44 protein-coding genes (1 of these 44 running past the window's edge) are annotated in these 57671 nt (G+C 67.1%); 27 read left to right on the top strand and 17 right to left on the bottom strand.

The genetic code is table 11. The annotated features are described in order from the left end of the window. Positions 1-139 precede the first annotated feature (139 nt). Complete coding sequence (locus tag CHU93_RS07910) at positions 140-1732, bottom strand: isocitrate lyase (RefSeq protein WP_094473555.1); 1593 nt, start codon at positions 1730-1732, stop codon at positions 140-142. Positions 1733-1913: 181 nt separating this feature from the next. Between CHU93_RS07910 and CHU93_RS07915 the strand changes: the two genes are divergently transcribed. Beyond that, a complete protein-coding gene (locus CHU93_RS07915; protein WP_243375416.1) occupies positions 1914-3311 on the top strand; it encodes a helix-turn-helix domain-containing protein in 1398 nt (465 codons plus the stop codon). Between the two features lie 7 nt (positions 3312-3318). Here the strand turns inward: CHU93_RS07915 and CHU93_RS07920 are convergent, their stop codons facing one another. Beyond that, entirely contained in the window at positions 3319-3816 is a 498-nt protein-coding gene (locus tag CHU93_RS07920) for a nuclear transport factor 2 family protein (protein ID WP_165768660.1), read from the bottom strand. A gap of 53 nt (positions 3817-3869) precedes the next feature. On the opposite strand from CHU93_RS07920, the gene aceB reads away from it, so the two are divergent. Together aceB and CHU93_RS07930 are read left to right on the top strand one after the other, a co-directional pair. After that, the gene (gene aceB, locus CHU93_RS07925) at positions 3870-5483 is read left to right on the top strand and encodes a malate synthase A (protein ID WP_094473557.1); all 1614 of its coding nucleotides are present in this window, start codon (positions 3870-3872) and stop codon (positions 5481-5483) included. 117 nt (positions 5484-5600) lie between these two features. Further along, positions 5601-6230 (top strand): HAD-IA family hydrolase, encoded by a 630-nt coding sequence (locus CHU93_RS07930; RefSeq protein ID WP_094473558.1) that lies wholly within the window; start codon positions 5601-5603, stop codon positions 6228-6230. Here CHU93_RS07930 and CHU93_RS07935 read toward each other — a convergent pair. The 5 genes from CHU93_RS07935 to CHU93_RS07950 form a co-directional block, all read right to left on the bottom strand. Next, entirely contained in the window at positions 6211-6627 is a 417-nt protein-coding gene (locus CHU93_RS07935; protein WP_207759253.1) for a VOC family protein, read from the bottom strand. The two genes, CHU93_RS07930 and CHU93_RS07935, sit on opposite strands and share 20 nt — an antisense overlap. Then, on the bottom strand, positions 6624-8582 hold the full coding sequence (gene ftsH / locus CHU93_RS07940) for an ATP-dependent zinc metalloprotease FtsH (RefSeq protein WP_094473559.1): 1959 nt from the start codon (positions 8580-8582) through the stop codon (positions 6624-6626). Before ftsH ends, CHU93_RS07935 begins: the two co-directional genes overlap by 4 nt. A 131-nt stretch (positions 8583-8713) precedes the next feature. After that, on the bottom strand, positions 8714-9712 hold the full coding sequence (tilS, locus tag CHU93_RS07945; protein ID WP_165768661.1) for a tRNA lysidine(34) synthetase TilS: 999 nt from the start codon (positions 9710-9712) through the stop codon (positions 8714-8716). Continuing rightward, a complete protein-coding gene (locus tag CHU93_RS17540; RefSeq protein ID WP_165768662.1) occupies positions 9700-10593 on the bottom strand; it encodes a tol-pal system YbgF family protein in 894 nt (297 codons plus the stop codon). The genes tilS and CHU93_RS17540 overlap by 13 nt, the downstream gene beginning before the upstream one ends. A 29-nt stretch (positions 10594-10622) precedes the next feature. Further along, positions 10623-11570 (bottom strand): helix-turn-helix domain-containing protein, encoded by a 948-nt coding sequence (locus tag CHU93_RS07950; protein WP_094473561.1) that lies wholly within the window; start codon positions 11568-11570, stop codon positions 10623-10625. Between the two features lie 275 nt (positions 11571-11845). Between CHU93_RS07950 and typA the strand changes: the two genes are divergently transcribed. Together typA and folE are read left to right on the top strand one after the other, a co-directional pair. Next, entirely contained in the window at positions 11846-13666 is a 1821-nt protein-coding gene (gene typA, locus CHU93_RS07955) for a translational GTPase TypA (protein WP_094473562.1), read from the top strand. 200 nt (positions 13667-13866) lie between these two features. Beyond that, a complete protein-coding gene (gene folE, locus CHU93_RS07960) occupies positions 13867-14460 on the top strand; it encodes a GTP cyclohydrolase I FolE (RefSeq protein ID WP_094473606.1) in 594 nt (197 codons plus the stop codon). Positions 14461-14466: 6 nt separating this feature from the next. Here the strand turns inward: folE and CHU93_RS17930 are convergent, their stop codons facing one another. After that, positions 14467-15336, bottom strand: a complete 870-nt coding sequence (locus CHU93_RS17930; protein WP_243375419.1) for a PEPxxWA-CTERM sorting domain-containing protein — start codon at positions 15334-15336, stop codon at positions 14467-14469. A gap of 157 nt (positions 15337-15493) precedes the next feature. On the opposite strand from CHU93_RS17930, the gene CHU93_RS07970 reads away from it, so the two are divergent. After that, entirely contained in the window at positions 15494-16879 is a 1386-nt protein-coding gene (locus tag CHU93_RS07970) for an MATE family efflux transporter (protein WP_094473608.1), read from the top strand. Here CHU93_RS07970 and CHU93_RS07975 read toward each other — a convergent pair. Further along, positions 16818-18161, bottom strand: coding sequence for a flavin-containing monooxygenase (locus CHU93_RS07975; protein ID WP_094473563.1), 1344 nt, complete (start codon positions 18159-18161; stop codon positions 16818-16820). The two genes, CHU93_RS07970 and CHU93_RS07975, sit on opposite strands and share 62 nt — an antisense overlap. Before the next feature lie 124 nt (positions 18162-18285). Here CHU93_RS07975 and CHU93_RS07980 point away from each other — a divergent pair, with 124 nt between their 5' ends. The 3 genes from CHU93_RS07980 to CHU93_RS07990 are packed head-to-tail and all read left to right on the top strand — an operon-like array spanning position 18286 to position 22723. Further along, positions 18286-19881 carry a sodium:solute symporter gene (locus CHU93_RS07980; RefSeq protein WP_094473564.1) on the top strand — a complete coding sequence of 532 codons (1596 nt, stop codon included), beginning with the start codon at positions 18286-18288 and terminating at the stop codon, positions 19879-19881. A 50-nt stretch (positions 19882-19931) separates the two neighbouring features. Continuing rightward, positions 19932-21209 carry a cation:proton antiporter gene (locus tag CHU93_RS07985; protein ID WP_094473565.1) on the top strand — a complete coding sequence of 426 codons (1278 nt, stop codon included), beginning with the start codon at positions 19932-19934 and terminating at the stop codon, positions 21207-21209. Continuing rightward, positions 21206-22723: a tryptophan halogenase family protein gene (locus tag CHU93_RS07990; RefSeq protein ID WP_094473566.1), complete on the top strand. Its 1518-nt coding sequence runs from the start codon at positions 21206-21208 to the stop codon at positions 22721-22723. The genes CHU93_RS07985 and CHU93_RS07990 overlap by 4 nt, the downstream gene beginning before the upstream one ends. 74 nt (positions 22724-22797) lie before the next feature. On the opposite strand, the gene CHU93_RS07995 is transcribed toward CHU93_RS07990, so the two are convergent. Further along, the gene (locus tag CHU93_RS07995; RefSeq protein WP_094473567.1) at positions 22798-23811 is read right to left on the bottom strand and encodes a LacI family DNA-binding transcriptional regulator; all 1014 of its coding nucleotides are present in this window, start codon (positions 23809-23811) and stop codon (positions 22798-22800) included. Between the two features lie 215 nt (positions 23812-24026). Between CHU93_RS07995 and CHU93_RS08000 the strand changes: the two genes are divergently transcribed. From CHU93_RS08000 to eda, 9 genes are all read left to right on the top strand, one after another. After that, on the top strand, positions 24027-26789 hold the full coding sequence (locus tag CHU93_RS08000; RefSeq protein ID WP_094473568.1) for a TonB-dependent receptor: 2763 nt from the start codon (positions 24027-24029) through the stop codon (positions 26787-26789). A gap of 72 nt (positions 26790-26861) precedes the next feature. Further along, positions 26862-28373 (top strand): tryptophan halogenase family protein, encoded by a 1512-nt coding sequence (locus CHU93_RS08005; protein WP_094473609.1) that lies wholly within the window; start codon positions 26862-26864, stop codon positions 28371-28373. Then, positions 28370-30226, top strand: coding sequence for an alpha-amylase family glycosyl hydrolase (locus tag CHU93_RS08010; RefSeq protein WP_423825898.1), 1857 nt, complete (start codon positions 28370-28372; stop codon positions 30224-30226). Before CHU93_RS08005 ends, CHU93_RS08010 begins: the two co-directional genes overlap by 4 nt. Then, positions 30226-31845 (top strand): alpha-amylase family glycosyl hydrolase, encoded by a 1620-nt coding sequence (locus CHU93_RS08015; RefSeq protein ID WP_094473569.1) that lies wholly within the window; start codon positions 30226-30228, stop codon positions 31843-31845. Before CHU93_RS08010 ends, CHU93_RS08015 begins: the two co-directional genes overlap by 1 nt. Further along, positions 31836-33926, top strand: a complete 2091-nt coding sequence (locus CHU93_RS08020) for a glycoside hydrolase family 97 protein (protein ID WP_094473570.1) — start codon at positions 31836-31838, stop codon at positions 33924-33926. Before CHU93_RS08015 ends, CHU93_RS08020 begins: the two co-directional genes overlap by 10 nt. After that, positions 33923-34834 (top strand): alpha/beta hydrolase, encoded by a 912-nt coding sequence (locus tag CHU93_RS08025; protein WP_094473571.1) that lies wholly within the window; start codon positions 33923-33925, stop codon positions 34832-34834. The genes CHU93_RS08020 and CHU93_RS08025 overlap by 4 nt, the downstream gene beginning before the upstream one ends. Further along, the gene (gene zwf / locus CHU93_RS08030; RefSeq protein ID WP_094473572.1) at positions 34831-36276 is read left to right on the top strand and encodes a glucose-6-phosphate dehydrogenase; all 1446 of its coding nucleotides are present in this window, start codon (positions 34831-34833) and stop codon (positions 36274-36276) included. Before CHU93_RS08025 ends, zwf begins: the two co-directional genes overlap by 4 nt. Then, positions 36269-37246 (top strand): glucokinase, encoded by a 978-nt coding sequence (gene glk / locus CHU93_RS08035; RefSeq protein WP_094473573.1) that lies wholly within the window; start codon positions 36269-36271, stop codon positions 37244-37246. The genes zwf and glk overlap by 8 nt, the downstream gene beginning before the upstream one ends. A 5-nt stretch (positions 37247-37251) precedes the next feature. After that, entirely contained in the window at positions 37252-37869 is a 618-nt protein-coding gene (gene eda, locus CHU93_RS08040) for a bifunctional 4-hydroxy-2-oxoglutarate aldolase/2-dehydro-3-deoxy-phosphogluconate aldolase (protein ID WP_094473574.1), read from the top strand. Here the strand turns inward: eda and CHU93_RS08045 are convergent. Next, complete coding sequence (locus tag CHU93_RS08045; RefSeq protein ID WP_133064353.1) at positions 37853-39319, bottom strand: hypothetical protein; 1467 nt, start codon at positions 39317-39319, stop codon at positions 37853-37855. The genes eda and CHU93_RS08045 overlap by 17 nt on opposite strands. Further along, positions 39319-40080 carry an ABC transporter ATP-binding protein gene (locus tag CHU93_RS08050; RefSeq protein WP_094473576.1) on the bottom strand — a complete coding sequence of 254 codons (762 nt, stop codon included), beginning with the start codon at positions 40078-40080 and terminating at the stop codon, positions 39319-39321. Before CHU93_RS08050 ends, CHU93_RS08045 begins: the two co-directional genes overlap by 1 nt. 125 nt (positions 40081-40205) lie before the next feature. Between CHU93_RS08050 and CHU93_RS08055 the strand changes: the two genes are divergently transcribed. Further along, entirely contained in the window at positions 40206-41432 is a 1227-nt protein-coding gene (locus CHU93_RS08055; RefSeq protein WP_094473577.1) for a parallel beta-helix domain-containing protein, read from the top strand. After that, positions 41429-42475, top strand: coding sequence for an SO2930 family diheme c-type cytochrome (locus CHU93_RS08060; protein ID WP_094473578.1), 1047 nt, complete (start codon positions 41429-41431; stop codon positions 42473-42475). Before CHU93_RS08055 ends, CHU93_RS08060 begins: the two co-directional genes overlap by 4 nt. On the opposite strand, the gene CHU93_RS08065 is transcribed toward CHU93_RS08060, so the two are convergent. Continuing rightward, a complete protein-coding gene (locus tag CHU93_RS08065) occupies positions 42414-43661 on the bottom strand; it encodes an MFS transporter (protein WP_094473579.1) in 1248 nt (415 codons plus the stop codon). The genes CHU93_RS08060 and CHU93_RS08065 overlap by 62 nt on opposite strands. Before the next feature lie 94 nt (positions 43662-43755). Here CHU93_RS08065 and CHU93_RS08070 point away from each other — a divergent pair, with 94 nt between their 5' ends. The 7 genes from CHU93_RS08070 to CHU93_RS08100 all read left to right on the top strand — a co-directional run bounded on the left by CHU93_RS08070 (position 43756) and on the right by CHU93_RS08100 (position 52610). Next, positions 43756-44298, top strand: a complete 543-nt coding sequence (locus CHU93_RS08070; RefSeq protein WP_094473611.1) for a J domain-containing protein — start codon at positions 43756-43758, stop codon at positions 44296-44298. 53 nt (positions 44299-44351) lie between these two features. Continuing rightward, the gene (locus tag CHU93_RS08075; RefSeq protein ID WP_094473580.1) at positions 44352-45563 is read left to right on the top strand and encodes a peroxiredoxin family protein; all 1212 of its coding nucleotides are present in this window, start codon (positions 44352-44354) and stop codon (positions 45561-45563) included. A 73-nt stretch (positions 45564-45636) separates the two neighbouring features. Continuing rightward, positions 45637-46296 (top strand): ribulose-phosphate 3-epimerase, encoded by a 660-nt coding sequence (rpe, locus tag CHU93_RS08080; RefSeq protein ID WP_094473581.1) that lies wholly within the window; start codon positions 45637-45639, stop codon positions 46294-46296. Continuing rightward, positions 46296-48035, top strand: coding sequence for a heparinase II/III family protein (locus CHU93_RS08085; RefSeq protein ID WP_094473582.1), 1740 nt, complete (start codon positions 46296-46298; stop codon positions 48033-48035). The genes rpe and CHU93_RS08085 overlap by 1 nt, the downstream gene beginning before the upstream one ends. Positions 48036-48110: 75 nt before the next feature. Further along, the gene (purH, locus tag CHU93_RS08090; RefSeq protein WP_094473583.1) at positions 48111-49697 is read left to right on the top strand and encodes a bifunctional phosphoribosylaminoimidazolecarboxamide formyltransferase/IMP cyclohydrolase; all 1587 of its coding nucleotides are present in this window, start codon (positions 48111-48113) and stop codon (positions 49695-49697) included. Between the two features lie 187 nt (positions 49698-49884). After that, positions 49885-51054: a serine hydrolase domain-containing protein gene (locus CHU93_RS08095; RefSeq protein ID WP_165768663.1), complete on the top strand. Its 1170-nt coding sequence runs from the start codon at positions 49885-49887 to the stop codon at positions 51052-51054. 167 nt (positions 51055-51221) lie between these two features. Then, the gene (locus CHU93_RS08100; protein WP_094473585.1) at positions 51222-52610 is read left to right on the top strand and encodes an arginine deiminase family protein; all 1389 of its coding nucleotides are present in this window, start codon (positions 51222-51224) and stop codon (positions 52608-52610) included. Between the two features lie 137 nt (positions 52611-52747). On the opposite strand, the gene hisD is transcribed toward CHU93_RS08100, so the two are convergent. The 4 genes in view from hisD to CHU93_RS08120 are tightly spaced (at most 54 nt apart) and all read right to left on the bottom strand, a layout consistent with a single transcriptional unit that may run on beyond the window. Next, positions 52748-54037, bottom strand: coding sequence for a histidinol dehydrogenase (gene hisD, locus CHU93_RS08105; protein ID WP_094473586.1), 1290 nt, complete (start codon positions 54035-54037; stop codon positions 52748-52750). Continuing rightward, a complete protein-coding gene (gene hisG, locus CHU93_RS08110) occupies positions 54021-54683 on the bottom strand; it encodes an ATP phosphoribosyltransferase (RefSeq protein ID WP_094473612.1) in 663 nt (220 codons plus the stop codon). Before hisG ends, hisD begins: the two co-directional genes overlap by 17 nt. A 54-nt stretch (positions 54684-54737) precedes the next feature. Next, the gene (locus CHU93_RS08115; RefSeq protein WP_165768664.1) at positions 54738-56669 is read right to left on the bottom strand and encodes an alpha/beta hydrolase family protein; all 1932 of its coding nucleotides are present in this window, start codon (positions 56667-56669) and stop codon (positions 54738-54740) included. Between the two features lie 34 nt (positions 56670-56703). Next, positions 56704-57671: the 3' portion of an alpha/beta fold hydrolase gene (locus tag CHU93_RS08120; RefSeq protein ID WP_094473588.1), read on the bottom strand. It continues 967 nt past the right edge of the window; 968 of the gene's 1935 nt are visible here — the last part of the coding sequence; the start codon falls outside the window, past its right edge; the stop codon is at positions 56704-56706.

Genomic DNA, 57671 nt, shown 5'->3' on the forward strand with positions numbered 1-57671 from the left:
AACGCAACACTCAAAGCCTCCACGGTTGCTTGATCCGGGGTCGGACGAGTCAAAAAAGGCGGCCTGTGGGGGCCGCCTTTTTCGCTCGCCGTCCGCGCTTGCGCGAGTCGGCAAATAGCGCCGCTATTTGCTCGCCGCGCTACGCGGCGAACTGATTCATCGTGTTGTGCACGCCGCCAGCCTTCAGCGCCGCCTCGCCAGCGAAATATTCCTTGTGATCATCGCCAATGTCGGAACCCGACATGTTCTGATGCTTCACGCAGGCAATGCCCTGGCGGATTTCGGCGCGCTGCACATTCTTCACATAACCCAGCATGCCGGCATCGCCGAAATATTCCTTGGCCAGATTGTCGGTGGACAGGGCCGCGGTGTGATAGGTCGGCAGGGTGATCAGGTGGTGGAAGATGCCGGCGCGGGCGGCGGCATCGCGCTGGAAGGTGCGGATGCGCTCATCGGCTTCGGCGGCCAGTTCGCTGCCGTCATAATCCACGCTCATCAGCTTGGCGCGGTCATAGGCGGTCACGTCGCGGCCATCCTTGGCCCAGGCATCATAAACCTGCTGGCGGAAGTTCAGCGTCCAGTTGAAGCTGGGCGAATTGTTATAGACCAGCTTGGCGTGCGGCACCACCTCGCGGATGCGGTCCACCATGCCGGCGATCTGGCCGATGTGGGGCTTTTCCGTTTCGATCCACAACAGATCGGCGCCGTTCTGCAAGGAATTGATGCAATCCAGCACGCAGCGGTCTTCACCCGAACCCGCGCGGAACTGGAACAGGTTGGACGGCAGCCGCTTCGGCCGCAGCAGCTTGCCGTTGCGCGAAATCACCACATCGCCATTGCCCACCTGGGACACGTCGATCTCGTCGCAATCCAGATAGGAGTTGTACTGGTCGCCAATGTCGCCCGGCTCGCGGCTATAGGCGATCTGCTTGGTCAGGCCGGCACCCAGGCTGTCGGAGCGGGCAACGATGATGCCGTCCTCCACGCCCAGCTCCAGGAAGGCGTAACGGATGGCGCGGATCTTCGCCAGGAAGTCCTCGTGCGGCACCGTCACCTTGCCGTCCTGGTGGCCGCACTGCTTCTCGTCCGACACCTGGTTCTCGATCTGCAGGGCGCAGGCACCAGCCTCGATCATCTTCTTGGCGAGCAGATAGGTCGCCTCGGCATTGCCGAAGCCGGCATCGATGTCGGCGATGATCGGCACGACATGGGTCTGGAAATTGTCGATCTGGTTCTGCACGGCCTGGGCCTTCACATTGTCGCCGGCGGTGCGGGCGGCATCCAGTTCGCGGAACAGGCCGCCCAGCTCGCGGGCATCGGCCTGGCGCAGGAAGGTGTACAGCTCCTCGATCAGGGCCGGCACGCTGGTCTTCTCGTGCATCGACTGGTCGGGCAGCGGGCCGAACTCGCTGCGCAGCGCCGCGACCATCCAGCCCGACAGATAGAGGTAGCGACGCTCGGTTGAACCGAAATGCTTCTTGATCGAAATCAGCTTCTGCTGGCCGATGAAGCCATGCCAGCAGCCGAGCGACTGGGTGTATTTGGCCGGATCGGCATCATAGGCGGCCATGTCGCGGCGCATGATCGCGGCGGTGTATTTGGCGATGTCCAGGCCGGTCTTGAACCGGTTCTGCAGGCGCATGCGCGCCACGCTTTCGGCGCTGATCGATTCCCAGCCGGCCTTGCCGGTGATGGCGGTGGCGGCGGCGTTGACTTCGCTCTGATAGCTCATGGCGGGGCTCCTCTCACGTCTGTTGCAGCGCGAACCTGCAGTAAAACTTGTCAACGCCCTGCGCCTGCGCTAGGGCCCGGTCAACAGATTCTGTCAAAGAATCGTGTGTAAATGTGCCGTTTTCGCCGCGAGAGCCTGTGAAGTTGTAAATCTTTTGACAGACCAAGCCGCCTCGTCCGCTGTGGCGCTGCCCGATAACCTGGGCGGCGGGCGCAAGATCTTTGCCGGCGCGCGCATCCGCCGCCTGCGCAACCAACGCGGCCTCACCCAAACCCGCATGGCCGGCGATCTCGGTGTTTCTGTCAGCTATCTCAATCTGATCGAGCGGGATCAGCGGCCGCTGTCGGCCAGCTTCCTGCTCAAGCTGGCCGAACATTATGATCTCGATATCCGCAGCCTCACCGGCGGGGACGACGGCGGTCTTGTCGATGATTTGTCAAAACTCTTCACCGATCCGCGCCTGATCGGCATTGATGTGCCGAAATCCGAATTGCGTGATCTCGCTGCCCGTTCGCCGGCCATCGCCCATGCCCTGCTGCGACTCGCCGCCGCCACGCCGGCCGTCGCGCCGGAACCGCCGCCGCCGGGGCCGCTCGCCGCCGTCGCCGCCATGCTGGATGCCGCCGGCAATTATTTCCATGGCCTTGATGAAGCCTGCGAGCGACTGGCCGACGAGCTTCGGCTGTCTGGCGCCGATCTCAATGCCGCCGTGATCGAACGGCTGCGCGCGCGCCATGCCATCACCGTGCGCGCCCTGCCGCTGGAGGTGCTGCCCAGCCATTTGCGCCGATTGGATCTCCACGCCCGCCAGCTGCAATTGTCCGAATCGCTGGATGCCGCCAGCCGCGGCTTTGCCGCTGCCGTGCAGCTGGTGCTGATCGAGCTGAAGGCCGAAATTGCCGCCGCCATCGCCGCCGCCGGCATCAGCGATCCACTGGCCAGCCGCGCCGCCACCGTGGCGCTGGGCAAATATGCCGCCGCCGCCACGCTGATGCCCTATGCCCGCTTCCTCAGCGCCTGCGAGGCGACGGGTTATGATGTGGAGCTGCTGCAGGCCCGCTTTGGCCGCGGCCTCGAACAGGTGGCGCATCGGCTCACCACCCTGCACCGCCCCGGCGCGCGCGGCGTGCCCTTCTTCTTCCTGCGGGTCGATCGCGCCGGCACCATCTCGAAACGCTTCGCGCCCGGCCCTTCACCCCTGCCGCTCGCTGGCGGTTGCGCGCTCTGGCATGTCTATCACGCCTTTGACCGGCCGGGCGAAATCCGCCGCCAGCTGGTTGAGCTGGAGGACGGCCAGCGCTTCCTCACGCTCGCCCGCACCGTGCGCACCGCCGCCATGCCCTGGGGCAGCGACCGGCCCAGCTTTGCCATCGGCATCGGCTGCGACATCGCCCATGCCCCTGCTCTGTCGTGGAGCGCCGGCATCGATCTGAACGGCCCGGCCGCCGCCATCGGCCCCGGCTGCCCCGCCTGCCACCGCGCCACCTGCCGCCAGCGCGGCCTGCCGCCCGCCAATGCCCACCTGGCCTTCGACGAACGCCAGCGGGGCCTCACCCCGTTCCGTTTCACCGATGAATAGGCCGCCGCTACAACTGGAGATTGGATGCGTGCAGGTGCAGGATGCGCCACACGCCCTCTCGGCGCACCAGCACGATGGTGCGGCGGCCCAGCCGGTCCGGGTTGTCGAAATGGAAGCTGCAGATCGCCACATCGCCCACCAGCTGCACCAGCAGATCCTGGATCAGATCGGGCCGGTGATAGGGCGGGCCCGGCCGCTCCTTGGGCAAGGTCTGGGCAATGCGGCGCATCAGGGCCGGCATGCCCGGGGCGCGCTTCATGCTGGCTATGGTCGGCAAGGACGCGCCAGCGCTGGCGGTCAAGGCATCAAAGCTGGTCGCGTCTGGCGCAAAGGCCGCTTCCATGGCGGGCAAGTCACAATTGGCGAAGCTGCGCAGGAAGGCGCGCAAAGCCGCTTCGGCTGCGGCGGCATCATCCGGCCCGCTGGCCGCCGCCGGAGCCGCTGCCAGTGCAAGCCCCAGGCTGCCACCCAATCCCAATGCCTCACGGCGGTTGGCCCCGGCCATCTGTCCCTCTCGATTTCGTTCCTGTTTCAACATCCTGACCTGAAAGGCCTGTCATGACCAGCAACCCCGCCCAGAGTCACCCGGAACTTGCCGGAGTCGAGATCAAGGGCGCCCTGCAGCCCGGTTACGACACGATCCTCACGCCGGATGCGCTGGCCTTCGTCGCCCAGCTGCACCGCATGTACAATCCGACGCGCCTCGCCCTGCTGCGCGCCCGTGATCAGCGCCAGGCCTGGATCAACGCGGAAGGCTTCATCGGCTTTGCCCCCGAATATTCGTCCATCCGTGATGACCGCAGCTGGCAGGTGCGCCCCGCCCCGGCCGATCTGGCCGATCGCCGCGTCGAAATCACCGGGCCGTGCGACCGCAAGATGGTCATCAATGCGCTCAACAGTGGCGCCTTCTGCTTCATGGCCTGCCTCGAAGACGCCTCCGCCCCCACCTGGGACGTGATGGTGCAGGGCCAGATCAACCTGCGCGATGCGGTGGCCGGCACGATTTCCCTCGAAGACAAGGGCAAGAGCTACAAGCTCAACGACAAGACCGCCGTCCTCATCTGCCGCCCGCGCGGCTGGCATCTCGATGAAGCGCACATGATCGTGGATGGCGAGCGCGTCTCGGGGTCCATCTTCGATTTCGGCCTCTATTTCTTCCACAATGCCAAGGCCTTGCTGGCCAAGGGCAGCGGCCCCTATTTCTATCTGCCCAAGCTGGAACATGCGCTGGAAGCCCGGCTGTGGAACAATATCTTCATCACCGCCCAGTCGATGCTCAATCTGCCGCTGGGCACCATCCGCGCCACCGTGCTGATCGAAACCCTGCCCGGCGCCTTCATGGCCGAGGAAATCCTCTATGAACTGCGCGATCACATCACCGCGCTGAACTGCGGCCGCTGGGATTATATCTTCAGCTATATCAAGACCTTCCAGAAGGATGGTTCCAAGCTGCTGCCCGACCGGGCGCAGGTGACCATGAAAGTCCCGTTCATGGCCGCCTATGCCGCCCACGTGGTGCGCGTCTGCCACCGGCGCGGGGCCCATGCCATGGGCGGCATGAGCGCCTTCATCCCGGTGAAGGACGATGAAGCCGCCAACCAGGCCGCCTTCGCCGCCGTGCGCGCCGACAAGGAGCGGGAGGCAACGCTCGGTCACGACGGCACCTGGGTCGCCCACCCCGGCCTCGTCAGCGTGGCGCGCGAGGTGTTTGACCGGCTGATGCCCACCCCCAACCAGCTGCACGTCATCCCGCCCGGCGAAGCGACCTTTGACGATCTGGTCACCCCGCCCGAAGGCACCCGCACGCTGGCTGGCCTCACCAACAACATCAATGTCGGCATCGGCTATATCGCTGCCTGGCTGCGCGGCCAGGGGGCGGTGCCGCTGCACAATCTGATGGAGGATGCCGCCACCGCCGAAATCAGCCGCACCCAGCTGTGGCAATGGAAACAGGCCGGCGCCACGCTGGAGACGGGCGAAGTCGTCGATGCCGCGCTCATCACCCGCGTCACCGAAGAGCAGCTGGGCGTCTACAAGGCCCAGGTGGGGGACAATTTCTTCAGCGCCGGCAAATATACCGAAGCCGCCGAGCTGTTCCGCACCCTGGTGCTGGCCGACAAGCTGGAACCCTTCCTGACCAACCCGGCCTACGACTTCTACTTCGCGCGTTAAGAAAAATCCTCCCCCACTGGGGGAGGTGCCCGCAGGGCGGAGGGGGCCGCCTCTCGCTATCCCCAGCTGTCACGCCGGTGGCGGCTGGGGCACAGCAAGGCCAAGGGAGACGCGCAGATGGTCAAGGCGGTGATTTTCGATTTCGGCGGGGTGATCACCTCCTCCCCGTTCGAGGCCTTTGCCCGTTATGAGGCGGCCAACGGCCTGCCGGCCGGCTTCATCCGCACAGTCAACGCCACCAATCCGGATCACAACGCCTGGGCCCTGCTGGAAAGGAACGAGATCGACACCGCAGCGTTCGACAGCCGCTTCCGCGCCGAGGCGCAGGCGCTGGGCCATGATGTGCCGGGCAGCCACGTGCTGCCGCTGCTGGCCGGCGATGTCCGCCCCGGCATGGTGGCCGCGCTCAAGGCCTGCAAGGCGGAGTTCAAGGTGGGCTGCATCACCAACAATGTCGCGAGCGAGGAAGATATCGGCTGGGGCCGCAGCGTGAAGGACATTCTCGCCCTGTTCGATCATGTCATCGAAAGCAGCAAGGCCGGCGTGCGCAAGCCCGATCCGCGCATCTACCTGATGATGTGCGAGGCGCTCGGCGTGTCACCGGCGGATTGCGTCTATCTCGATGATCTGGGCATCAACTGCAAACCGGCTGCCGCACTGGGCATGCATGCCATCAAGGTGACCGGCGAGGCCCAGGCGCTGGCCGATCTCGCCGCCGCAACCGGGATCAGCCTTTCGGCTGGATGAGGGCAATGCGGTTGCCCTCGCTGTCCTCGAACTCGCCCACCCAGCCGGCCGGGCCAATATCCTTTTTCGGATACAGCACGCGCCCGCCCGCCGCGACGGCGCGGGCCAGCACCGCATCCACATCCTCCACCCGGAAATAGAGGATGGGCCCGGCCTTGCCCGGCACATAGACATCGCCCTTGACCAGCGCGCCTTCCGGCCCATCCGGGCCGTCAAACATGGCCATGGCATAGCCATCCACCGTGTCGTTGGTCAGCCGCCGGCCCAGCACCGCCGCATAGAAACGGCTGGCGCGGGCCAGATCGGTCACCGGAATTTCAAACCAGCCAATCATCGGTGGGGAAGCGGCCGCCACCGGTGCAGCCGCCAGCGCCAACGCAACCGCCAGCCACTTCACGCGCCAGCCGGCGCCTCACCAATGCCAGACCCTTGGCCCGTGCCACGCCGGCCGGCCTTCGGAATCGCCGCCCCCGAAGCCGACGGGCGCGCCACCGCCGTGGTGGTCGCACTGCCGCGATCGATGGTGCCGCCTTCCATCACCGTCTTGATCTCGTCGCCGGTCAGCGTCTCATATTCCAGCAGGGCGCCAGCAATGGCATGCAGCTGGTCGATATGATCGTTCAGCACCTGCTTGGCGCGGTCATAACCGGCATTGACGATGGTGCGCACCTCGCTGTCGATCAGCCGGGCGGTTTCTTCCGACATGTTCTGCGCCCGCGTCACGCTGTGGCCCAGGAACACCTCTTCCTGGTTCTCCACATATTTCAGCGGGCCCAGCTTGTCCGACATGCCCCACTGCGTCGCCATCGAACGGGCGAGATCGGTGGCATAGCTGATGTCCGACGAAGCGCCGGAGCTGACCTTGTCATAACCGAAGATCACTTCCTCGGCGACACGGCCGCCCATGGCCACCGCCAGGTTCGCATACATCTTGTCACGGTGATAGCTGTACTGGTCACGCTCCGGCAGGCGCATCACCATGCCCAGCGCGCGGCCGCGCGGGATGATCGTGGCCTTGTGGATCGGGTCCGACGCCGGCTCGTGCAGCGAGACGAGCGCATGGCCGGCCTCGTGATAGGCGGTCATCTTCTTCTCGTCCTCGGTCATCGCCATCGTCTTGCGCTCGACGCCCATCAGCACCTTGTCCTTGGCGTCTTCAAATTCGCGCATCGACACCAGCCGCTTGCCGCGCCGCGCCGCCAGCAGCGCCGCCTCGTTCACCAGATTGGCCAGATCGGCCCCGGCAAAGCCCGGCGTGCCGCGCGCAATGGTGCGGGCGTTCACATCGGGGGCCAGCGGCACCTTCTTCATGTGCACCGAAAGAATCTTCTCGCGGCCTTCGATATCGGGACGGCCCACTACCACCTGCCGGTCAAAACGGCCGGGGCGCAGCAGGGCGGGATCCAGCACATCGGGCCGGTTGGTGGCGGCGATGATGATGATGCCTTCATTGGCATCGAAACCGTCCATCTCCACCAGCAACTGGTTCAACGTCTGCTCGCGCTCGTCATTGCCGCCGCCCAGCCCAGCGCCACGGCTGCGGCCAACCGCGTCGATTTCATCGATGAAGATGATGCACGGCGCGCTCTTCTTGCCCTGTTCAAACATGTCGCGCACGCGCGATGCACCCACACCCACGAACATCTCGACGAAATCCGAACCGGAAATGGAGAAGAACGGCACATTGGCTTCGCCGGCAATGGCGCGGGCGAGCAGCGTCTTGCCGGTGCCCGGCGGGCCAACCAGCAGGGCACCCTTCGGGATCTTGCCGCCCAGCCGGCTGAACCGGCTCGGGTCCTTCAGGAAATCGACAATCTCCTGCAGCTCCTCGCGCGCCTCGTCGATGCCGGCAACATCGTCAAACGTCAGCCGGCCTTCCTTCTGCACCAGCATCTTGGCCCGGCTCTTGCCAAAGCCCATGGCGCCGCGGCCGGCGCCATTCTGCATCTGGCGCATCACGAAAATCCAGATGCCGATCATCAGGATGAACGGCAGCATGTTGAAGAACAACTGTGCCAGCAGCGAGCGGCTTTCCTCCGGCTTGGCGTCAAAGCGCACGCCCTTCTGGCGCAGCCGCTCGATCAGCACATTGTCACCGGGGTTGTAGGTCTTGAACTCCTCGTCGCTGCTGGTCTTGCCAACAATCTCGTCGCCCTTGATTTCCACCGATTTCACCGCGCCATCATCAACGCGGGCGAGGAAATCCGAATAGGCGATGGTGCCCGCGCTGCTGCTGCTGCCCGAACCCTGCATCAGGTTCACTGCCACGGCGAGACCGATGAGGATAACCAGCCACAAGCCCAGATTGCGCAGCCAGGGGCTGGGCGGTCGCTTGTTGGGGCCTTCAGACATGGGCAAGTTCCTGTGTTACGCGCGCCGGCCATGCACAGAACCGGCGCCTGTCACCAAAATAGGGCGGATTGGCCATGTTGCAATTGGCCTGTGCTGTTCTGCCCCGCCTCACATCGCCATTATCGGCGTGTTCATGGCTTTTTTTGGGGCACCCGATGCGCCGGGGCCGCAATCACCTGCCAGCGCACGCCCTGCCCGGGCAACACGCGGCAGCGCACCCCCGCCAGCGTGCCGGCCTGCCCGGCCCCGAGTCGCGCCGCCAGCCGCGCCACCGCGCTGCCCCGCGCCGGGGCTCCGCCGCTCTGCGACACCGCCCGCGCCAGCAACCGCTGCACCAGCGCGGCCGGCAGGCCCGCCACATCAAGGATCAGCGCCGGCCCCGCCGCCTCCACCCGGCTGCGCCAGGCCAGATCGGCGGCCCAGGCCAGCGCCTCGGCCTCGGCCGCCAGATGCGCTGCTGCCGCCGCCAGCGCCGCCGCATCCAGCGCCGGCGTGGCCGCCAGCAGCGCCCGCACCGCCGTGCGATCATGGCGCGGATCATGGTTGGCCGGATCATCCACGCTCTGCCAGCCGGCCGCCGCCGTGATCGCACCCAGTTCGGCACGGCGCAGCGCCAACAGCGGCCGCACCAGCAGCACGCCGCCCAGATCGCGCCGCGCCCGGATGCCGGCCAGGCCATCGCCGCCGCTGGAGCGGTTCAACCGCATCAACAGGGTTTCGGCCTGATCATCGGCGTGATGCGCGGTCAGCAGCAGGCCATGGCCATGGGCGCGGCACCAATCGGCCATCAGGGCATAGCGGGCGGCGCGGGCGGCGGCCTGCACATTGGCGCGGATCGGTGGGCCGTCGCGGTGCAGGATCACCTGGGGCAGGCCGCGCGCCGCGCATTGCGCCGCCACCCCGGCGGCTTCAGCGGCCGCGGCAGCGCGCAGGCCATGATCCACCGTCAACGCCGTGATGCGGCCAGGAAAGGCGGCGGCGGCCAGCGTGAGCAGCGCCAGGCTGTCGGGCCCGCCGGAAACCGCGATGGCCAGACGTTCATCGGGCCGCACCGGCCGGCCCAGCGCGTGCGCGGTCAGCGCGGCGGCATCGGGCAGCGTGAATGCGGGCGCTGGCGTCAGGCCGGGCACTTGGCCTTGGTGCGCTGGCGGCCGGCATCGGCCTTCTGCGTGTCGGTCAGCTTGGCGCCATACACGCTGTCCAACTCGCCGAGCACCTGGCAGGCATCCTTGGGCTTGGCCATGGCATTCAATGCGCCAGCCAGCCCGATCAGCGCATCCGGCGCCGGGGCCGATCGCGGCGCCGTCTGATACACATCCAGGAACGCCTTGGCCGCCTGCGGCTGCTGATTGCGGGCAGCAAAGCTGCGGCCCAGCCAATATTTGGCCTGCGCGACACGCGGCGATTTCGGCCAATCGGCGATGAACTGGGTCATGGCGGCTTCAACGCCCGGCCAGTCCTTGGCCGTCACCTTGGGATAGGCGCCAGCCCAGGCCGCATCGGCGGTTTTCGGCGCAGCCGCCGGCTTGGCCGGGGTAGCGGAGGCAGCGGCCGGCTTGCCCGGTGCGGCGACGGCGGCAACCGGCCCGGAGGCAGCAGCACCCGCAGCCGGCGCAGGCGCGGCGGCATCGGCGGCCGGTTCCGGCGGCTTTTCCAACGCGTTCAGGCGAAATTCGACATCGCCCTTCATGCGGCGCTGCGCGTCTTCCAGCGCCCGCAGCTTGTATTCGATGGCTTCGATCTGGCCAGTCAGGCCCTTCAGGCTCGATTCCAGCCCCTCCACCCGCGCAGTCAGGTCAACAATCGGGCTGGTGGCCGGTGCGGCTTCGGGGGCCGGAGCCGGCGGCGGTGCTTCAGTGGGGGTTTCCGGCGCGAAAAAGCGATTGTCGTCGCCCGGAAACACCTTGCGCTGCACGGCGCGCATCTCGGACTCCAGCTTGCCGACCCGCTTGTCCAGCTTGCCGACATCCACCGCCTGCGCCGCCAGCGGAACAGGCACGGCCAGGATCATCAGGGCAGGCAAAACGAAACGCACGGGGTTCAGGCTCCGGGATTGGCGGGTTGCGGCGACACCGCGGCCGGATTGGCGGCGGCTGGCGCCTGATTTGCCGCCGCGGGCATTGCCGGCACCTGAACAGGCGCACGCCGCGGGCGCACCACCGGCGGCGGCAGCGGCGCTGCGGGATCAAAGCGCGCCGCCAGCGCCGCCGCCGTCAGCACCACGCCATCAATCGTCTGCACCGGCCCGCCCAGCGGCGGCAGCTTCACGCCAGCAACGCTCACCTCGATCACCCCGGCCTTGCCGGCACGCAGCACCAGGTCCGAACCGGCCGGCACCGCATAACGCTCCCCGGCGGCCAGCACGCCCATGAAGGCGCGGCGGCGGGTGGTGCGGTCATAAATCTTCAGCCACACATCCTCACGCGCCAGCAACACCACCGGCCCGGCCGTGGGAATGGCCGGTGCTGCGGCAGGTGTGGCAGCCGGATCCGCCAGAGGTTCGGCCATATGCACTGCACCGCCATAGGACGGCGCAGCGGCAACCGGCGCAGGCGCAAATGGCGCAGGCGCGACATTGTCGGGGCTGGCCACCGGCGTCGGCGGTGGCGGCGGCGCATCAAACACCCCGGCACCATACAGGCCCAGGCCAATCACCACGGCCGCCAGCAGGCCCAGGCTGCCCCAGGCCAGGCCGCGCGACGGCAACCGCGCCTCATCCACCGGGGGCGATTCCGGCACGCTCGGCACATGCGGCATCAGGCTGGTTTCTGCCCGGAACTGGGCCGCCACCGCCTCGGCATCCAGGCCGATGGCGCGGGCATAATTTTTCACGAAACCCAGCGCATAGGGCAGCGCCGGCAGCGCGGCATGATCATCGGCCTCGATCGCCATCAGGTGGCGCAGCGGCACCCGGGTTTCGCGGGCAATATCCACCAGCTCGCGCCCCAGGGCGGCACGGGCCTCGGCAAGAACGGCGCCCGTCGTCATGGCCGGCCCGCCCGGCCCGGACACAATTGTCTTGAGCGGTGAAGGTGTCCCTTCCGCATCATCCTGTTCCACTGGGCGACCCTCCCCTGGGACGGGGAAGCTCTCGCATGATTCGCTGGCGAGTCAATCAGGCCATTGTCTTGATTCGGGCAACCGGAATTTTGCGTCGCAGCAACGAATCTTGCCCAATTCCCGGCCTTGCCCTATGGGCGCAGCCGATTCTGCCGGCGTGGTGCCGGTGATGCCCCCACCCGCTGTCCGGAACATTCCACATCATGACCACCCGCAACATCGCGATCATCGCGCACGTCGACCATGGCAAGACCACGCTGGTCGACCAGCTGTTCCGCCAGTCCGGCACCTTCCGCGACAACCAGCGCGTCGCCGAAAGGGCCATGGATTCCAACGATCTGGAAAAGGAACGCGGGATCACCATCCTGGCCAAATGCACCAGCATCGAATGGAACGGCACCCGCATCAACATCGTCGACACGCCCGGCCACGCCGATTTCGGCGGCGAGGTGGAACGCATCCTGTCGATGGTCGATGGCGTGATTCTGCTGGTCGATGCCGCCGAAGGCCCGATGCCGCAGACCAAGTTCGTCTGCGGCAAGGCGCTGGCGCTCGGCCTGCGGCCGATTGTCGTCGTCAACAAGATTGATCGGCCCGATGCCCGTGCGTCGGAAGTGCTCGACGAAGTGTTCGATCTGTTCGTTACCCTTGATGCCAATGATGACCAGCTGGATTTCCCGGTGCTCTATGCCTCCGGCCGTGGCGGCTATGCCGGCCCAACCGATGATGTGCGCTCCGGCGATCTCACCCCGCTGTTCGAAAAGATCGTCGGCCATGTGCCGTCGCCGTCGGGTGATCCCGATGCGCCGTTCCGCATGCTGGTCTCCCTGCTCGATCGCGACAATTTCCTTGGCCGCATCCTCACTGGCCGGGTCATGTCGGGCACGCTGAAGGTCAACAGCCAGATCCACGCGCTGAACCCGGACAACACGGTGGCCGAAGTCGGCCGCGCCTCCAAGATCTTCGCCTTCCGTGGCCTTGAGCGGGTGCCGGTGGACGAAGCCAAGGCCGGTGACATCATCGCGCTCGCCGGCCTGACCAAGGCCACCGTGGCCGACACCATCGCCGAGCAGAGCGTGACCGAAGCGCTGGCCGCCCAGCCGATCGATCCGCCCACCCTGTCGATGACCTTCAGCGTCAATGACAGCCCCTATGCCGGCAAGGATGGCAGCAAGGTCACCAGCCGCATGATTGCTGACCGGCTGGCCCGCGAAGCCGAAGGCAATGTTGCCATCCGGATCACCGAACTGCCGTCGAAGGACGCGTTCGAAGTCGCCGGGCGCGGCGAACTGCAGCTGGGCGTGCTGATCGAAACCATGCGCCGCGAAGGCTTTGAACTGTCGATCAGCCGCCCGCGCGTGATCTTCGACAAGGATGAAGCCGGCAACCGCACCGAGCCCTATGAAACCGTCGTCATCGATGTGGACGAGCAGTTCAGCGGCACGGTCGTCGAGAAGATGGCCCAGCGCAAGGCCGAGATGACCGACATGCGCCCCTCGGGCGGCGGCAAGACCCGCCTCACCTTCTCCGCCCCGTCGCGCGGCCTCATCGGCTATCACGGCGAATTCCTGTCCGACACGCGCGGCACCGGCATCATGAACCGGCTGTTCGAGAAATATGGCCCCTACAAGGGCCCGATCTCCGGCCGGCTGAACGGCGTGCTCATCTCCACCGACAATGGCGAGGCCGTGGCCTATGCGCTGGGCTATCTGCAGCCGCGCGGCACGCTCATGATCGCGCCGGGCGAGGCCGTCTATCAGGGCATGATCATCGGCGAGAACGCCCGCGAGGAAGACCTGGAGGTCAACCCGCTGAAATCCAAGCAGCTGACCAACTTCCGCGCCAGCGGCAAGGATGACGCCATCCAGCTCAGCCCGCCCAAGAAGCTGACGCTGGAACAGGCCATCGCCTATATCGACGAGGATGAGCTGGTGGAGGTGACGCCCAACCACATCCGCCTGCGCAAGATCCACCTCGATCCGCACGAACGCAAGCGCGCCAGCCGCGCCCGCGCTGCCGGCTAACCGCTTCGTCACTTGGCATTGTGGGCTGCGGCGCCGACTGGGCGCCGTGGCGCGGCTGCGACAATGGCGCGATTGTGGCCAGGGCCAGATGCGCCTAGGCCGCGCGCTCCCTGTCTAAAGTCCCGCCGCAGCGGGCCAGGCTGATGCCTCAAGCTGGAGTTTTCCCCATGACCTCCGCCATTTATGACGATGATGCCCCGATGGACGCACCGGCTCCGGCCGATTTCGTCACCATCCCGCAGGCCGAAGCCGAAGAGGCGGTGCGCACGCTGATCCGCTGGACTGGCGATGATCCCACCCGCGAAGGCCTGCTCGATACGCCCAAGCGTGTCGCCAAGGCCTGGCGCGAATATACCAAGGGCTATGCCGAAGATCCCGGCCAGCATCTGTCCCGCACCTTCGCCGAAGTCGGCGGCTATGACGAGATCGTGATCCTGCGCGACATCCCGTTCCAGTCCCACTGCGAACATCACATGGCCCCGATCATCGGCAAGGGCCACATCGCCTATCTGCCGCGCAGCCGCGTCGTCGGCATTTCCAAGCTGGCGCGCGTGCTGCACGGCTATGCCCGCCGCCTGCAGGTGCAGGAACGCCTCACCGCCGAAGTCGCCGATTGCATCCAGACCCATCTTGATCCGGTCGGCGTCGCCGTGGTGATCGAAGCCACGCACGCCTGCATGTCGGCGCGCGGTGTGATGACCCCCGGCGTGGTGATGACCACCAGCCGCATGATGGGCGTGTTCCGCGACGAACCGAGCAGCCGTTCCGAAGTGCTGCGCCTGATGGGCAAATAAGGCCGCTCAGGCCGGCAGCGCCCGCCGCTGCCGGCGCAGCGCCGCACCCGCCAGGCCAAAGCCGGCCAGCATCATCGCCCAGCTGGCCGGTTCCGGCACAGCCCCGGCAAAGCTCTGGGCATAATTGGCCCCGGTGGCGCCTGTGATATTGACGCCGGTGACGACATTGCCGTGCTGGTTCAGCACCTGCGAAACCCCGCCCCAGGTCACGGTGTGGGCAAAATCGCAGGTGCCCCCGGCCGTGTCCCCGATGTTGCGCGTCTGCGCAAACACCGCACAGGTGAGCGAGACCTTCACCGTCTGGCCCACCAGCGTGTCGAACGGGATGCTGAAGTTGAACGTGCCGGTGTAAGGCCCGCCGTATCGCATCCCGTTCAGGCTGCCGGCGCCGCCCACCACGCCATTCTGGTTGCTCGCCGTGTAATTGAAATCAAACACGGTGGTGGCCAGATCCGGCAACTCCACCTTGATCTCGAAATTGGGATAGCCGCCATTGTCGCTCAACGGCACGGACGATGCCCGCGGCGACAGCAGGCCATCGATGATCAGGCTGGCAACAAAACTGCCCGACGTCAGCCCCGGCGCGCTGACCGTCAGCACATCGGTGAAGCTGACCACGCTGGTCATGCCGGACACCGTGTACATGCCGGTGGTGTTCACCGGCAGGTCGCTGGTGATCGAGGATTTCAGCACACCGGCCGCAGCAGCCGCCACATAATCGCCATCCGGCGTGCTGCCACTGACCGGGTCCCGCGGGCCAGGCCCACTGTTGTTGGCATAGGTGCCCGACTGGCCCGACACATAGATTGATGTGGTCACCGCCATCGCCGGCGTGGCCATCAGGCCCAGGGCGGCCGCCATCATGATGCTGCGCATGTTGTTTCCCCCGAAACGGGCGCGGCTGCGCGCCCCAGTGCAGAACCCCATTTTGCGGCGGTAATTGCCCCGGTCAACGTCATTTGCCTTTGCCCGGTTTGCCCACCGCCGCCGGCCCCTGTATGAGCCGCCGGCAACCACAACCGAGTATCACATCATGGGGCAGGCCCCCGATCACCCCCAGGCGGCCGGTTCCGGCCTGCGCGCGCTCGTCACGCTGGCGGCGCCGGTGGTTGCGTCGCGCCTGGGCATCATGGCGATGGGCCTTGTCGATACCATCGTCGTCGGCCGCCACAGCTCGGCTGATCTCGGCTATCACGCGCTGGCCTGGGCGGTCACCGGCGTGGTGCTCACCACCGCGCTGGGCCTGCTGCACGGCGTGCAGGTGATGACCAGCCAGGCCATCGGCGAAGGCCGCGCGGCCGACACCGGCGCCATCCTGCGCCGCGGCCTTGTCTATGCGCTGTGGATTGCCGTCGCCTGCGCCAGCTTCCTGGCCCTGGCCGGCGGCCCGATCCTCACCGCCTTCCACATGGCGCCGGGCCTCGCCGAAGGCGCCACCCCGGTGCTGCAGGTGCAGGCGGTCTCGCTGATTCCGATCATCATCGCCGATGCCGGCCTGTTCTGGCTGGAAGCGCACGGCCGCGCCCTGCCCGGCACCATCGCCATGTGGCTGGCCAACATCATCAACCTCGCGGTCAATCTGTGGCTGGTGCCCGGCGGCAATCTGCTCGGCGTCGAAGGCGCCGTTGCCAGCGCCTGGGCCACCTTTGCCAGCCGCGGCTTCCTGCTCATTGCGCTCGCCATCATCATCATCCGGTGGGACAAGGCGCGCGCCTATGGCGTGTTCACCCGCGCCCCCGATGATCCGGCCGCCGCCCAGGCGATGCGGCGCGTCGGCTATGGCGCGGCCGGCAGCTATTTCATCGAGTCGTTGGCCTTTTCGGCCATGGCGGTGTTCGCCGGCTGGATCAGCGCCACGGCGGTCGCGGTCTGGGCCGTCGTCATCAACGTGGCAGCGCTGATCTTCATGGTGCCGCTCGGCCTGTCAGTCGCCACCTCGGTGCTGGTCGGCCGCGCCTATGGCGCGCGCGACCGGGCGGCGATGCTGGCCTCGGCCGGCCAGGGCTTTGCCCTCACCACCGTGCTGCTGCTGCTGGTCTCGGCCGGCGTCTGGCTGGTGCCGGATCTGATCGCGTCGGCCTATTCGCGCGATCCCGCCGTCATCGCCGGCATCGCCAGCGCCATGATCCTTTCCAGCCTCTTCTTCCTCGCCGATGGCCTGCAGGTGGTCGGCGCCCAGTCGCTGCGCGCCCGGTCCGACATCGTGGTGCCCACCGCCACCCACATGTTTTCCTATGTGGTGGTGATGATGCCGCTGGCCTGGTGGCTGGGGGTGAAATCCGGCGGCGGGGTGGATGGCCTGATCTGGGCGATCATCGCCGCCAGCCTGCTCTCGGCCCTGCTGCTGTCGGGCCGCTTCATCCTGCTCGGGCGCCGGCCACTGCCGCCGCCGGCCGAACCCGCTTCGCCCCTCGCCTGATCTCGGCGGCCAGATCGGCCACATAAGGCTCGAAATTCACCTGCATGGTGTGGCGGCGGCTGGCATAATAATGGCCCTGATATTTCTTCCCCTCGGCCACGATCACCCGGGCCATCTCGTCCGGCGGCGGCAGCGCATAGCGGCCGGTCAGCCACGCCACCAGCAGCTTTGATTGCTGCTCCGACAGGTTGACCAGTGTCGGCAGCGTCTGCGCCAGGCCCATGAACCACAGGCCGTGCAAGGCCGGATCAGCCTGCACCATGCGCTTGAACAGCGGGATATGATTGTCCACCACCGGCGCGTCGTCGGGGTTCAGGAACGGAAAATCGATGTTGTAACCGGTGGCGGTGATGATCGCGTCCACCGCCTCGCGGCTGCCATCGCTGAACAGCACGCCATCGCCGTCCAGCCGGGCAATCGCCGGGCGCACGACGATGTCGCCACTGCCCACCCGGGTCAGAAACTCGCCGCTCACCGTCGGGTGCGCGTCCAGCGGCTCGTGATCGGGCGCCGGCAGGCCATAATCTTCCATATTGCCCACCAGGCTCTTCACCTTGCGCCGCCCGATCCAGCGCGCCAGCCCCAGCGGCAGCCAGGGCGGCGCCGCCTGCTTGTCGGCCGGCACGCCGTTGAAATATTTGGGCAGCACCCACACGCCGCGCCGGGTCGAAACAATGCAGCGCGCCGTGATGCTGCGCTGGCCCAGTTCCGATGCGATATCGACCGCGCTGTTGCCCATGCCCACCACCAGCACGCGCTTGCCGATCAGATCCAGCGGCGCGAACGGCGTGCGATAATCATGGGCGTGGATGATGGGGCCATCAAACGCCCCGTCCCACACCGGCCGGTTCGGGCTCCAGTGATGGCCATTGGCCACCACCACGGCGCGATAGGCGCGGGTGCCATGCTTCGTGGTCACATCCCAACCGCCATCCCCCCGCCGCGCCACCGCCAGCACCGGCGTTTCAAACTGCACCCGCCCCCGCAGGCCGAAATGATCGACATAGGCGTTGAAATATTGGTTGATCAGGCTGTGGTGCGGAAAATCCGGCCAGTCCGCCGGCACCGGAAACTCCTCGAACTGCAGCCGCCATTTCGACGTGTCGATGTGCAGCGATTGATAGGCGCTGCTCATGCCGTTGGGATTGTCATATGCCCAGTTGCCGCCAATCCGGTCCGATGTTTCGAACCAGTCAAAGGCGATGCCTTCGTCCACCAACCGCTTGGCCGTGGTGAAACCGGAACAGCCGGCACCGATCAGGGCAACAGGGCGCATGTTCATGGCCGCAGTCTATGGCCTGCACGCGCCTGCGCCACCTCACGCTTTGCATACGAATACCCGTGCGCCCACCATTGCCGGCCCCGCCCGGCCATGGCACCCGTTGGGCAAAAGGGGATGGATCAACATGGGGCAGGATGTGTTCGCGCGCGGGCTGGCCGGGCTGGATTGGGCCGTGGTCGCCGCATATGCGCTGGTGGTCATCGGGCTGGGCCTGTGGGCCGGGCGCAAACAGGCCAGCGGCACCGATTTCTTCCTCGCCAGCCGTGACAGCTCGTGGCCGGTGATCGGCCTGTCGCTGCTTGCCTCCAACATCTCGTCCGCCACGCTGATCGGGCTGGCCGGGGCGGCCTATGCCAACGGCATTGCCGTCTACAATTATGAGTGGATGGCCAGCGTCATCCTGGTGTTCTTCTGCATCTTCTTCCTGCCGTTCATCATCCGCGCCCAGGTCTATACCATGCCGGAATTCCTCGAACGCCGCTTCAGCCGGGGCACCCGCGCCTATTTCTCCGGCCTCACCATCTTCCTCAGCGTGTTCGTGGACAAGGCGGCCACCCTCTACGGCGGTGCGCTGATGCTCTCCCTCATCTTCCCCGGCGTGCCCTTGTGGCAGATGATCATGGCATTGGCCGTGCTGGCCGGCATCTACACCATCATCGGCGGCCTGAAGGCTGTGCTCTACACCGAAGTGCTGCAGGCGGTGATCCTGCTCGGCGCCGCCGTGGTGCTCAGCATCGCCGCCTTTGATGCCGTTGGCGGCTGGCACCGCATCGTTGAGAGCGTGCCGGCCTATAAACTCTCGCTGATCCGGCCCATGAATGATGCGTCGGTGCCATGGACCGGCCTCATCACCGGCGTGCCGATCCTGGGCTTTTATTTCTGGTGCACCAACCAGTTCATGGTGCAGCGCGTGCTGAGCGCCCGCAACCTCGATCATGGCCGATGGGGCAGCCTGTTCGCCGGCCTGTTGAAGCTGCCGGTGCTGTGGCTGATGGTGCTGCCCGGCACCTGCGCCATTCTGCTCTATCCGGCGCTGAAAACCCCCGATCTCGTCTATCCCACGCTGATGTTCGATCTGTTGCCCACCGGCCTCCTCGGCCTCGTCGTCGCCGGCTTCCTGGCCGCGATCATGTCGGCCACCGCCTCCACCTTCAATTCGGCCGCCACCCTGTTCACCATGGATTTCGCCCGCCACTGGAATCCGGATCTGGATGGCAAGCGGCTGGTGCTCACCGGCCGGCTGGCCACCTGCGTGTTCCTCGCCATCGCAGTCGTCATCGCACCGCAGATCGAACGCTTCGGCAGCGTGTGGCAATATCTGCAAGGCGCCCTCAGCTACACCGCGCCGCCGATCGTCGCAGTGTTCCTGATCGGCCTGTTCTGGCCGCGCGCCAACGCCCGCGGCGCCGCCGCCGCCATCATCGCCGGCCTCGTCATCGGCATCGGCATGTTCTTCGCCATCAATGTCACCGGCAGCCTCCAGATCCACTTCCTGCACGTGGCGCCGATCCTGCTCGCCGCCTCGGCGCTCGCCATGGTCATCGGCTCGCTCTCCGCGCCGCCGCCGCCGCCGGAAAAAACCGAAGGCCTGTTGTGGAACCGCGGCTTCTTCGATGCCGAAACCGCCGCACTGGCGGGCACGCCGCTCTGGGCCAATTATCGCGTGCTGGCCATCGCCCTGCTGGTGGCCACCGCCGTGATCGTCTGGCGCTTTGCCTGATGCCCAAATGACGTTTATGCAATGCGGCCGATAGGGATGGGGCCAGCATCATGACCACCGGCGTGCACGCCAACGAAGATCTGTTGTTCAGCGTGCTGATCCAGTTGATCATCATGATCGGCGCGGCGCGGGCGCTGAACATTGTCGCCCGCCGCCTGGGCCAGCCCGGCGCGGTGGGTGAGATCATCGCCGGCCTGATGCTGGGGCCCTCGCTGCTCGGCGCGCTGGCGCCCGATCTGTCGATCAGCCTGTTTGGCGCCAGCCCGGCGCCGGCCATCACCATCATCAGCCAGATTGGCCTGACGCTGTTGATGTTCCAGATCGGCAGCGAATTCGAATTTGGCCATCTGGAAAGCCCGCAGCACCGCAAGGGCGCCGCGCTGATCGCCGCCGCCTCGGTGCTGGTGCCGCTGGCCGGCGGGCTCGCGCTGGGCTGGATCACCGCGCCGATCCTGGCGCCCGGCATCGACCCCACTCTTTATGCGCTGTTCTTCGGCAATGCGCTGGCCATCACCGCGCTGCCCATCCTCGGCCGCATCCTCGCCCAGTTCGGCCTCACCGACAAACCGGTTGGCGTTGTCGCCATTTCGGCCGCCGCGGTGAATGATGTCGCCGGCTGGGTGATGCTCGCCTCCATCTCGGCGCTGGCAGCGGCACGTTTTTCCGGCGGTGCCCTCGCGCTGCAACTGGCCGGCATCGGCACGCTGCTGGTGCTGGCGCGCTTCGTGCTCGCGCCGCTGGCCAGCCGGTTGGTGGCGGCCTTCCCCACCACCGGCGGACGCATCGATCCCACGCTGATGGCCGCCATGCTGGCGCTGGTGTTCGGCCTGGCCATCTGCACCTACAAGCTGGGGATCTTCGCCATCTTCGGCGGCTTCCTTGGCGGCCTCATCATGCACCGCCACACCGGCTTCGTGGCGGCGTGGAAGGGCCAGGTGGGCGGCTTTGTCCTCGTCTTCTTCCTGCCGGTCTTCTTCACCTACACGGGCTTGCGCACCAATCTGCTCGGCCTTGGCCCTGAGGATCTGTCGTGGCTGGCGGTCGTGCTCGCCGTGGCCATCCTGGCCAAGATCCTCCCCGTCTATGGCGCCGCCCGCCTCGCCGGCTACACCCCGGCCGAATCCGCCGTGCTGGGCAGCCTGATGAACACCCGCGCCCTGATGGAGCTGATCGTGCTGAACATCGGCCGCGATCTTGGCGTCATCCCGCCCAATGTCTTCACCATGTTGGTGGTGATGGCGGTGGTCACCACCATCATGGCCGGGCCGCTGCTGAAATCCCTGCTGCCCAGGACCGGCCACATCATCCCCAGGGGGGTGGAGGCGTGAGGGACGACAATATCCGGTCCGTCTGCATCGTCGGCGGCGGCTCCGCCGGCTGGATGGCAGCCGCCGCGCTCGCCCGCAACCTGCCCCACGGCGTTGCCATCCACCTGGTTGAATCCGAAGAGATCGGCACCGTCGGCGTCGGGGAAGCCACCATCCCGCCGATCAAGCTGTTCAACCAGATGCTCGGCCTCAATGAAGCCGATTTCGTCCGCGCCACGCAAGGGTCGTTCAAGCTCGGCATCGAGTTTGTCGGCTGGGGCAAGGCCGGCCACCGCTATTTCCACCCGTTCGGCACCTTCGGCGCCGATTTCGACAGCGTTGCCATGCACCATTGGTGGAACCGGCAGCGGCTGGCCGGCGATCCAACCCCGCTGGATGATTATTCCATGGCCTGGGTCGCGGCCAAATCCAACCGCTTCGCCCCGCCGGCCCAGGATCGCCGGCTGGTGCAGTCCACCTTCGATTATGCCTATCATTTCGATGCCGGCCTCTATGCCCGGGCCCTGCGCGCGCTCGCCGAAAACCTGGGCGTCACCCGCCACGAAGGCCGCATCACCGGCGTCGCCCGCGACGGCGAAACCGGCCAGGTCACCGCCATCACGCTGGCCGATGGCCGCCAGATCGATGCCGAATTCTGGATCGATTGTTCCGGCTTCCGCGGGCTCCTCATCGCCGAAACGCTCGAAACGCCCTTCATCGACTGGACGCACTGGCTCCCCTGCGACCGGGCGCTTGCCGTGCCCTGCGCCCACGCCAATGGCACCGATGGCGCCGGCTTTACCCCCTACACCCGCTCCACCGCGCACGCCGCCGGCTGGCAATGGCGCATCCCGCTGCAACACCGCATCGGCAACGGCCACGTGTTTTCCAGCGCCTTCATGGGCGAGGATGAAGCCGCCGCCATATTGATGGCCAATCTCGACGGCCCGGCGCTGGCCGATCCCCGCCTGCTTCGCTTCACCACCGGCCGCCGCGCGCAAAGCTGGGCCCACAATGTCGTCGCCATCGGCCTTGCCGCCGGCTTCATGGAGCCGCTGGAATCCACCTCGCTCCACCTCGTCCAATCCGGCCTGATGCGCCTCCTCGCCCTGTGGCCCACCCGCGCCATGGACGCCCATGTGCGTGACGAGTTCAACCGCATGTCGGCCACCGAATGGGAACGCATCCGCGATTTCCTCATCCTCCATTATCACCTGAACAGCCGCGACGAGCCGATGTGGCGCCACTGCGCCGCCATGCCCATCCCCGACACGCTGGCCAACAAGATCGCCCATTTCGCCAGCCACGGCCGGCTGGTTTCCGATGGGCCCGAACTCTTCCTCAACGCCAGCTGGCTGGCCGTGCATGTCGGCCAATTCAACCTGCCCCGGCGCCATGATCCGCTCGCCGATGCCCGCGCCACCAATGTCGACGCACCGCGCCTCTTGTCAGGCCTCGCCCGCGTCATGCGGGAGGCGGCGGCCGAAATGCCCACCCACGCCGCCTTCATCGCCCGCCACTGCGCCGCCAACTGATCCTCCCCAAACTTGTCTGGGGAGGTGGCAGCCGCCGGCTGACGGAGGGGCCTTCGCGGCCGGCCCCTCCTTGCTCAGCTCGATCCCCGCACCACCAGCCGCGCCGGCAGCGCCTGCGGGCTGGGCACATCACCGCGCAGCCGTGCCAGCAGGGTTTCCACCAGCACCGTGCCGGCATGGCGGGCATCCTGTGCCACCGTGGTCAAGGGCGGGCTGGTCAGGCTGGCGGCCGGCTGATCATCAAAGCCCACCACCGCCACATCATCGGGCACGCGCCGCCCGGCTTCGGCCAGCGCCCGCATGGCGCCAATCGCCACCAGGTCGCTCACACAGAAGATCGCATCGAAATCCGCGCCGCTGGCCAGCAGGTCACGTGTCGCCTCCAGCCCTTCCTCCTCGCTGCTGCTGGCGCTGCGCATCAGGGCCGGATCGGCCACCAGCCCGGCTTCGGCCTGCGCCGCCCGCCAGCCTTCGGCGCGGTCCAGAAATTCCGGCGCGCCGTCGTTGGCGGTGCCGATGAAGGCGATGCGCCGCCGCCCGCGTTCGATCAGGTGGCGCGTCGCCGCCAGCCCGCCGCCCAGATTGTCGCTGCCGATGGTGGTGCCCAGCTGGCCGGGCCGCAAACTGCCCCAGCGCACGAAATGCGTGCCCTGCGCCACCAGCTGCTGCAGCCGCGGCAGATATTCCAGATAATTGCCATAGCCCAGCAGGATCAGCCCATCGGCCCGCCGCGCATCCTCATAATCCACGTGCCAATTGCCCGACAGCTGCTGGAAACTGATCAACAGGTCATAGCCATTGGCGGCGCAGGCCTTGGTGATCGATCCCAGCATCGACAGGAAGAACGGGTTGATCTGCGTCTCGCCCGGCGCCGGATCCTCGAAGAACAGCAGCGCCAGCGTGCGCGTCGCCTGCCGCCGCAGGTTCGATGCGTTCTTGTCCACCTTGTAATTCAGCGCGGCGGCAGCGGCGAACACCTTGGCCCGGGTTTCATCGGAAACCGCCGGGTTGCCCGACAGCGCGCGCGACACCGTGGGCTGTGAAACCCCGGCCAGTGCGGCGATATCGAAACTGGTCACCCGTGCCATCGGCCCGTTCACCCTCCCCCACCATATCAATTGCATACGTATGCTTTTGTTAGCGAAAGACTAGCGTGACATAATTGCCACGTGAATACGTATGTCCGGACATGCGGCGATATTGCGCCCCATGTTGCAGTCACGTCACAAATGCCCTGCTGAAACACCGCATGTGTGAAAGGCCCCTGAAGGGCCGGTGCGGCGCTTTTGGGGGGATGAAACCAATGCGAACCGATTTTGTGCGCGCAACCCTGCTGGCCGGTGCGGCCAGCCCGTTGCTTCTGATTGCCGGGGCCGCCCAGGCTCAAACTGCTGCCCAAACTGCTGCCCAGCCCGCTGAACCGCAGGCTGCCGCTGCCGACACCGATGCCGAGGAACTGGTCGTCACCGGTTACCGCCGCTCGCTGCAGGTGGCACTCACCAACAAGCTCAACAGCGACCGCATCGTCGAATCGGTCAGCGCCGAAGACATCGGCCGCCTGCCCGACAACTCGATTGCCGATGCCATCGCCCGCCTGCCCGGCCTGACGACGCAGCGCCTGAATGGCCGTTCGCAGGTCATCTCGATCCGCGGCTTCGCCCCTGACTTCTCGTCCACCCTGCTCAACGGCCGCGAACAGGTCACCAACGGCGACAACCGCTCGGTCGAATTCGATCAATATCCGGCCGAAGTCATCAACCAGGTGCTGGTCTACAAGACCCCGGATGCCAGCCTGATCGCGCAGGGCCTGTCGGGCACCGTCGATCTGCAGACCATCCGCCCGCTGTCCTATGGCAAGCAGGTCATCTCGGTCGGCGCCCGCTATGAATATACCGACAATGGCCGCCTCAACGCCGGTTCCAAGCAGTTCGGCTGGCGCGGCTCGGCGCTCTATGTCGACCAGTTTGCCGATGGCAAGGTCGGCGTGCTGCTCGGCATCAGCCATATCGATTCGCCCACGCAGACCGAACGCTTCAACGCCTGGGGCTATCCCAACGCCAACGCGTCGAACACCGTGATCGGCGGCAGCAAATCCTATGTGGACAGCGTCCGCCTGCAGCGCACCGGCGTCACCGGCGCCCTGGAATTCAAGCCGTCCGAAGATCTGACCATCGCGTTCGACGGCTATTACAGCAAGTTCAAGGAAGACCAGATCCTGCGCGGCATCGAACTGCCGCTCTTCTGGTCCGCCGCCCAGCTGCAGCCCGGTTTCCAGACCGCCAATGGCCTCATCACCGGCGGCACCTTCAACGGCGTCAAGGGCGTTGTCCGCAACGATCTCAACAAGAAGGAAGCCGATCTCTATTCGGGTGGCATCAACCTGAAGTGGGAAAATGATGATTGGCAGGTGATTGGCGATGCCAGCTATTCGGGCATCGACCGGTCGGAACTGGTGCTGGAAACCTATGCCGGCACCGGCCGCAACGCACTGGGCGCCACCGACAATCTCGGCTTCACCATGACCGATCGCGGCGCCACCTTCCGCCCGACGCTCAACTATGGCGATTACAGCCTCATTCGCCTGACCAGCCCGCAGGGCTGGGGCGGCGATGTCGCCAATCCGGGCGGCCAGCCCATCCGGAACGGCCAGGATGGCTATTACAACGACCGCCAGGTTTCGGACGAGCTCTATGCCTTCCGCGCCCAGGTGGAGCGCAAGCTCGATGGCCCGATCAGCGGCATCCAGGTTGGCGTGAACTACACCAACCGCGAAAAGAGCCTGACCCCGGATGAATTTTTCCTGGGCCTGCGCGCCAACACCGATGGCCTGACCAGCGTCACCATCCCCACCGAAGCCCGGCTTGGCACCACCAACCTCGGCTTCCTCGGCCTGGGGCCGATGGTCAGCTATGATCCGCTCGCCATGCTGAACAGCGGCGTTTACAACCGGGTGCGCAACCCCAACGCCGATGTGAACACCAAGGGCTGGACGGTGCGGGAAAAGGTCTTCACCGGCTGGGTGATGGCCAAGATCAATGCCGATGTCGGCGATGCCAAGCTGACCGGCAATATCGGTGTCCAGGTGGTCAATGTCGATCAGGATTCGACCGCGCTGGTCTCGTCCAACATCGGCAATGCCATTGTTTCGACACTGCGCACCGATGGTGCCAAATACACCGATGTGCTGCCGTCGGCCAACCTGTCGCTGCGCCTGCCGGATGATGTGGTGGTCCGCCTCGGCGTCGCCCGCCAGCTCGCCCGCCCGCGCATGGACGACATGCGCGCCGCCATCAACTACAACTTCAACCCGGCCCTGGGTCAGACCCCCGGCGTCACCCCCTGGGGCGGCGGCGGCGGCAATCCGCAGCTGCGGCCGTGGCGCGCCAACGCCATCGACCTTTCGGTTGAAAAATATTTCGATGGCAAGGGCTATGTCGCGCTCGCCGGCTTCTACAAGGATCTGAAGAGCTACATCTACGAAGTGGCGCAGCCGTTCAATTTCGCCGGCTTCCCGCTGCCGCAGGGTGTGCCGGAACCGCTGACCCGCCAGGGCTTTGTCACCCAGTGGGTGAACGGCAACGGCGGCCAGCTCTATGGCGCCGAACTGTCGGGCCAGCTGCCGTTCAGCAGCTTCACCCCGGCGCTGGATGGCTTCGGCATCAACGGCTCGGTGGCCTGGACCAAGTCCAAGGTGGCGCCGGCGCCGGGCGCCAATCCGGATGATCTGCCGGGCTACTCGCGCTGGGTCACCAACCTGACCGGCTATTATGAACAGGGCGGCTTCTCGGCCCGCGCCTCGATGCGCACCCGGTCGTCGTTCCAGGGTGAACTGCGCGGCTTTGGCGGCGGCAACCAGCGCCGCCGGGCCGATGGCGAGCTGATCCTCGACACGCAGATCAGCTATGAAATCCAGGGCGGCGCCCTGAAGGGCCTCACCCTGCTCGCCCAGGCGCAGAATCTGACGAACGAACCGTTCGTCACCTTCAACCCCGGCCGTCCTCAGGAAATCATCGACTACCAGGATTATGGTCGTCGCTTCCTGATCGGCTTCAACTGGCGCTATTGATCGCGCAATGATGGCGGCCGGCAAAGGTGTTCGCACCTTGGCCGGCCGCCTTTTTCATGCGCAAATGCGATGATGCCCGATCAACCCTTCCAACGGCTTGTCATCGCCGGCGGTGGCACCGCCGGCTGGATGACCGCCGCAGCACTCGCCCGCTTCTGCGGTCCGGCGTGGCAGATTCATCTGGTCGAATCCGATGCCATCGGCACCGTGGGGGTGGGCGAGGCAACCATCCCGCAAGTCCGGCTGTTCAACGCCGGACTGGGCATTGATGAAGCCGATTTCCTTGGGGCAACCCAGGGCACGCTGAAACTCGGCATCGAATTTGTCGATTGGTGGCAGCCCGGCCACCGCTACATGCACAATTTCGGCGAGGTGGGCCGCGGCCTTGGCGTCGTGCCCTTCCAGCATTGGTGGGCCGCCGCCCGCGCCGCCGGCGTGGCCGCCGATTATGGCCACTACAGCCTGAACGAACGCGCCGCGCGCATGGGCCGCTTTGCCCCCTTCGCCGGCGACAACACGCTGCCGCCGCTGGTCTGGGCCTATCATTTCGATGCCGGCCTCTATGCCGCCTATCTGCGGCGCTATGCGCAGCAGCGCGGCGTCACCCGCCACGAAGGCCGTATCGCCCGCGTCGAAACCCAGGGCGAAACCATCCTCGCCCTCCACATGGACGATGGCCGCCGCCTCGCCGGCGATCTCTTCATCGATTGCTCCGGCTTCCGCAGCCTGTTGCTCGGCGAAACCCTGGCCAGCGGCTGGCACGACTGGTCGCACTGGCTGCCGTGCGACCGCGCCGTCGCCGTGCCCTGCGCGCACGCGCCGGGCGGCCCCCTCGCCCCCTATACACGCAGCACCGCCCGCGCCGCCGGCTGGCAATGGCGCATCCCGCTGCAGCACCGCATCGGCAACGGCCATGTGTTTTCATCGGCCCACCTCAGCGAGGATGAGGCGACCGCCGTGCTGCTGGCCAATCTTGATGGCCCGGCGCTGGCCGAACCGCGCAGCCTTCGCTTCCAGGCCGGCCGGCGCGACCGCGTCTGGATAGGCAATTGCATGGCCATCGGCCTGTCCGCCGGCTTCCTCGAACCGCTCGAATCGACCTCCATCCACCTCATCCAGTCGGCCATCGCCCGCCTGCTGGCGCTGCTGCCCGGCGATGCCGGCGAACTGCCGGTGCTGGCAGCCGAAGCCAACCGCCAGGCCGCGCGCGAGATGGAATGGATCCGCGATTTCATCATCCTGCACTACAAGGCGACCGCGCGCGCCGACACGCCGTTCTGGGCCAAGATGCAGGCGATGGACGTGCCGCCCGATCTGGCGGATCGCATCGCCCTGTTCCAGGCGACGGGGCGCATCCGCCGCGACCATGATGAACTGTTCACCGAACTGGCCTGGGCGCAGGTGCTGATCGGCCAGGGTCTGCCGCCCGCCCGGCCGCACCCGCTCACCGGCGGCATCGGCCGCGATGATCTGGCCGGCTTCATGACCAGCCTGGATCGTGCCATCGCCGCCGGCGCCGCCGCCCTGCCCGGCCATGAAGATTGGCTGGCCAAACATGCTCCCGCCCGCGAGGTCCGATCATGATGCGCTCGATTGTCACCGCCGCGCTGCTCGCGGTCACCGCCGCCACGCCTGCGGCCACCCGCGCCCCGGTTGCGGTCACCGTGGCGCCGGATGCGGCCACGCTTGCCGCCGTCCGGGCCCGCCCGCCGCAGGATGAACTGATCTATTTCCTGCTCGTCGATCGCTTCGCCAACGGCAATCCCGCCAATGATCGCGGCGGGCTTTTGGGCGGCCCGCTGCAGACCGGCTTTGACCCCACGTCAAAGGCCTTTTTCAACGGCGGCGATCTGGCCGGCGTGCTCCAGAAACTCGATTATATCCAGGGGCTTGGTGCCACCGCCATCTGGCTCGCCCCGGTGTTCAAGAACAAGCCGGTGCAAGGCGGCCCGGGCCAGGAATCGGCCGGCTACCATGGCTATTGGATCACCGATTTCACCCAGGTGGACCCCCATCTGGGCAGCAACGACGATCTGAAGCGCCTGGTCGACGCCGCCCATGCCCGTGGGCTCAAGGTCTATCTCGATATCGTCACCAACCACACCGCCGATGTCATCCAGTATCGGGAATGTGTTGGCAAACCATGCACTTACCGCAGCCGGGCCGATTATCCCTACAGCCGCCAGGGCGGCCCGTCGGGCGGGCAAATCAACCCCGGCTTTGCCGGCGACCACATCGCCACGCCTGAAAACTGGGCCAAACTCACCCGCCCCGATTTTGCCTACACGCCGTTCATCACGCCCGGCGAGGAACGCATCAAGGTGCCGGCCTGGCTCAACGATCCCATCTATTACCACAACCGCGGCGAGACGGTTTATCGTAATGAATCCAGCCAGTTCGGCGATTTCGTCAGCCTTGATGACCTTGCCACCGAACATCCCCGCGTCATCGACGGGATGATCGAAATCTATGGCAACTGGATCGAAAAGCTCGGCATCGACGGCTACCGCGTCGACACCGCCCAGCATGTGAATCCCGAATTCTGGCAACGCTTTGTGCCGGCCATGCAGGCCCGGGCCAAGGCCGCCGGCATCCCCAATTTCCACATCTTCGGCGAAGTCTCGGTGGACGAGGTGGATGTTGGCCGCCTCGCCCGCAACAGCCGCATCACCGGCATGGAAAACGTGCTTGATTTCGCTCTGAAAAACGCCGCGATGGAGGCGATTGCCGGCACCGCCCCCACCTCGGTTCTCGCCCGCCTGTTCGCCGATGATGTGCTGTATCCACAAGGCGAAGCCACCGCCGCCACCAACGCCAGCTTCATCTCCAACCACGACGGCGGCCGCTTTGCCTGGTTCGTCCGCCGCGCCAATCCCAATATCGACACCGTCGAACTGGCGCAGCGCACCTTGCTCGCCCACGGCTTCCTGCTGTTCTCCCGTGGTGTGCCAACCATTTACGCCGGCGACGAGCAGGGCTTCATCGGCACTGGCAATGACCAGCTCGCCCGCCAGCCGCTGTTCGCCAGCCTGGTGCCCGAATATCGCGCCATGCAGAGGCTGGGCACCAGCGCCGGCCACACGGTTGCCAGCTATGATCCCGCCCACCCCTTCTACCGCGCGCTGAAGGCCATGGCCGCCGTGCGCGCGGCCGATCCCCGCCTGCGCCACGGCACCACCCGGGTGCGCGCGGCCGGCGATGCCCCCGGCCTGTTCGCCTTTTCCCGCCAACTGGCTGGAAAACCTGGTGAAACCCTGGTGGTGATGAACACCGCCAACACCCCCCTCACCGCCAATGTGATGGTCGATCCCGCCCACCGGGACTGGACCAGTCGCTTTGGCACCTGCCCCGCCACGGCCGCTGCTCCCGGCACGTTGGCGATCAGCCTGCCGCCCCTCGGCATTGCCGTGTGCAGCAGCGATGCGAGTGACAAGTGATGCCTGATGCCGCGCAGCCCGCACCCGAAGCGCACGCCCCAGCCGCCGTCCCCTGGTGGCAGGGCGCCAGCATCTACCAGATCTATCCGCGCAGCTTCCTCGACAGCAACGGCGACGGCATCGGCGATCTGCCCGGCATCACCGCCCGGCTCGATCATGTCGCATCACTGAATGTCGATGCCATCTGGCTGTCGCCCTTCTTCACTTCGCCGATGCGCGATTTCGGCTATGACGTCGCCGATTATCGCGGCGTCGATCCCATCTTCGGCACGCTGGCCGATTTCGATGCGCTGATCGCCCGCGCTCACCAGCTTGGCCTGAAAATCATCATCGATCAGGTGTGGAGCCACACATCAGACCAACACGCCTGGTTCCAGGAAAGCCGCCAGAACCGCAGCAATCCGCGCGCCGATTGGTATGTCTGGGCCGATCCCAAGCCAGATGGCACCCCACCATCCAACTGGCAGTCGGTGTTCGGCGGCCCGGCCTGGACCTGGGACGCCCGCCGTCAGCAATATTATCTGCACAACTTCCTGAATTCGCAGCCCGATCTCAACATGCACAACCCGGCGGTGCAGGATGCCATCCTGGATGTCGCCCGCTTCTGGCTGGATCGCGGCGTTGATGGCTTCCGTATCGATGCCATCAATTTCGCCATGCATGATCCGCTGCTGCGCGACAATCCGCCGGCCAGCGGCAACCACAAGCGCACCCGGCCTTTCGATTTCCAGCGCCGCATCCACAACATGTCCCACCCGGATATCCCCGGCTTTCTGGAGCGGGTGGCCGGAGTGATCGCCGCCTATCCCGATCGCTTCACCGTCGCCGAGGTGGGCGGCGACGAGGCGATTGCCGAGATGCACGCCTTCACAGCCGGCACCCGACGCCTCAATTCGGCCTATGGCTTCAACTTCCTCTATGGGGAGCAGCTCACCCCGCGCCTGGTCGCCGATGCGCTGGCCGAATGGCCAGAAACGCCAGGCACCGGTTGGCCCAGCTGGGCCTTTTCCAACCACGACGCCCCGCGCGCCGCCAGCCGCTGGCACGGGCCCTGCGCCCATGATGATTATGCCCGGCTGATCATGCTGTTGCTCGTCGCGCTGCGCGGCAACATCTTCCTCTATTATGGCGAGGAACTCGGCCTCACCCAGGCCGAAATCGGCTTTGCCGATCTGCAGGACCCCGAAGCCATCGCCAACTGGCCGCTCACCCTGGGCCGCGATGGCGCCCGCACGCCGATGCCCTGGCTTGCCGGCCAGCCCAACGCCGGCTTCTCCATGGCCCGGCCTTGGCTGCCGCTGGGCGCCGATCATGCCGCCCGCGCCGTTGACCTGCAGCAGGGCGACCCGCAATCGATGCTGCACTGGACCGCGGCGCTGATGGCCCTGCGCCAGCAGCAGCCCGCCCTCAAGCGCGGCAGCGCCCGGGTTGTCGTGGCCAACGGCGATCTGCTCATCCTGCACCGCACGCTGGGCGATGCCACCCTGGTTTGCGCCTACAACCTGGGTGCCGAGCCCATCGCCGTCGATCTGGCCATCGGCGCGCCCTTTGCCAGCCACGGCGGCGCCACCGACCGGCGGCTGCCGCCCTATTCGGGACTGATTGCACCATGCGCCTGATCCTTGCTCTCCTGGCGCTGCTGTGCGCGCTGCCGGCGCTGGCCGAACCGGTGCTGCGCTCTCCCGATGGCCGCACCGAAGTGCGCATCACCGGTGATGGCGATGGCCGGCTCTATTGGCAGGCCAGTCGCGACGGCAAACCACTGCTCGCCGCCGCACCGCTCGGCTTCATCCTGGCCGACGCGCCCAAGCTTGACCGCAAGCTGGCCGTCACCGGCGAAGAGGCCAGCCGCAGCGACACGACCTGGGATCAGCCCTGGGGCGAGCGCGCCCGGGTGCGCGACAGCCACAACCAGCTCATCCTCCACATCGCCGAAACCAGCGTGCTGAAACGCCGCTTCGATCTGGTCATCCGCGCCTTCAACGATGGCATCGCCCTGCGCTATGCCTTCCCGGAACAGTCCAATCTCAAACAGTTGCGCATCGTTGCCGAGCTGACCGAGTTCCGCATCGCCGATGCCGCCGGCGGCCGGGCCTGGTGGATCCCGGCGCTGGAATGGAACCGCGAGGAATATCTGTACCGCCAGACCGGCATCACCGAAGTCGGCCTCGCCCAGACGCCACTCACGATGTTTGTGCCCGCCGCCAAGGCGACGGAAGGGAAGACCGCGAACGGCACCTGGCTGTCCATCCACGAAGCCGCGCTGATCGATTATGCCGGCATGAACCTGCAGCCGGCCGGCAACGGCATTTTCCGTGCCGCCCTCACCCCGTCGGCCAGCGGGTCTGCCGTGGTCGTCGCCGCGCCCTTTGCCACCCCGTGGCGGGTGGTGATGATCGGCGATGATGCGCCGGCATTGGCCAACAGCAGCCTGATCCTGAACCTCAACGAACCCAACAGGCTGGGCGATGTCGCCTGGGTCAAACCCTGCAAATATGCCGGCATCTGGTGGTCGATGCACCTCGACACCGATACATGGGCAACGGGGCCCAGGCACGGCGCCACCACCGCCAACGCCATCCGCATGATCGATTGGGCCGCCGCCAACGGCCTGTGCGGCCTGCTGATCGAAGGCTGGAACAAGGGCTGGGATGGGGACTGGTTCGCCAACGGCTGGGATTTCCGCTTTTCCGAACCGACCGCCGATTTCGACATGGCGGCCATCGCCGCCCACGCCCGCAAGAAGGGCATCGGCCTGATTGGCCACCACGAAACCAGCGGCAATCTCGCCAATTACGAAGCGCAGCTGGACGCCGGCATGGCCTATTATGCCAAAAACGGCGTCACCATGGTGAAGACCGGCTATGTCGCCGATGCCGGCGGCCTGCAGGTGCCGGCCACAACGCCCAAGGACGGATTTCTGGGCATCGACATGAACGGCCAGCCGCGCGCCCTCACCTATGAATGGCACGAAGGCCAGGCCAGCGCCCGCCACCATGTCCGCGTGCTGGAAGCGGCCGCCAAACAGCGCATCAGCGTCAACAGCCACGAACCGATCAAGGACACGGGCCTGCGGCGCACCTACCCCAACTGGGTCAGCCGTGAAGGCGCGCGCGGCATGGAATTCAACGCCTGGGGCAACCCCAACAACGGGCCGGAGCATGAGGCGACGCTCGCCTTCACCCGCCTGCTTGCCGGGCCGATGGATTATACCCCCGGCATCGTGAGCCTGCAGGGCCGCGGCCAGAAAATCCCCTCGACGCTCGCCAAGCAACTGGCCCTCTATGTCACCATCTATTCGCCGCTGCAGATGGTCGCCGATCTCCCGGAAAATTATGCCAAGGCACCCAAGGCCGCGATGGACTTCATTCGCGCCGTGCCGGTGGACTGGCAGGAATCGGTGACGCTGGCGGGCGAGCCGGGCAGCCATGTCGTCACCGCCCGCCAGCGCCGCGGCGGCCAGGATTGGTGGCTGGGCGCCGCCGGCGGCAAGACGGCGGTTGCCGCCGATGTGCCGCTGAGCTTCCTCACCCCCGGCACACGTTATCGCCTCACCCTGTGGCGCGATGGCCCGGCCGCCGCAGCCAACCCGCTCGATCTGGCCGTCGAAACCCGCATCGTCACCAGCACGGACAGGCTGGCCCTGCAGCTGGCCGCCGGCGGTGGCGGCGCCGCCGCCCGGTTCGAGCCGATCAAGTGATCTGCCGCCGCGCGCTGCTGGCCGCCGCCCCGGCATTGCTGGCCAGCCGGGGGCGGGCCGGCGAGTCCATCCAGTTCCGCCGCCACGCCAATCTCGCCGGCCCTGGCATCCTGCCCCGCCATGTCGATGTGTGGGTGCCGCCCGATGCGCCCGCCGGCCATCCGCTGCCGCTGCTGTTGATGCACGATGGCCAGAATCTGTTCGAGCCGGCCTCGGCCTATGGCGGTGTCTCCTGGCGGGTGGCCGAAACCATCATGGCCGGCATGGCGGCCGGCACGCTGCCACCGATGATCGTCGCCGGCGTGTGGAACAGCGGCGTGCAGCGCTGGGGCGATTATGTGCCGGCCGATCTGGTGGCGCGGCTGCCGGCGCCGCTCGCTGTCCGCTTCAACCAGGTGGGCGGCGGGCCGTCACGCTCCCCGGCCTATCTGGCCTTCCTGGCCGATGTCGTGCTGCCGCTGCTGCGAAATTCCTATCCGGTCGCGCCGGGCAAGGCGTTCATCGCCGGTTCTTCAATGGGGGGCCTCGCCTCCCTCAACGCCCTGATGGAGCGGCCGGATCTGTTCCGGGCCGCCGGCTGTCTTTCGACCCACTGGCCGGTGCTGGCCCCGCAGCCCGAACCCCAGGCCGGCGAAGTGCCGGCGATCGAGGCCGCCATCGCCGGCTGGATACATGATCGGCTCGGCCCGCCCGCCGGCCGTCGCCTGTGGCTGGACCATGGCGATCAGGGGCTGGACCAATATTATGCCCCCTTCCAGGCGGTTGCCGACAAGGCATTGCTTGAAGCCAAGTGGGTGCAAGGGCAGGATGCCGTATCGCGTGCCTTTCCCGGAACCGGCCATAACGAGGCCAGCTGGGCCGCAAGGCTTGCGTTAACGTTCACATTCCTGTTCAAGGGTCAGGCATGACCATCGCTACGTCCCTGTTGCTGTTCGGTGCCACCGGCGATCTGTCGCGCCGCATGCTGCTGCCATCGCTGTTTGGCCTGTCAGCCGATGGCCTGCTCCACCCTGATCTGAGGATCATCGGCACCGCCCGCAGCGCGCTTGATGCCGAAGCCTTCAAGGCCATGGCCGCCAAGGCGCTGGAACAATTTGTCGAGGCCGAACGCCGCCCGGCCGGTGCGGTTGCCGCCTTCCTCGACCGGCTGGCCTATGTGCCGCTGGATGCCACCAGGCCCGAGGGTTTTTCGGCGCTGGCGGCCGAGGTCGGCGATCCCTGCCGGCTGGCGATCTTCCTGTCGACGGCGCCCAGCCTGTTCGGCCCCACCATCGCCGGGCTGGCCGGGGCGGGCCTGGCCTGTGCCGGGGCGCGCCTCGCACTGGAAAAGCCGCTGGGCCATGATCTGGCCAGCAGCCGCGCCATCAACGATGCCGTTGCCACCGCGTATCCCGAAAGCCAGATTTTCCGCATCGATCATTATCTCGGCAAGGAAACCGTCCAGAATCTGCTGGCGTTGCGCTTTGGCAACATATTGTTCGAACCGCTGTGGAACGCGGGCGGCATCTCCTCGGTGCAGATCACTGTCGGCGAAACTGTCGGCCTGGAAGGCCGCGCCGATTATTACGACGGCATGGGCGCCCTGCGCGACATGGTGCAGAACCACATGCTGCAGCTGCTCGCCCTGGTTGCCATGGAGCCGCCGGCACGGCTCGACCCGGCGGCGGTGCGGGACGAAAAGGTGAAGGTGCTGCGTTCGCTGCGGCCGATCACCGGTCGCGAGGTCGAAAGCCACAGTGTGCGCGGCCAATATGGCGCCGGCTCCAGCGGCGGCCAGCCGGTGAAGGCCTATGCCGAGGAACTGGGCCGCCCATCAGACACCGAAACCTTCGTGGCGCTGAAGGCCCATGTCGACAATTGGCGCTGGAAGGGCGTGCCCTTTTATCTGCGCACCGGCAAGCGCCTGCCCGAACGCATGAGCGAGATCATCGTGCAGTTCCGCCCCGTGCCGCATTCGATGTTCGGCGATGCCGCGATGAAGCCCAACAAGCTGATCATCTCCATCCAGCCCGACGAGAATATCGGCCTGCAGATGATGGCGAAGGTGCCGGGGCTCGATCGCGACGGGCTGAAGCTGCGCGCCGTGCCGCTTGATATCGGCATGAAGAACGCCTTTGCCGATGTGCGCCGCCGCATCGCCTATGAACGGCTGATGCTCGACCTGGTCGAAGGCCGGCAGACCCTGTTTGTCCGCCGCGACGAGGTGGAGGCACAATGGACCTGGATCGACGCCATCCGCGCCGGCTGGGCCGAAACCGGCATGGGCGTCAAACCCTATGCCGCCGGCACCTGGGGTCCATCGGCGGCGATCGCCCTGACCGAACGTGACGGAGTGAGCTGGCATGACTGAGCTTGTGGCGGCCGACATCGGCGGCACCCACGCCCGCTTTGCGCTGGCCCGGCTGGATGCCGCCGGTCGGGTGGTGCGGCTGGACGAACCGATGGTGCTGCGCTGCGCCGATCATGCTTCGCTGCAAATGGCGTGGGAGGCGTTTGGCGCCGCGCTCGGCCACCCGCTGCCGCGCGCTGCGGCCATCGCCGTTGCCGCCCCGGTGGTTGGCGAAGAGCTGAAGCTGACCAACAACCCCTGGGTGATCCGCCCGGCGCTGGTGAACGAGAAGCTCGGCCTTGATGCCCATGTGCTGGTCAATGATTTCGAGGCGGTGGCCTATGCCGTCGGCGCCTGCGGGGCCGACCAGTTCCGCCACCTGTGCGGGCCCGATCAACCGCTGCCCGACAGCGGCACCATCTCCGTGCTCGGCCCCGGCACCGGGCTGGGCGTCGGCCTGCTGGTGAAGAACGGCGGCGATGATTGGCAGGTGCTGCCCACCGAAGGGAGCCATGGCGATTTCTCGCCGGTGGACAGCCTGGAAGATGCCATTCTCGCCCATTTCCGCCGCCGCTTTGGCCGCGTGTCGGCCGAGCGGGTGATTTCCGGCCCCGGCCTTGCCGATATCCACGCCGCGCTCGCTGCGCTGGAAGACCGCGCCATCCAGCCGATGGACGACAAGGCGCTGTGGACCCTGGCGATGAGCGGGGAGGACAGCCTCGCCACCGCCGCGCTCGACCGTTTCTGCCTCGCCCTGGGCACCTTTGCCGGCAATATCGCACTTGCCCATGGCGCCGGCGGCGTGGTGATTGGCGGCGGGCTGGGCGCGCGTCTGGCCGATCTGTTGCCCAAATCCGGCTTTGCCGGCCGCTTTGCCGCCAAAGGCCGCTTTGAAAATCTGATGCGCAGCCTGCCGGTCAAGCTGATCACCCACCCGCAGCCCGGCCTGTATGGCGCGGCCGCCGCCTTTGCCCGCAAGCAACCGAAGTGACCGTAATGACCGTCGATGAACTCATGGGCCTTGCCCCCGTCATTCCCGTGTTGGTGGTGGACGATGTCGCACACGCCAAACCGCTGGCCGAAGCTCTGGTGGCCGGCGGCCTGCCGGTGCTGGAGGTGACGCTGCGTACCCCGGCCGCGCTCGACGTGATCCGCGAGATGGCCAGTGTGCCTGGCGCCGTTGTTGGCGCCGGCACCGTGCTGTCGCCGCAGGATCTGGCCCTGGCCAAGGCCGCCGGCGCGCGCTTCATCGTCTCCCCCGGATTGACCGCAACGCTGGGCGCCGCCGCGCGCGGCAGCGGCCTGCCCTGCCTGCCCGGGGTCGCCACCGCCAGCGACATCATCCGCGCCCTCGAACTGGGCTTCACCCGGCTGAAATTCTTCCCCGCCACCGCCAATGGCGGCCTGCCGGCGCTGAAGGCCATGGCCGCCGTGTTCGGCGCCGTGCGCTTCTGCCCCACCGGCGGCATCACCGAAGCCAGCGCGCCCGAATGGCTGGCCGAACCGTCGGTCGCCTGCGTGGGCGGCAGTTGGATCGCCAAGCGCGGCGAGACCGACTGGGCGGCCATCACCGCCCGCGCCCGGGCGGCAGCCGCGCTCAGCCGTCCGGCCTGACGCGAAACCACCACACCCCGGCCAGCAGCACCCCCGGCACCGCGAACGCCGCCAGCACCCACAGGCTGCCGGCCAGCAACAGTTGTGTTGCCGCCGCCAGGCTGCCCAGCACGATGAATTCGCCCAGCGCCATCATCAGCGATGACCGATAGCGCTGGCGAAAGGCGCTGCGCTTCATCGGCTGGCGCGTCCAATATTGCAGCGCCGCCGTGCTCAGCCCTGACACCAGTGCCATCGGCAGCATCAGCGCCGCGGCCAGCGGCTGGCGCACCACCACCAGCGCTGCCACAGCCAGCACCAGCAACAACGGCGGCACCAAGGCCGCCCCCAGCTTGGCGATCAGCACCTGCCCGGCCGGCACCGGGGCGGACGCGATCAGATCGGGCGCATCTTCGGCCGCAATCACCAGCCAGGCCAATGACGAGGCCAGCGCCCCGCCAACAAACACCCCCGCCGCCGCCAACCGCCCCGGCGTGATGGTGCCGCCGCTGAAGATCAGCGCGACAATCGGCACCATGAACACCAGTTGCTGGCCAATCTGCGCCACCAGTTCGGGGTCGCGCCGCAGCAGCCGCCATTCCTTGCCAAACAGCACCACCAACGGGCTGCCGCCAAAGCGGGCCGATTGCCCTTGGCGCGACACCACCACCGGGGCCGGGGCCGCCTCCAGCCGGCTGGCCGCCAGCTCGGCCGCCGCGCGCGCCGCCAGCACCGCCAGCGCCAGCATCGCCATCAACGCGGCCGGATCGCCAAACAATGCCCGCGCCGGCACATCGAACGGAAAGGTCGGCGGCCGATAGAGCGCCCCCATATGCGCCGCAAACCATTGCGGCGCGAAATTCGGCGTCTGGCCCAGCACGAACATCGATGCGCCCAGCAGCACCCCGGTCAACTGCGCCGCCAGCCGCGCCCGCGCCGGGCCCATCAGCCGGTCCAGCCCGGCCGCGATCATCAGCGCCGTTGCCGTTGCCGCCAGTGCCACGGCCACCACCACCAGCGGCCCGGCCAGCCACGGCCAATGGCCAAACAGCGCCGACGCGACAAAAAAGGGCGTGGTCAGCAACAGAAAGGGCAGCGCCACCATGGCGTTGATGCTGGCCGTGCGCATGATGATCGCCCGCGCCGCCGGGATCGGGGCCGACAGCAACAGCTCCAGCTCCCCCCGGTCGCGCCCCATGCGCAGCACATGGGCATAGGCCGAACTCAGCATCACCAGCGCCATCGCCGCCATCGCCGCTGCCACTTGGCCCAAATTCTCCACCGGCAGCATCGCTGTCCCGCGCCAGCGCCAGGCCAGCATGGTGCCCACCACCAGCGGCAGGATGGCCAGCACCAGCACCAGCACCGCCTTTGTCAGCGTGCCCTGCTGGCCGCGTGCCCGCACCCGCACATCGTGCAGCACCAGCCAGGGCAGGCTGGCGGGTGCCAGGGCGGCCATCAATCCAGCCATCACGCCGCCGCCAGTTCCAGAAATACGTCTTCCAGCGTGGTGCCGGCGCCGCGCCCGGCCGCCAGCTCGGCCATTGTGCCCTCCGCCACCAGCCGCCCAGCCCGGATGATGCCGATGCGTGCCGCCATGCGCTCGGCCACTTCCAATATGTGGGTGGTGATGATCACCGTCGCCCCGGTGCCGACAAACTCGATCAGCATGTCCTTCACCACGCGGGCCGCCGCCGCATCCAGCCCGGTCAACGGCTCATCCAGGATCAACAGGCGCGGCTCGTGGATCAGGGCGCCGGCCAGCGCCAGCTTCTGCTTCATGCCACGCGAAAAGCCTTCGCAGCGGGCATCGCGCTTGTCCGCCAGGCCCAGCCGCGCCAGCAGCCGGTCGGCCCGCGCCGCCGCCACATCGGCCGGCACCCGCCACAGCCCGGCGATGAAGGCCAGATATTCCGCCGCCGTCAGCTTGTCATACAACAAGGGCTCATCCGGCAGCCAGGCCAGCATCTGCTTGGCCGCGATCGGATCGGCCAACGCGTCCACCCCGAACAGGCGGATCGATCCGGCATCGGGCCGTGCCAGCCCGGTCACCATGCGCAGAGTCGTCGTCTTGCCGGCACCGTTGGGCCCCAGCAGCGCATAGATTTCACCCGCCGGCACCACGAGATCCAGCCCGTCCACCGCCCGCATCCCGGCAAAGCTCTTCACCAGGCCGGAAATCACCAGCGCCGGCGGATAAACTGCAGGATCGGGGGGAAGAATCGCATGCATGGCAACACACGCTAACAAAGCCCTGTCCCCATGGCGATGAACGCCCATTAACCCGCCCGATTGGGGCTTGAGCATTGGCTCTGTTCGGGGGAAGCTGCGTCGAAATAACCTTGGGGATCCGAACCATGCGCCGCCTGCTCACCACCATCACCCTGGGCCTGCTGGCCAGCACCGCCCCCCCGGCCATCGCCAAGACCATCCATGTCGGCCCCGGCGGCAACGCCCAGGAAAAACTGCAGACCGCCTTCATCGAAGCCCAGCCGGGGGACATCATCCATATTGCCGCCGGCCGCTATGCGCTGGCCGATGGCCTGTCGCTGGATGTGGACAATGTCACGGTGAAGGGCGACGGGCCGGGCGCCACCATCCTCGATTTCACCGCCCAGAAAGGTTCGGGCGAAGGCGTGCTCGTCACGTCCGATGCGGTGGTGATCCGCGATCTGGGGGTGGAAAACCCGGCCGGCAACGGCATCAAGTCCAAGGGCAGCGACGGCATCGCGCTCGTCAACCTGCGCGTGGAATGGACCGGCGGGCCCAAATCCACCAACGGCGCCTATGGCCTCTATCCGGTCTCCTCGAAAAATGTGCTGATCGACCGCAGCCTAGTGAAGGGCGCATCCGATGCCGGCATTTATGTCGGCCAGTCGCAGAACATCATCGTGCGCAATTCCCGCGCCGAAATGAACGTCGCCGGGATCGAGATCGAAAACAGCTATGACGCTGACGTGGTGGGCAACACCGCCACCAACAATGCCGGCGGCATATTGGTGTTCGATCTGCCCGATCTGCCGCAACAGGGCGGCCGCAATGTGCGGCTGCGCGGCAACCAGGTGATCGCCAACAACCACCCCAATTTCGCTGCGCCCGGCAACATCGTCGCCGGGGTGCCATCGGGCACCGGCGTCATGGTGATGGCCAACAGCAATGTCGAAGTGAACGACAATGATATCAGCGGCAATGCCGGCAATGGCGTGATGATCGTCGCCTATACCCAGAAATTCACCGATGCCGCCTACAACCCGCTGCCGCGCAATGTTCATGTGGCCGGCAACCGCTTCAGCGGCAACGGCAGCAACCCGGCCTTTGCCGGCGGCAAGGAACTGGCCGCCGCGCTGGGCGGCACGGTGCCGCCGGTGATGTGGGATGGCATCACCCGCTATGTGGTTCCGGGTGTAGCCGAGCGCGCCGATGGCGGCAACATCAGCAGCGACGCCCCCGGCATCAGCCTCAACCTCGGCCTGCAGGGCACCCCGCCCACCAAGGCGCAGCCCGCGCCCCTGCCGCAACAACTGGTGATCAGCAACCGGCCCGCCATCACCCTGCCCGCCGAACTGGAAGCGCGCAGCCGATGAAGCGTCCGCTGGCCGCCCTGCTGCTCCTCGGCGCTGCTCCTGCACCACACGTCAACGCCGATCTGCTGCGCACCACCGATGCGCCGCGGCTGGCCGATTATGGCCTGTTCGATGCCGCCGGCCGGCCAGCGCCGGGCGTGCAGCGCTACACGCTCAACACCCCGCTGTTTTCCGATGGTGCGGAGAAAACGCGTTATGTCTGGCTGCCGCCGGGCACCCGTGCCGATTATCGCGCCAGCGGCCCGCTGGCCTTCCCGGTCGGCACCGTTCTGGTCAAACGCTTCGCCTTCCCGGCCGATGCGCGGGCCCCTGGCACCAATCTCACCCCCATCGAAACCCGCCTGCTCATCCACCGCCCGGCCGGCTGGGTGGCGTTGAGCTATGTTGAGGAGGGCGGCGAGGCTGTGTTGAAGCGCGCCGGCAAGCGCGTTGCCGTCAGCACCACCGATGCCGCCGGCCGGCCGCTGACCATCGATTATGCCGTGCCCAACCAGAACCAGTGCAAGACCTGCCACCAGTCCGGCGAGGCGATCACCCCGATCGGCCCCACGGCCGCCAATCTGAACGATGGCCGGCAGCTGCTGCAATGGCAGGCCAGTGGCCGGCTGGCCGGGCTGCCGGCGGCGGGCATTCCCCGCCTGGCGCGCTGGGATGATGCCGCCGCCAGCCTGGATGCCCGCGCCCGCGCCTATCTCGCGGTCAATTGCGGCCATTGCCACAACCGCGCCGGCTTTGCCTCCAACTCCGGCCTGTGGCTGGATCCCGACGAACGCGAACCGGCGCATATCGGCATCAACAAGCGGCCGGTGGCCGCCGGGCGCGGTTCGGGCGGGCTGGAATTCTCGATTATGCCCGGCCAGCCCGACCGGTCGATCCTGCTGCACCGCATGCTCAGTTCCGAACCCGGCGTGATGATGCCGCAGTTCGGCCGCAGCCTGATCCATGCCGAAGGCGTCGCGCTGATCCGCAAATGGATTGCCGCTATGCCTGCCGATCCAGCCCCTGCAGCGCCGGCAACAGCAGCAGCACCGTCAGGCCGCTGAGCGCCAGCACCGGCACCACGCCCAGCCCGGCGCCCACCGCCGCACCGGCCGCCAGCACTGCACTCACCTGAAACAGGCTGTTGATGATGTTGTTGGCGGCAATGGCGCTGGCACGGTTTTGCGCCGGCCCGGCGGTTTGCAGTACGGCATAGAGCGGCACCGAAAACACCCCGCCGGCCAGCGCCAGCAGCAGCAGATCGGCCAGCACGCGCCAGCTGGCAGCCAGTTCGAAGAACAGTGCCAGATCCTTGGGCGTGCTGCCCACCGCCGGCACCGAAAACCACAGATCGCCGCCGGCCAGCGCCATCACCAGCCCGGCCGCTGCACACAGCCGCGTGCTGATGCGGCCCTTCAGCCAGCGGCCCACCGCGACCGACCCCACTGCAATCCCGATCGAAAAGGCCGCCAGGAACAGCGTCGACACCGCTTCATCGCCGCCCATGACATTCTTCGCCATCGGCACGAACTGGCTGGTGTAGATGGCGCCCAGGGCCCAGAACCAGCTGATTGCGAGGGTGGCCACCAGCAGGCGCCGGTTGCCAAAGGCGGTGGCCAGCGCCGCCCGGCTGGTCGAAAGCGGGTTCCAGTCCAGCCGCTGGCCGGGCTGTTCGGGCGGAGCCGGCGGAATCGCGCGTGCGGCCAGCCAGCCGATGCCGGACAGCGCGCAGGCAATCGGCCCCACCGCCTGCGTGGCCAGCAGGCCGCCGGCGACCTGGCCCAGCAGGATGGAAACAAAGGTCGCCGCCTCCACCAGGCCGGTGCCGGCGATCAGCTCCTCATCGCGCAGATGCTGGGGCAGGATGGCATATTTGACCGGCCCGAACAGGGTGGAATGGCACCCCATCAGGAACACCACCGCCAGCGCAAGTTCCAGTGATCCGATCGCCAGCGCCGCCCAGCCCAGCGCCATGAAGCCGATTTCCAGCAGCTTCACCGCCCGCGCGATCGCCGCCTTGTCCCGCCGGTCGGCGGCGCTGCCGGCCAGGCCGGAAAACAGCACGAACGGCAGGATGAACAGCCCCGCAGCGGTGGAGGCCAGCATCGCCGCCTTCTCGGGATCGGCCGCCGCCACATCATAGGCGACGATGAACACCAGCGCGGTGCGGAACAGATTGTCGTTGAAGGCCCCCAGGAACTGGGTGACAAACAGGGGGCCAAAGCGCCGCGTGGCAAGCAGGTTCCACATCTGGCATTGGGTGTGCCCGTTTCTGTCCCTCCCGTCCAGACTGGCTGCGGCAGGCGAATCGGCTTATTGAGAAGGTTTGAGGAGCAGCAGCCAGGTGCCACGGCAGAAGCGCAGCGATGATTGGGGTTTTCCGCGCTGGCGCGATTACGGCAGCGGGGCGGCGGCCGCGAACGTGCGCCTGTGTGATCGCGATGGCTGCACCAACGTTGGCGACCGGCCAGCGCCCAAGGCCCCCAACAGCCCGGAACGCTGGTGGTTCTGTCAGCAACATGCCGCCGAATACAATGCCGGCTGGGATTATTTCCGCGGCCTCACGCCCGAAGAGGCCGCCGCCCGCGAACAGGCCGAAGCCGGCCAGCGGAAATATCAGCGCTCCAAACATTGGCAGTGGGGCCATGAGGGCGATGGCAGCCGCAGCCGCGCCGAACTGGATGCGCTGAAGGTCCTCGGCCTGGACACGGATGCGGACATGACAGACATCCGCGCCGCCTGGCGCAGCGCCGCCAAGGCCAGCCACCCCGATGTCGCCGGCAACAGCCCCGAAGCCGCCGAGCGCTTCCGCGCCGTGCAGGCAGCCTGGGATGTGCTGTCCGCCGCCGATGCCGCCCGCAAGGCCGCACAGCAAAGCCAGACTTGACAATAGCAAAGAAAAGCCGGGTTGCCGGGGGATGGCAAAACCGGTTTGGGGGAATGATGATGAAGCACCTGTCCACCTTGTTCGCCGCCAGCCTGCTGGCCACCACCGCTGCAGCTGCCGACTTGAATGGCCAATGGCGGGTCAGTTTTGATGGCCACCCCGGCGGCCCGCTGCCCTTCACCCTTGAGGTGAAGCCCGGCAAGACCGGCCCGCAGGCCTGGATCATCAACCAGCCCGAACGGCTGAAGGTGGAACAGGTGACGGTGACGGGCGACAGCATCACCCTCGTCTTCCCCAGCTACAACAGCCGGCTCGAACTCAGCGCCGCGGCCGATGGCAGCCTGTCGGGCGCCGCCACCGTGCTGCGCTCCACCGGCACCGTCACCCTGCCGGCCCGCGCGGTGCGCGGCGGCTGGCGCTTCACCCCCGGCGCGGTCAAGCCCGCCGGCAATGTCACCGGCCGCTGGAATCTCAGCTATGGCGACAACAAGGTGAAGGGCCTGCTCATCCTGAAGCAGATGGGGTCGCAGGTCTCTGGCACGGTCCAGCTGCCAACCGGCGACATGCGCTACCTGTCGGGCGAGCTCAACGGCACTGTCCTCAAGCTCTCCACCTTCGATGGCAGCTTCACCAACCTGTGGACGGGCACGCTTGCCGGCGACACGCTGAAGGGCGCCCAATTCGCCGCCACCAGCCGCGCCACCGGCAACCCGTTCGAAGCGAAGAAGGAAAAGCTGGCCACGATGGAAGCCGTGGCAGTGGAAAAGCCGGGCGGTGACCGCCTGAGCTTCCGTCTGCCCACCCCCGATGGCCAGATGATCAGCCTCGCCGATGCCCGCTACAAGGGCAAGGTCGTCGTCATCTCCATCGGCGGCGCCTGGTGCCCCAACTGCCACGACGAGGCCCAGTATCTCGGCCCCTATGCCGCCCGCCGGCAGAAGGAAGGCCTGGAAATGATCGGCCTGCAGTTCGAATATGGCGCCGATGAAGCCCGCGCCATGCGCCAGATCAGCAGCTTCAAGAGCCGCTACAAGCTGATCTACCCGATGGTCTATGCCGGCCAGCCCAACGCCGACGACACCAAGAAGGTGCTCGGCAACCTTGCGCCGGTGAAGGTGTGGCCCACCACTATCTTCATCGGCCGCGATGGCCGGGTGAAGGAAGTCCATGTCGGCTGGGCCGGCCCTGCCACCGGTGCACTGAACGTCAAGGCCAAGAAGGAGTTTGACGAAACCGTCAGCCGGTTGCTGCGCGAACGCGCCTGATCGCCCGATTTCGTCCACAGGCGGATTGGCCCACCCACTACCGCCGCGCCGGTGGCCCTGCTAGAGAGTTGGCATGGCCAATGTCCGCATCGCACCGTCCATCCTGTCGGCGGATTTCGCCCGTCTGGGCGAAGAGGTGCGCGCGATCAGCGCCGCCGGGGCGGACTGGATCCATGTCGACGTGATGGATGGGCATTTCGTGCCCAATCTCACCATCGGCCCGATGGTGGTGAAGGCGCTGCGCCCGCATTCCAGCCTGCCGTTCGATGTGCATCTGATGATCAGCCCGGCCGATCCCTATCTGGAGGCCTTTGCCGAAGCCGGCGCCGATATCCTGACCGTCCACCCCGAAGCCGGCCCGCACCTGCACCGCACCGTCCAGCGCATCAAGGCGCTGGGAAAACAGGCCGGCGTCTCGCTGAACCCCGCCAGCCCGGTGGAGCTGGTCGAAACCGTGCTGGGCGACATTGATCTGATCCTCGTCATGAGCGTCAACCCCGGCTTCGGCGGCCAGAGCTTCATCACCAGCCAGCTGAAGAAGATCGAGCGCCTGCGCCGCCTGATCGACGACAGCGGCCGCACGATCCATCTGGAGGTTGACGGCGGGGTGGATGCCGCCAACGCCGCCACCGTGGTCGCCGCCGGCGCCGATGTGCTGGTGGCCGGCACCGCCAGCTTCAAGGGCGGGCCCAGCCAATATGCCGCCAACATCGCGGCCCTGAAGGGCCATTGATGGCCGACGCGCCGCCGCCCGATGCCGCCGAAGCCAGCCTGCGGCGCGATGGCGGGGAACGCGGCCTGTCGCTGTCGGAACGCGCCGCCGCCGGGCTGGCCAGCCGGCTTTATGCCACCCCGCTGCACCGCTTCCGCCTGCGCGGCCGGTTCCCGCTGAAACTGCTGGGCGTGCCGGCCGATCCGGTGCCCGGTGATGCCCACCTGGCCGAACGCATCATCGCCGGCCGCCTGATCCACGCCGGCCACACGGTGATGATCCGCGATCTGGATTTCCGCACCGTCACCGCGCCTGCGGAATGGCAGCAATGGGCACAGGGCTGGGGCTGGCTGCGCCATCTCGCCATCCTGCCCGATCGCAAGACCGCGATCGCCGCCGCCGAAGCGCTGGGCCAGCGCTGGCTCAATGCCTATGCCGATTATGATCCGTTGGCCTGGCGCGCCGATATCGCAGGTACCCGGCTGTTGATGGTGCTGGGCCATGCCCCGGTGATCCTGGGCAGCGGCAACCAGATTTTCCGCTCCGCCGTGCTGTCCGCGCTCGCGACCTGGGCCCGCCACCTCGATCGCGCCGCCCCGCGCCTGCCTGATGGCCTGGCCCAGGCCCGCGCCTGGTGCGGGCTCTATGCCGCCGGCACCCTGATCCCCGGCGGCGAGGTGCGCGCCGCCCGCGCGCTGGCCGGGCTGCAGGCGCTGCTGGGCCGGCTGGTGCTGCCCGATGGCGGCATCGCCAGCCGCGCGCCCGGCGACGCGCTGGCGCTGGCCGAACTGCTGCTGTTCACCGCCAATGCCCCCGAATGCATCGGCACCCGCGCCCCGCCGCTGTTTGCCGATACGCTGGCCCGTCTGGTCCCCACGCTGCGCGGCATGGCGCTGGGCGATGGCCGCATTGGTGCCTGGCACGGCAGCGCGGTGATCGGCGCCGATGCGCTGGATCGCCTCGCCCGCAAGGCCGCCACCGGCACGGAATTGCGCCGCGGTGGCCGCTGGAGCGGCTTTCACCGTCTGTCGGCCGGCCGCAGCATCGTCATCCTCGATGCCGGGCCGCCGCCGCCCGCGCGCCTGTGCGGGCATGGGCATGCCGGCACCCTGGCCTTTGAAATGAGCGACGGGGCCGAACGGCTGATCACCAACTGCGGCGGCGCTGCCGGCCTGCCCCAGGCGCTGGCCCCAGCGCTGGCCGCCGGCCTTGCCACCACCGCCGCCCACAGCACGCTGGTGATTGCCGACACCAATTCCACCCGCATCCGCGATGATGGCACGCTGGCCGGCGGGGTGGAGGAGGTGGCGATGGCCTATCGTTCCACCGGCGAAGGCCAGCTGATCGAAACCAGCCACGATGGCTATGCCCGCCGCTTTGGCATGCTGGTGCGCCGCCGGCTGTTCCTCTCCCCCGACGGCAACGAACTGGCGGGTGAGGATGTGATCGAAGCCGCCCCAGTCAAGCTGCTGCGCCGCCGTGGTGACCGGCCGTTCGATCTGCGCTTCCACCTTGGCCCCGGCGTGTCGGCCACCCCCACCGCCGATGGCCTGGGCGCGCTGCTGAAAACCCCGGCGGGCCGCATCTGGGCCTTCAAATGCCATGCCGAAGGCGGCAACGGCTGCCGGCTGGCCATCGACCAATCGCTTTGGGTCGATGAAGCCGGCACCATCCACCGCACCCAGCAACTGGTCATTTCCGGCCAGACCGCCAAGGCCGCCGCCGATCTGGCCTGGAGCCTGCGCCGCGCCGGGAAATAGGGCTGACATTTGGCGCGCAAGCCGCTAGGGCGCCCGGCATCCCGTGCCGCAACGCCAGCCAGCGAAAGCCCCGCCATGACCGATCTCGTCCGCATCCGCCGCGCCCTGTTGTCCGTCTCCGACAAGGCCGGGCTGGAACCGCTGGCCGCCGCTCTTGTCGCCCACGGCGTCGAACTCGTCTCCACCGGCGGCACCGCCACCGCCTTGCGCGCGCTTGGCCATGCGGTGAAGGATGTCGCCGAACTCACCGGCAGCCCGGAAATGATGGACGGCCGGGTGAAAACCCTGCACCCGCGCGTGCACGGCGGCCTGCTCGCCCTGCGCGACAATGCAGAGCATCAGGCCGCCATGGCCGCCAACGGCATCGGCGCCATCGATCTGGCGGTGATCAATCTCTATCCCTTCGCCGCCACCGTTGCCCGCGGCGCACCGCGCGAGGACATCATCGAGAATATCGACATTGGCGGCCCCGCCATGGTCCGCTCCTCGGCCAAGAATCACGAATTCGTCGCCATCCTCACCAGCCCCGATCAATATGATGGCTTCATCGCCGCCTTGACCGAGCATGATGGCGCCACCCCGCTCGCCCTGCGCCGCCAGCTCGCCGCTGCCGCCTTTGCCCACACCGCGGCCTATGATGCCGCGGTCGCCAGCTGGTTCGCCTTTGCCGATCAGGGGGAGCAATTCCCGGCCGTGCTGCCGCTGGCGCTGACCCGCAAGGATGTGCTGCGCTATGGCGAGAACCCGCACCAGAGCGCGGCGCTCTATCTGCCGCAAACCGGCGCGCGCGGCCTTGCCGCCGCAACCCAGCTGCAGGGCAAGGAACTCAGCTACAACAATTTGAATGATGCCGATGGCGCGCTGGATCTGATCGCCGAATGGAAGGGGTTCGGCCCGGCCTGCGCCATCATCAAGCATGCCAACCCGTGCGGCGTCGCCACCGGCACCAGCCTTGCCGATGCCTATGAAAAGGCCTTCCGCTGCGATCCGGTGTCGGCCTTTGGCGGCATCATCGCCGTCAACCAGCCGCTGGATGGCCCCACCGCCGAAGCCATCACCCAGATTTTCACCGAAGTGGTGATCGCCCCGGGCGCCGATGATGATGCCCGCGCCATGTTTGCCGCCAAGAAGAATCTGCGCCTGCTCATCGCCGATCTGCCCGATCCGCGCCGCCCCGGCCTGATGCTCAAGCCCGTATCGGGCGGCATGCTGGTGCAAAGCCGTGACAATGGCGCCGTCAGCCGCGACGCCTGCCAGGTCGTGACCCGGCGCGCGCCGACCGAGGCCGAATGGGCCGATCTGCTGTTCGCCTGGACGGTGGCGCGCCACGTCAAATCCAACGCCATCGTCTATGCCAACGGCGGTGCCACCGCCGGCGTGGGCGCCGGCCAGATGAGCCGGCTGGATTCCACCCGCATCGCCGCGCGCAAGGCCATCGATGCCCAGGAAGCTGCCGGCTGGCCGCAACCCAAGACCATCGGCAGCTGCGTCGCATCCGATGCCTTCTTCCCCTTCCCCGATGGCCTGATCGCCGCCGCCGATGCCGGCGCCACTGCCATCATCCAGCCCGGCGGCTCCATCCGCGACAAGGATGTGATCGCGGCGGCCGATGAACGCGGCCTCGCCATGGTCTTCACCGGCATGCGCCACTTCCGCCATTGAGGATTGCATATGATCCTCCCCCTCTGGGGGAGGTGCCCACCCCGGCGAAGGCCGGGGGCGGCGGAGGGGGCCGCCCGCTGGCCGCTTGAGTCCGCTCCGCCCGCCAGACATCTCCCCTCCCCTTCAGGGGAGGGGCCGGGGGTGGGGAAGTGCGATACGAATGGGCATGCCAGCAAAGGATCAGCCCATGCGCGACCGCATCATCCACGCCCTCGAAACCAGCCTTGCCGCCGGCAACATCCCCGGCGCCGTCGTCACCATCGGCAACAGCGCCGGCACGCTGGTCGAGGCCGCGGTGGGCAGCAAGGGCCCTGGCGGGCCGCCCCTCAATCAGGATGATCTGTTCCAGATCGCGTCGATGACCAAGGCCATCGCCAGCGTTGCCGCCATGCAGTTGGTGGAACAGGGCCGGCTTGCCTTTGATGATGATCTGGCGCCCCTGCTGCCGGCGCTTGCCAACCCGCAGGTGCTGGAAGGCTTTGATGAGACAGGCAAGCCGGTCCTGCGCCCGGCCGCCGGCCCGATCACGCTCAGGCAGCTGCTCACCCACACCTCCGGCTTCGGCTATGAATTCATGTCGGCCGAACTCACCCAGTGGCGGCTGCACAACCCGGCCAACCCCGGCACGCTGGCCAGCCTGAACCAGCCGCTGCTCGCCGATCCCGGCACAGCATGGATCTATGGCATCTCCACCGATTGGGTCGGCCAGGCGGTGGAGGCGGTGTCGGGCATGCGGCTGGGCGAATGGCTGGCCCGCCATGTCACCGGCCCGCTGGGCATGACGGAAACCACCTTCGCCTTTGATGATGGCATCAAGGCCCGGCTCACCCCGCTGCATGCCCGCACGCCCGATGGCGGGCTGATGCCCTTCCCGGTGCATTTCGGCGGCGGCGAGAATGCCGAATATCACGGCGCCGGCGGCGGCCTGATTTCAACCGCGCGCGATTATCTCAAATTCTGCCGCATGATCCTGAACGGCGGCACGCTGAACGGCGCCCGCATCCTGAAAGCGGAGACCGTGGCGATGATGGCAACCAACCAGGTGCCGATGCCCGCCGGCCGCATGAGCACCAACATGCCGGGCCTTTCCACCGATTTCGATCTGTTCCCGATGATGGATTGCGGCTGGGGCCTGGGCTTCCTGATCAACCCCGAAACCGGGCCCGACGGCCGCGCCCCCGGCACCCTGGCCTGGGCCGGCATCGCCAACAGCTATTACTGGATCGACCGCGCCAGCGACATCGCCGGCGTCGTCTGCATGCAGCATCTGCCTTTCGGCGAACCCGCCGCGGTGGACGTGCTGCGCGCCGTGGAACGGGCGGTGTACGCGGACCAGACTCGATTGGAGCTTGATTGAACCCACGCATGCCGAGCTTGTCGAGGCACACTCCAAGTGCGGTCGCTGCCTCGACAAGCTCGGCATGAGCGGGTTTGGGATTTCCAGCAAACCCCAATCGACCACAGCCCCCCTTGCCCTTTCCCGCCAACAGCGCCAGCATTCCTGCAATCCCGGGGGCAACACGCATGACCATCGATCGCCGCACGCTCTTGGCTGGCCTTGCCGCTGCACCCGCTCTCGTCGCCGCGCCCGGCCTTGCACAGCCTGCCAAACCCTATCTGCCCAGCGATATCGGCACGCTGAAACGCGTGCTGATGCACAGCGTGGTTGCCACCGATCGCGGCGGTGACCGGCTGGACGGCAATCTCCTGCCCTATGCCGAATCCGACATGGAGGCGATGGTGGCCCAGCAGGCCGGGCTGGTGAAGCTGCTCAAGGCCAATGGCGCCGAGGTGGTGGAGCTGCGCGATGCGCTGGCCGCCGCCATCGCCGCCACCCGCAAATCCGGTGTCTTCGCGGCCTGGCTGGAGGCCAGTTTCCCGCTGCTCGGCGCCGATCCCGACAGTGTGACCGCCGACACCATCCTGGGCCGCGACCCGCGTGTGCGCAACCGGCTGGGCCCTGACGGCAACTGGCGCCATTTTGCCGACGACAACAATGGCAGCATGATGTGGACCCGCGACAGCGCGATCATGACGCCGGGTGGCCTCGTCATGGGCCGCTCCGTCTCGCTGCGCCGCCGCCGCGAGAGTCATCTGCTGCGCTTCTGCTATGCCCATTCGCCGCTGCTCAGTCGCTATCCGGTGATCTTTGACGCCATGGAGGAAGGCATTGGCCTGGAAGGCGGCGATTTCACCGTGGTCGATCGCAACACCATCTTCCTCGGCAACGGCAACCGCACCGATCCGCGCATTGCGCCGTTGCTGGCCCAGCGGCTCAACATGGATGTGCTGGCGGTGCAGACGGTGAAGCGCGATTTCATCCGCCCGGCCCGGATGGGCAGCGCCGCCCAGATGCTGGAGCTGCAACTGCTGCTGCTTCACCTCGATACCTATTTCACCCTGGTCGCACCCAAACACGCGCTGACGGTGCCCTATCTGCTGGAAAAGGACTTTGCCGAGACCAGCCCGCTCGCCCGCTATATCCGCGGCGCCCGCGCCCAGAATCTTCTGGAGGAAGAAGAGGCCGAAAAGGGCCTGACCATGTTGAAGGAGTTCGGCAAGATCACGCTCTATCGCGCCGGCACCGGCAATCGCGAGGATCTTGGCGATGCCAAGCTGGTCGATCATCTGAAGGGCCAGGGCTATCGCTTCACCTGGGTCGGCGGCGCCCGCCCCGACGGCGATCAGGCCGCCTATGAGGCGTTCATGGAGCGGGCCTATCCCGAACTGCGCCGCCAGGCCTCCAACATCGTGCAGGCAACGCCCGGGCGGGTGATTGCCTATGCCGGCAACCCGGCCACCAAGGCGGCGCTGGAAGCCGACGGCATCGCCGTCGACACGTTCCCGGCCCGCGAACTCTGGGCCTGGCACGGCGGCCCCCATTGCCTGACCCAGCCGCTGGAGCGTCTCTAGATTCGATTGCCGTTTGATTGAACCGCTCATACCGAGCTTGTCGAGGCACGCTCCAAGTGCGGTCGGTGCCTCGACAAGCTCGGCATGAGCGGGATCCCCCATCCCGGTCAGGGGGGCGGGGCCAGGGACGTCCCGCCCTACCCCAGCCGCAAGCGGATCGATGCGGCGTGCGCCGCCAGCCCTTCCACATCGGCAATCGCCGCGCCGGCCGGCCCGATGGCGGCCAGCCCGGCCGGCCCGCAATCGAGGAAGGTCGTGCGCTTCATGAAATCCACCACCGACAGGCCGGACGCAAAACGCGCCCGCCGGCCGGTGGGCAGCACATGGTTGGGCCCGGCGAGATAATCGCCCGCCGCCTCCGGCGTGTGCCGGCCCAGGAACACCGAACCGGCATGGCGCATCCGGGCGAACAGCCAGTCCGGATCATCCACCATCAGCTCGGCATGCTCGGGCGCCAGCGCGTCGAGCAGCGGCAGCGCCTCGGCCAGATCGCCGATCACGATGATGGCGCCATGGTCACGCCAGCTGGCACTGGCAACGGCGGCCGTGGGCAGGGTTTCCAGCTGACGGGCGACGGCGGCTTCCACCGCATCGGCTTCGGCCGCACTGGTGGTGATCAGGATGGATTGCGCCACCGGATCATGCTCGGCCTGGGCCAGAAGATCAGCCGCGATCCAGTCGGGATTGGATTTCCCGTCGGACACGATCACCACTTCCGATGGGCCGGCCACCATGTCGATTCCGACCACGCCATACAGCTGGCGCTTGGCCTCGGCGACATAAGCGTTGCCGGGGCCGGTGATCACGTCCACCTTGGGAATGCGCGCCGTGCCAAAGGCCAGCGCCGCCACCGCCTGCGCCCCGCCAACGCGGAACACGCGGGAAACGCCGGCCACCCGGGCGGCGGCCAGCACCAGCGGGTTGGCCTCCCCGCCCGGCGTTGGCGTCACCATGATCAGATCGCGCACCCCGGCCACCACCGCCGGAATGGCGTTCATCAGAACCGATGATGGATAGGCCGCCCGCCCGCCCGGCACATAGAGGCCGGCGGCGTCCACCGGGCTCCAGCGCACGCCGGTGCGCACCCCGGCGGCATCGGTGGCATCATTGCCGGTGGGCTTTTGCCGTTCGTGAAAATCGCGGATGCGCGTGGCGGCCAGATCAAGCGCGGCCCGCAGATCAGGTGCCAGGCCGTTCAGTGCCGCGTCCAGTTCCGCCGGGCCGATTTCCCAGCCGGCCGCATCCAGATCGACGCCATCAAACTTCGCGGTGAGCTCGGCCAGCACCGCGTCACCGCGGGCGCGCACATCGGCAATGATGGCGGTCACCGCCGCCGCGACTGCGGTCACCGGTTCGCGCTCTGCGGCCACCAGTGCCGCGAAATCGGCCACGAAACCGGGGTTTTTCGCCTCAAGCCGCAGCGGCATCGCCACGCTCCACCAGGCCGCGCATGGCATTCACCAGCTCAACCACCCGGCCGTCGGTCTTGAAGGCGGCGCGGTTGGCGATCAGGCGGCTGGTCACTTCAGCGATCACCTCCACCTCCTTCAGGCCGTTCTCCGCCAGCGTCTTGCCGGTCGAAACCAGGTCGACAATCCGGCTCGACAGGCCAACCAGCGGCGCCAACTCCATGGCACCATTCAATTTTATCACCTCCGCCTGCAGGCCCCGGGCGGCAAAATGCCGGCGGGTGAGCGCCGGATATTTCGTCGCCACCCGCACGTGCGACAGGCGGGTCAGGTCCGGGTCCAGCCCATCCGGCTGCGCCACGCTCAACCGGCACTTGCCAATGCCCAGATCAACCGGGGCATAAATCTCTGAAAAATCAAACTCCATCAGCACATCATTGCCGGCAATGCCCAGCTGCGCCGCGCCAAAGGCCACGAAGGTCGCCACATCGAAACTGCGCACCCGGATCACCTGGCAATCGGGCCGCGACGTTTCGAACGTCAACTTGCGGCTGTTTTCATTGGAAAAATCCGGTTCCGGCACAATCCCGATGCGCGCCAGCAACGGCAGCGCCTCCTTCAGGATGCGGCCCTTGGGCAAGGCGATGATCAGCGGCGCGGTCATGATGCGCTGCGGCATAGCGCGGACCGCGCCGAAACGCCACCATCCGGCGCAGCGTCAATTTGGCGGATTATGCTTCTCCAGAAAGGCGATCTGGGCTTCCAGCATGGCCGTGCGGGTTGCCGGCCGCGACAGATAATGGTCCTCGCCGGGCAGCACCAGCAGCGCCGCCGGCTTGCCCGCCGCCTTCAGGGCATCGGCCATGATCTGGCTCTGCTCTAGCAGCACCACACTGTCATCCTTGCCGTGGATCAGTTGCAGCGGTGCCTTGATATGGGCGACCTGCCTGGCCGGGGAAAAGGCATCGATGCTGGTGTCATTCTTGTCCTTGGCGCCCATGAACCGCTGCCAGTACCGCAGGGTGGCATTGTTGCTGCCCCCGGCATCCCGCGCCTCGGTCACCAGCATGCGCCGCAGATCCGACACGCCAGCCACCGCCGAGGCACAACGATAGACCGTCGGATCCAGCGCAACGCCGGCCATCGCCGCATAGCCGCCATAGGAGGCGCCCGCGATGCACACCCGCGCGGCATCCACCGTGCCTTTCTTCACCAGATCCCGCACGCCATCCGACAGATCGGTCTGCATCTTGCGGCCCCATTGGCCATAACCGGCCTGAAGATGCGCGTCGCCAAAGCCATCCGACCCGCGGAACTGTGGCTGCAACACGGCATAGCCGCGGCTGGCAAGGGCCTGGGCCCACCAGTCAAACCCCGGCGTGTCACGCGCGGCCGGCCCGCCATGGGCCAGCACGATCAGCGGCAGGCCCTTGGCCTCCCGGCCGCGCGGCAGCGTGAGATAGGCCGGAATGTCGAGCCCGTCCGCCGCCTTGTAGGTGAACGTGGTCACCGGGTTGAGGTCATCGGGGCCGATGCCGTTGTAGCGCAGCGCCAGTGGATTGGCCGTGCGGCGACGGCGATCGATGAGGAACAGGCCCACCCCGGTTTTCGGGCCATCCACGCCCACGATGATGGTCTGCCGGTCGTCGCTCCAGCTTTCCATCTGCACCTGTTCGCTGGGGAAGGATCGGGTCAACCCGCGCCACAAGGCGGCATCGGCGGCATCGAAGAAGTTATAGTCAACCCGGTCGAGCCTGGTATCGATGGTGCCCACCACGGTGCGGGTGCGCCGGTCGGTGATCACCCTATCACCGCGATAGGCGGTGGTGGGTCCGCTGATCTTGCCATCGGCCAGCGTGACCTCATATTCCTCCCATTCGCCCGATTTGTGGCTGCCAAACAGCAGGGTGTTGGCATCGCGCCCGAAGCCGAACACATAGGGCCGATCAAGCGGCGCCCGTTCGGTATAGACGGCGCGATAATCGGTGCCCTGGCGCGCCATCAGACGCCAATCCCCGGTGGTGGTGGTGTAATCGATACGCGCGGCCGGCTTGCCATCGGTGCCGACCATCCAGCCAACCGTGTCTGACGTGCCGAAGAAGGTGATATAGGCCTTCTGGCGAACCAGATCGACCTCGGCCAGCGACAGGGTGTAGAGTTCGTTGCGCGCAAAGAACACGGGCACCACGATATAGGGCCGGCCATCGCGGATTACCGGGCGGGGAATGCCGGCCGCCTGGCGAACGGCATTGTGCAGATCGCCAAGTAACTGTTTCCACTTGCCGCCCTGGGCCAGATCCAGATCGAGCAGATGCACGCTTTCCACCGCTCGGTTGTTCAGCGTTGCCAGGCGATCGGTGGTGGAGATGGTGGCGATCAGATGATCATTGCCCACCCAGGTGATGTCGCGCAGCTTGGATTTTTCGGCCGGCGAAATGGCCAGCAGCTTGTTGTCGGCCACGGCCCGCACCTGGATCTGTGCCGATGTCTCATCGCCCATCACCGCCGCCCACTTGCTGCCATCGGGCGACAATTCGATGGTCGACACGTTGGGCAGCTGCCCGAACAGTCTGATGGCGGGTGGGGCCGCCAGCGCCGGGATCACCGGCAGGACCGCAAGGGCAAGGGCCAACAGCCACGGCATCTTCATCGGCATCATTCCTCGGGTTCCATGGGGGGCGTGTTCATGGCACCGGATCCGGCGGATTGTGCTTTTCCAGAAAGGCGATCTGCGCCTCCAGCATGGCCGTGCGGGTGGCGGGGCGGCTCAACCAATGGTCTTCGCCGGCCAGTTCCAGCCAATCGACGCTCTTGCCGGCCGCCTGCGCCGCCTCGCGCATCAGGCGGCTCTGCTCGATCGGCACCACCGTGTCGTCCTTGCCGTGGATCAGTTGCAGCGGGACCGAGAGCTTGCCGGCGAGCCGCGCGGGCGACCAGGGATCAATGCTGTCATCGCTGGCATTCCTCGCCCCCATGAAGCGCTGCCAGTATCGCAGCGTGGCATTGTTGCTGCCGCCGGTATCGCGGGTTTCCCACACCAGCATGCGCCGCAGATCCGACACACCGGCCACCGCCGAGGCGCAACGATAGACGCCGGCATCCACCGTCACCCCGGCCATCGCGGCATAGCCGCCATAGGATGCGCCAACGATGCACACCCGGCCGGCATTCACCGTGCCCTTGGCCACCAGATCGCGCACCCCATCCGACAGATCGGTCTGCATCTTGCGGCCCCATTCGCCGTAACCGGCCGCGATGTGGGCCGCGCCAAAGCCGCTGGACCCGCGGAACTGCGGCTGCAACACGGCATAGCCGCGGCTGGCCAGCGCCTGGCTCCACCAGTCAAAGGCGGCGGTGTCACGGGCTTCCGGCCCACCATGCGGCAGCACGATCAACGGCAACCCCTTGGCGGCGCGGCCGCGCGGCAGGGTGAGATAGGCCGGAATCTCGAGGCCATCGGCCGCCCTGTAGCGATAGGCCGTCACCGGATTGAGCAGTTCCGGGCCCAGACCATTGTAGCGATCGGCCATGAACTCGATCTGGCCCTTGGCGCGGTTGATGCGAAACAGCGACACGCCGTTCTTCTCGCCGCGCACCTCGACCACCAGGGTCTGGCGGTCCTCGCTCCAGCTTTCCAGGTCGACCTGTTCGC

It is taken from the genome of Sandarakinorhabdus cyanobacteriorum (assembly GCF_002251755.1).
Classification (GTDB): Bacteria; Pseudomonadota; Alphaproteobacteria; order Sphingomonadales; family Sphingomonadaceae; genus Sandarakinorhabdus; species Sandarakinorhabdus cyanobacteriorum.

Bases quoted from the DNA above. Each gene is read 5' to 3' on its own strand.
- purH (WP_094473583.1), top strand. From the start codon at position 48,111: ATGACCGATCTCGTCCGCATCCGCCGCGCCCTGTTGTCCGTCTCCGAC.
- aceB (WP_094473557.1), top strand. From the start codon at position 3,870: ATGACCAGCAACCCCGCCCAGAGTCACCCGGAACTTGCCGGAGTCGAG.
- CHU93_RS08085 (WP_094473582.1), top strand. From the start codon at position 46,296: ATGGCCGACGCGCCGCCGCCCGATGCCGCCGAAGCCAGCCTGCGGCGC.
- folE (WP_094473606.1), top strand. From the start codon at position 13,867: ATGGACGCACCGGCTCCGGCCGATTTCGTCACCATCCCGCAGGCCGAA.
- CHU93_RS17540 (WP_165768662.1), bottom strand. From the start codon at position 10,593: ATGATCCTGGCCGTGCCTGTTCCGCTGGCGGCGCAGGCGGTGGATGTC.
- zwf (WP_094473572.1), top strand. From the start codon at position 34,831: ATGACCATCGCTACGTCCCTGTTGCTGTTCGGTGCCACCGGCGATCTG.
- CHU93_RS07980 (WP_094473564.1), top strand. From the start codon at position 18,286: ATGGGGCAGGATGTGTTCGCGCGCGGGCTGGCCGGGCTGGATTGGGCC.
- CHU93_RS08115 (WP_165768664.1), bottom strand. From the start codon at position 56,669: ATGAAGATGCCGTGGCTGTTGGCCCTTGCCCTTGCGGTCCTGCCGGTG.
- CHU93_RS08010 (WP_423825898.1), top strand. From the start codon at position 28,370: ATGATGCGCTCGATTGTCACCGCCGCGCTGCTCGCGGTCACCGCCGCC.
- hisD (WP_094473586.1), bottom strand. From the start codon at position 54,037: ATGCCGCTGCGGCTTGAGGCGAAAAACCCCGGTTTCGTGGCCGATTTC.
- rpe (WP_094473581.1), top strand. From the start codon at position 45,637: ATGGCCAATGTCCGCATCGCACCGTCCATCCTGTCGGCGGATTTCGCC.
- CHU93_RS07930 (WP_094473558.1), top strand. From the start codon at position 5,601: ATGGTCAAGGCGGTGATTTTCGATTTCGGCGGGGTGATCACCTCCTCC.
- CHU93_RS07920 (WP_165768660.1), bottom strand. From the start codon at position 3,816: ATGGCCGGGGCCAACCGCCGTGAGGCATTGGGATTGGGTGGCAGCCTG.
- ftsH (WP_094473559.1), bottom strand. From the start codon at position 8,582: ATGTCTGAAGGCCCCAACAAGCGACCGCCCAGCCCCTGGCTGCGCAAT.
- CHU93_RS17930 (WP_243375419.1), bottom strand. From the start codon at position 15,336: ATGCGCAGCATCATGATGGCGGCCGCCCTGGGCCTGATGGCCACGCCG.
- CHU93_RS08075 (WP_094473580.1), top strand. From the start codon at position 44,352: ATGATGATGAAGCACCTGTCCACCTTGTTCGCCGCCAGCCTGCTGGCC.
- eda (WP_094473574.1), top strand. From the start codon at position 37,252: ATGACCGTCGATGAACTCATGGGCCTTGCCCCCGTCATTCCCGTGTTG.
- CHU93_RS08015 (WP_094473569.1), top strand. From the start codon at position 30,226: ATGCCTGATGCCGCGCAGCCCGCACCCGAAGCGCACGCCCCAGCCGCC.
- CHU93_RS07995 (WP_094473567.1), bottom strand. From the start codon at position 23,811: ATGGCACGGGTGACCAGTTTCGATATCGCCGCACTGGCCGGGGTTTCA.
- glk (WP_094473573.1), top strand. From the start codon at position 36,269: ATGACTGAGCTTGTGGCGGCCGACATCGGCGGCACCCACGCCCGCTTT.
- CHU93_RS07910 (WP_094473555.1), bottom strand. From the start codon at position 1,732: ATGAGCTATCAGAGCGAAGTCAACGCCGCCGCCACCGCCATCACCGGC.
- CHU93_RS07970 (WP_094473608.1), top strand. From the start codon at position 15,494: ATGGGGCAGGCCCCCGATCACCCCCAGGCGGCCGGTTCCGGCCTGCGC.
- CHU93_RS08095 (WP_165768663.1), top strand. From the start codon at position 49,885: ATGCGCGACCGCATCATCCACGCCCTCGAAACCAGCCTTGCCGCCGGC.
- CHU93_RS08020 (WP_094473570.1), top strand. From the start codon at position 31,836: ATGCGCCTGATCCTTGCTCTCCTGGCGCTGCTGTGCGCGCTGCCGGCG.
- CHU93_RS08045 (WP_133064353.1), bottom strand. From the start codon at position 39,319: ATGGCTGGATTGATGGCCGCCCTGGCACCCGCCAGCCTGCCCTGGCTG.
- CHU93_RS08065 (WP_094473579.1), bottom strand. From the start codon at position 43,661: ATGTGGAACCTGCTTGCCACGCGGCGCTTTGGCCCCCTGTTTGTCACC.
- CHU93_RS07950 (WP_094473561.1), bottom strand. From the start codon at position 11,570: ATGACGACGGGCGCCGTTCTTGCCGAGGCCCGTGCCGCCCTGGGGCGC.
- CHU93_RS08100 (WP_094473585.1), top strand. From the start codon at position 51,222: ATGACCATCGATCGCCGCACGCTCTTGGCTGGCCTTGCCGCTGCACCC.
- CHU93_RS07985 (WP_094473565.1), top strand. From the start codon at position 19,932: ATGACCACCGGCGTGCACGCCAACGAAGATCTGTTGTTCAGCGTGCTG.
- CHU93_RS08060 (WP_094473578.1), top strand. From the start codon at position 41,429: ATGAAGCGTCCGCTGGCCGCCCTGCTGCTCCTCGGCGCTGCTCCTGCA.
- CHU93_RS07975 (WP_094473563.1), bottom strand. From the start codon at position 18,161: ATGAACATGCGCCCTGTTGCCCTGATCGGTGCCGGCTGTTCCGGTTTC.
- CHU93_RS08050 (WP_094473576.1), bottom strand. From the start codon at position 40,080: ATGCATGCGATTCTTCCCCCCGATCCTGCAGTTTATCCGCCGGCGCTG.
- CHU93_RS08005 (WP_094473609.1), top strand. From the start codon at position 26,862: ATGCCCGATCAACCCTTCCAACGGCTTGTCATCGCCGGCGGTGGCACC.
- hisG (WP_094473612.1), bottom strand. From the start codon at position 54,683: ATGACCGCGCCGCTGATCATCGCCTTGCCCAAGGGCCGCATCCTGAAG.
- CHU93_RS08055 (WP_094473577.1), top strand. From the start codon at position 40,206: ATGCGCCGCCTGCTCACCACCATCACCCTGGGCCTGCTGGCCAGCACC.
- CHU93_RS08000 (WP_094473568.1), top strand. From the start codon at position 24,027: ATGCGAACCGATTTTGTGCGCGCAACCCTGCTGGCCGGTGCGGCCAGC.
- typA (WP_094473562.1), top strand. From the start codon at position 11,846: ATGACCACCCGCAACATCGCGATCATCGCGCACGTCGACCATGGCAAG.